Source organism: Pseudomonas capeferrum (assembly GCF_013523055.1).
In the GTDB taxonomy this organism is placed as follows: Bacteria; Pseudomonadota; Gammaproteobacteria; order Pseudomonadales; family Pseudomonadaceae; genus Aquipseudomonas; species Aquipseudomonas capeferrum_A.
This window is the reverse complement of record NZ_JAAMQM010000009.1, coordinates 171,278-222,145: the sequence shown is the minus strand read 5'-3', so window position 1 is coordinate 222,145 and position 50,868 is coordinate 171,278. Positions and strand designations below refer to the sequence as shown.

Genomic DNA, 50,868 nt, shown 5'->3' with positions numbered 1-50,868 from the left:
GAAGATTTGCAGCACGCACAACCCTGTCACACAGCCGAATTTGCCGGAACGTCCCTGGACGCGCTGGCTACCGAATTTCTTGACGACCATAGAGCATTGGAACCACCTGATCCCATCCCGAACTCAGTAGTGAAACGATGCATCGCCGATGGTAGTGTGGAGCTTCTCCATGTGAGAGTAGGTCATCGTCAAGATTCATTTCGCAAAACCCCTATCTGCGCAAGCAGGTAGGGGTTTTGTCTTTCCGGGATCCATAGATTTGTCGCGCATGTGCTCGCTGACAAGCCCACGTTTTGGAATCCTTCTGCGATCGCTGCGTCATACGTAGTGGCCCGCTCCTACATTTGGAGTCAGAGCACTAGAATAGAGCCGACATTTTCATGCAGATCACCTCTATGCCCGATTCTGACGATCCTGACGCGCTGGCCAGCCTGTCTTTGGATGAAGTCGTCGTCTGTCACGAATGCGACCTGCTCATGCGCAAGCCAGAGTTGAGCAAAGGCGAAAAGGCTCATTGTCCCCGCTGTGGTTATGAGCTTTACACCCAACGGCATAATGTCGTCGGTCGTAGCCTGGCTCTGGTATTGACCGCGCTATTGCTCTACATCCCGGCCAACTTCTTGCCGATCATGCAGTTGCACCTCCTTGGTCAGACCTCTAACGACACTGTCTGGAGCGGCGTGCTGGGCTTGTACAATGCGGACATGCACAGCATCGCCGTGGTTGTGTTCCTTTGCAGTATGGCCATTCCTTTACTGAAGCTCCTGTGTCAACTCGTAGTGCTGCTGAGTATTCGCCTGGACGTCAATCGCAGTTTCGGGTTGCTCTCCTATCGCATCTATCATCATCTCCGGGACTGGGGGATGCTTGAGGTCTACCTCATGGGCGTGCTTGTCGCCATCGTCAAGCTCGTAGACATGGCCGAGGTAACCCTCGGGCTCGGGCTGTTCTGTTTCATCGGCTTATTGCTTATCCAGGTCTGGCTCGAAGTGGTGATGTCACCGCACCAGATCTGGGTGGCCCTTTCTGGAGAGGATACTCATGCGGGCGATTGATGCCGGGATTCTAGTCTGCAATGAATGTCACGAACTGAATCGGCAAGAGCGGGACAATACCTCGCAGACCTGCACGCGTTGCGGCGCCATCGTACATGCACGCAGGCCCAATAGCATCGTACGCACCTGGGCATTGCTGATCACTGCGGCGATTCTGTACATACCCGCCAATGTGCTCCCGATCATGACCGTAAGCAGCTTGGGGCAGGGCAGTCCGGATACCATCATGTCTGGCGTCATCACCCTGATGAAGCATGGCATGCTGCCTATCGCGGCCGTAGTGTTCATCGCCAGTATCCTGGTACCCACTTTCAAGCTGGTAGGCATTGCGCTGCTACTGTATTCGGTCCAGCGGCATCAGCCCCTGTCCGCACGTCAGCGCATCCTTATGTACCGCTTCATCGAATTCATCGGACGCTGGTCCATGCTGGACATCTTTGTCATTGCCGTCCTGGTGGCCGTGGTGAATTTCGGCCGAATCGCCAGTGTCGAACCCAATCTGGGCGCCGTAGCCTTCGCCTCCGTGGTGATCCTGACGATGCTCGCTGCGTTAACTTTCGATCCCCGACTGATCTGGGATAATACGGAGTCGGATGACGACAATGAGTGATTTGCCCAAGGCTAGAACCCGGCCTGCCTCGAACTGGTCCGCTATCTGGATCCTGCCATTGATTGCACTGGTCATCGGCGGCTGGCTCGCGTGGCAGGCTTATCGTGCTGCCGGCGTAGAAATCGAAGTGCGTTTCGCGAGTGGTGAAGGGATCGTCGCCAACAAGACTGAGGTGTTCTACAAAGGCATGTCGGTCGGCAAGGTCAAATCGCTGGTCCTCGATACCGAAGGCAGCAATGCGGGTGTCATCGCCACGATCGAGATGAACAAGGCGGCCGACGAGCATCTCACTACGGGCACACGCTTCTGGCTGGTCAAGCCCAGCGTGACGCTTGCGGGCATCACGGGGCTGGAAACCTTGGTGTCCGGTAATTACATTGCTGTAAGCCCCGGCAAGGGTGAGCCTGCGAAAAGCTTCAAGGCTCTTTCCGAGGCACCGCCACTGTCCGACGCCGAGCCGGGTCTGCACCTGACCCTGAAAGCGGAACGGTTGGGTTCGCTCAATCGGGACAGCCCGGTGTTCTACAAGCAGATCCAGGTTGGTCGTGTGAAGAGTTATCGTCTTTCGGAAGACCAGGACACGGTCGAAGTAAAAGTCTTTATTCAGCCAGCTTACGCCAGCCTGGTGCGCAAGCATACGCGCTTCTGGAACGCCAGTGGGGTCAGCATCGATGCCGACCTGTCGGGAGTCAAGGTACGCAGCGAGTCTCTTGCCAGCATTGTGGCCGGAGGCATCGCTTTCGCGACACCGGAGCACCGCAAGGACAGTCCCCCGACCGATCCCAGCCTGCCGTTCCGCCTCTATGAAGACTTCGATGCCGCCCAGGCCGGAATTCGCATTAAGCTCAAGCTGACTGTCTACGACGGGCTACAGGCTGGGCGCACGCCTGTCATGTACAAAGGCATTCAAGTCGGCTCGATGAAGACGTTGAAGATAGAAGATGATATGTCCAGTGCCATGGCCGAGTTGACCCTCGACCCCCTGGCCGAAGACTTCCTTGTCGAGGGCACGCAGTTCTGGGTAGTCAAGCCGTCCATCTCCCTGGCAGGTATTACCGGTATCGAAGCGCTTGTCAAAGGCAACTACATTTCCATCCGGCCGGGTGAAAAGGGCGCCAAGCCACTGCGTGAGTTCGAGGCGCGGGCCAAGGCGCCGCCTCTGGACCTCAAGGCGCCTGGTCTGCACCTGGTGCTGTTCAGTGACAACCTCGGATCACTTGAAGTCGGTAGCCCTGTGCTGTTCCGTCAGGTCAAGGTAGGTAGTGTGCAGAGTTACCAGTTCACCCAGGACAGCAAGCGGATTCTGATCGGGGTGCATATCGAGAAAGAGTACGCCAACCTGGTCAACGGTTCGACACGCTTCTGGAATGCCAGTGGCATTACGCTGTCCGGCGGGCTGTCGGGGATAAAGATCAAGAGTGAGTCTCTACAGAGCTTGATGGCAGGGGGCATAGCCTTCGATACGCCCAAGCCCGATGTACCACTCAAGCGTCGTATTCCTCGCTTCCGTCTGCATGAAAGCCTGGAGGCCGCTGACCGCAGTGGGACCTTGATCACCATACGTGTCGATCGTGCCGATGGCTTGAAACCGGGAACGGCGATTCGCTTCCGCGGCCTGGACGTCGGCAGCGTGGAGAGCGTGGATCTGACACAGGACCTGCAGGCTGTCCTGCTGAGGGCGCGCATAACCGATGCCGCCGATCGTATCGCCCGAGCGGGTACCCAGTTCTGGGTCGTAAAGCCAGCCCTGGGGCTGGTTAGGACCGAGAACTTGGACACCCTGGTGACGGGCCAGTATCTGGAAGTGCAGCCGGCAGTGAAGAGCAGGGGAGTGCAGCACGATTTCATTGCCTTGCCCGAGGCTCCGCAATCCGCTGTGCCGGAAACTGGCCTGCCACTGACACTCAGCGCGGCGCGACGTGGATCGATCAAGCCGGGCGTACCGGTGACCTATCGCGAAGTGGCGGTAGGCAAGGTGACAGGATACGAGTTGGGTCCGACCGCAGACCGTGTGCTCATCCATATTCTGATCGAGCCCCGCTACGCATCGCTGGTGCGCGGTGGCAGTCGCTTCTGGAACAGCAGTGGATTTGGCTTGGACTTCGGCCTGTTGAAAGGGGCGACAGTGCGTACGGAATCCCTGGAAACCTTGATCGATGGAGGCGTGGCCTTCGCTACCCCAGAGGGTGAGCGGATGGGTAATCCGGCGCGGCCCGAGCAGACCTTCGCCCTCTTTGAAGAGGCCGAGGATGAATGGCTGCACTGGGCTCCGAAGATCCAGCTCGCCAAGTAATGATTCACATGGGCCGCTCAGCGGCCCATTGCAGGTTGTCGCTGTACGACGAATCGAAGCAAGCATAAAACGCAGACAATAAAAAACCGACCCTGAGGTCGGTTTTTCTACAAGCGCGTCGCTTAGGCAGCTGCAGCTTCTTTCAGTGCCTTGATGTGGCCATTCAGACGGCCTTTATGGCGAGCAGCCTTGTTCTTGTGGATGATGCCTTTATCGGCCATACGGTCGATTACTGGCACAGCCAAGGTATAGGCGGCTTGCGCTTTTTCAGCGTCTTTGGCGTCAATGGCTTTGACTACATTCTTGATGTAGGTGCGGACCATGGAACGCAGGCTGGCGTTGTGGCTGCGACGCTTCTCAGCCTGTTTTGCACGTTTCTTGGCGGAAGGTGTGTTGGCCACCGTCGAGCTCCTCGAAAGACTTTTGGGTAAATAGCAAACAAATAAGGCCGCGAATCATGCCGATCAGTTGATCGGTTGTCAAGGCCGTTTACAAGGTTCTGCCGAGTGGTCCCGAAGCACGATGGAGTTGTTCCCTTCTGCGCCGCGATCTGTAAACTCGGGAGTTTTGGCTCCCTGCAAAATGAGCGGCGGAGTATCGCACATCCGAGCGCTGACTGGCAGTGCTCTCTGGCCTCAGGCACGAAACTTTTCAATGAACCTGCTCAAATCCCTGGCTGCCGTCAGTTCCATCACCATGATCTCTCGGGTGCTGGGCTTCGTCCGTGACACCATTCTTGCCCGGGTATTCGGAGCAGGCATCGCTACAGACGCCTTTTTCATTGCCTTCAAGCTCCCTAACCTGCTGCGTCGAATCTTTGCCGAAGGCGCGTTCTCACAGGCTTTCGTGCCGATCCTGGCCGAGTACAAGGCACAGCAAGGCGAGGAAGCCACGCGGACCTTCATCGCCTATATCAGCGGCCTGCTCACCCTCGTCCTGGCGGCAGTGACCGCGCTGGGCATACTGGCCGCACCCTGGGTGGTCTGGGCAACCGCGCCAGGTTTCGTCGACAGCACCGAGAAATACGAACTGACGACCTCACTGCTGCGCGTGACCTTTCCTTATATATTGCTGATTTCCCTGTCGTCGCTGGCCGGGGCGATCCTCAATACCTGGAACCGCTTTTCCGTGCCGGCCTTCGTGCCGACCCTGCTGAACGTGGCGATGATCACCTTCACGTTGTTCCTGACGCCCTACTTCGACCCGCCGATCATGGCCCTGGCCTGGGGTGTCCTGGCAGGGGGGCTGGCCCAGTTGCTGTACCAGCTGCCACACCTGAAGAAGATCGGCATGCTGGTGCTGCCGCGCCTGAACCTGCGCGATACCGGAGTATGGCGGGTGCTCAAGCAGATGCTGCCAGCGATCCTGGGAGTATCGGTCAGTCAGATCTCGCTGATCATCAACACCATCTTCGCCTCCTTCCTGGTCGCAGGCTCTGTGTCCTGGATGTACTACGCCGATCGCCTGATGGAGCTGCCCTCGGGAGTCTTGGGTGTGGCCCTGGGCACCATCCTGCTGCCCACCCTGGCCAAGACCTATGCCAATCGCGACCGCCTCGAGTACTCGAGGATTCTCGACTGGGGCCTGCGCCTGTGTTTCCTGCTGGTGCTGCCCTGTACTCTGGCCCTGGGCATCCTGGCCGAGCCACTGACCGTGGCGCTGTTCCAATACGGTAAGTTCAGCGCCCATGACGCGGCGATGACTCAGCGGGCGCTGATTGCCTATTCAGTGGGGCTGCAGGCGATCATCCTGGTGAAGGTGCTGGCGCCTGGCTTCTATGCCCAGCAGAACATTCGCACGCCGGTGAAGATCGCCATCTTCACCCTTGTTTGCACGCAGCTGTTCAACCTTGTCTTGATCGGCCCGCTGCAGCATGCGGGCCTGGCACTTGCCATCAGCCTCGGCGCCTGTCTCAATGCGGGTCTGCTGTATTGGAAACTGCGCAGCCAGCAACTGTTTCATCCTCAGCCGGGCTGGGCAGTGTACCTGCTCAAGCTGGTGCTGGCGGTGACGCTGATGTCCGGTGTGCTGCTGGTTGGCATGCATTACTTGCCTGACTGGGCGCAAGGCAACATGCTCGATCGGTTCCTGCGTCTCGGGGCACTGATTCTGGCTGGCGTGGTGACGTACTTCGGCTGTCTGTATCTGTGCGGCTTGCGGCCCCGCCACTTCGCGCGCAAGGTCCTGCATTGAGGCAGGCGGAACGTCAGGCGTCGGTTTTTCGCATTCCATGCCCCGGTGAGGCGCAGTCGCCTGTCGTCAGCGCCCGGGTGTGGTTATAATCGGCCACTTTATGAGCAAGAAGCGCGTTATGCAGCTGGTTCGAGGTCTTCACAACCTGCGCCCCGAGCATCGGGGCTGTGTCGTCACCATTGGCAACTTCGACGGGGTTCACCGTGGCCACCAGGCAATCCTGGCGCGTCTGCGCGAACGTGCGCGGACGCTGGGCGTGCCTACCTGCGTGGTGATTTTCGAGCCACAGCCACGCGAGTATTTCGCGCCTGATACGGCACCTGCCCGTCTGGCGCGCTTGCGCGACAAGGTCGAGCTGCTGACTGTCGAGGGCATTGATCGCGTGCTGTGCCTGGCCTTCAATGAGCGCCTGAGCAGGCTGAGCGCGACTGAATTCGTCGAGACCATCCTGGTCGACGGCCTGGGTGTACGTCATCTGGAAGTGGGAGACGATTTCCGCTTCGGTTGCGACCGCGCTGGCGACTTCGCCTTTCTGGTCGACGCCGGCCGCCAGTACGGCTTCAGCGTCGAGGCCGCGTACACGGTCGAACAGGACGGTCTGCGGGTCAGCAGCACCGAGGTGCGCAAGGCCCTGGCCGACGCCGACTTTGCCCTGGCGGCGGCGCTCCTGGGCCGGCCATATTGTATCAGCGGCCGAGTCCTGCATGGGCAGAAGCTGGCCCGCCAGCTCGGCACGCCCACTGCCAACATCCAGCTCAAGCGTCGCCGCGTACCGCTGAGCGGTGTCTACCTGACCAGCGCCGAGATCGACGGCAAGGTCTGGCCGGGTGTTGCCAACATCGGGGTGCGTCCCACCGTCGCCGGTGACGGTCGGCCCCACCTGGAGATTCACCTCCTGGATTTTGCCGGCGATCTGTATGGTCGGCGTCTTACAGTGGAGTTTCACCACAAGCTGCGTGAAGAGCAGCGTTTCGCCTCCCTGGAGGCGCTCAAGTCGGCGATCGACGCGGATATCGCCGCCGCACGTGCCCATTGGCACGCTCAACCGCTAACGAAGAGCCTGAAATGACCGACTACAAAGCCACGCTTAACCTTCCGGACACCGCCTTCCCCATGAAGGCCGGCCTGCCTCAGCGCGAACCGCAGATATTGCAGCGCTGGGACAGCATTGGCCTGTACCGGAAGCTGCGTGAGATTGGCAAGGATCGTCCGAAGTTCGTCCTGCACGACGGCCCGCCCTATGCCAACGGCAAGATCCACATCGGTCATGCGCTGAACAAGATTCTCAAGGACATGATTGTCCGCTCCAAGACCCTGTCCGGCTTCGACGCGCCTTACGTGCCGGGCTGGGATTGCCATGGCCTGCCGATCGAGCACAAGGTCGAGGTCACCCACGGCAAGGGCCTGACCCCCGATCGGACTCGCGAACTCTGCCGCGCCTACGCCGCAGAGCAGATCGAAGGTCAGAAGGCCGAGTTCATCCGCCTGGGCGTGCTGGGTGATTGGGACAATCCCTACAAGACCATGGACTTCGCCAACGAAGCCGGAGAGATCCGCGCCCTGGCCGAGATGGTCAAGCAAGGCTTCGTGTTCAAGGGCCTCAAGCCGGTCAACTGGTGCTTCGATTGCGGTTCGGCCCTGGCCGAGGCCGAGGTGGAGTATGCAGACAAGAAGTCGCAGACCATCGACGTGGCCTTCCCGATCGCCGATGCCGACAAGCTCGCCGCCGCGTTCGGCCTGGCCGGCCTGGATAAGCCCGCCGCCATCGTGATCTGGACCACCACCCCGTGGACCATCCCGGCCAACCAGGCGCTCAACGTCCATCCCGAATTCGCCTACGCCCTGGTCGATACCGGCGACAGGCTGCTGATCCTCGCCGAGGAGCTGGTCGAGTCCTGCCTGAAGCGCTATGGCCTGGAAGGGACGGTGCTGGCGACCACACCGGGTTCGGCGCTGGAGCTGATCGACTTCCGCCATCCGTTCTATGACCGTCTTTCGCCGATCTACCTGGCCGATTACGTCGAGCTGGGCGCGGGCACTGGTGTGGTCCACTCCGCGCCCGCGTACGGCGAAGACGACTTCGTGACCTGCAAGCGCTACGGCATGGTCAACGATGACATCCTCACGCCCGTGCAGAGCAATGGCGTCTATGTACCATCGCTCGAATTCTTCGGTGGCCAGTTCATCTGGAAGGCCAACCCGGCCATCGTCGACAAACTGAGCGAAGTCGATGCGCTGCTGCATACCGAAACCATCAACCACAGCTACATGCACTGCTGGCGCCACAAGACCCCGCTGATCTACCGCGCGACCGCGCAGTGGTTTGTCGGCATGGACAAGCAGCCCAATACCGGCGATACCCTGCGTACGCGCGCGCTCAAGGCCATCGAAGAAACCAAGTTCGTGCCGGCCTGGGGGCAGGCGCGCCTGCATTCGATGATCGCCAATCGGCCTGACTGGTGCATCTCGCGTCAACGCAACTGGGGTGTGCCGATCCCGTTCTTCCTGCACAAGCAGACCGGCGAACTGCATCCGCATACCGTCGAACTGATGGAAGCGGTGGCCAAGTGCGTCGAGCAGGAAGGTATCGAAGCCTGGTTCAAGATGGACACGGCCGACCTGCTCGGTGACGAAGCCGACCAGTACGAAAAGATCAGCGACACCCTGGACGTGTGGTTCGACTCCGGCACCACCCACTGGCATGTGCTGCGCGGCTCGCATGACATCGGGCATGCCACCGGCCCCCGCGCCGATCTGTACCTGGAAGGCTCGGACCAGCACCGTGGCTGGTTCCACTCATCGCTGCTGACCGGCTGCGCCATCGATTACCATGCGCCTTATCGCGAGCTGCTGACCCACGGTTTCACCGTGGACGAGAACGGCCGCAAGATGTCCAAGTCGCTGGGCAATACCATCGAACCGCAGAAGGTCAACGATACGCTGGGCGCCGATATCCTGCGCTTGTGGGTGTCCGCCACCGACTATTCGGGCGAGATGGCCGTTTCCGAGCAGATCCTGCAGCGCAGCGCCGACGCCTACCGGCGTATCCGCAATACCGCACGCTTCCTGCTTTCCAACCTGTCCGGCTTCGACCCGGCCCGCGACCTGTTGCCGGCCGAAGAGATGATCGCCCTGGATCGCTGGGCCGTCGACCGCGCCTTGCTGCTGCAGCGCGAGCTGGAAGAGCATTACAGCGAATACCGTTTCTGGAACGTCTACTCCAAGATCCATAACTTCTGCGTACAGGAACTGGGCGGCTTCTACCTCGACATCATCAAGGACCGCCAGTACACCACCGGCGTCAACAGCACCGCCCGTCGCTCCTGCCAGACTGCGCTGTATCACATCAGCGAGGCGCTGGTGCGCTGGATCGCGCCGATCCTGGCGTTCACCGCCGATGAAATCTGGCAGTACCTGCCCGGTGAGCGTAACGAGTCCGTCATGCTCAACACCTGGTACCAGGGCCTGACCGAGCTGCCGGAAGGCATCGAGCTCGACCGTGCCTATTGGGACCGGGTAATGGCGGTCAAGGCCGCGGTCAACAAGGAACTGGAGAACCAGCGCTCGGCCAAGGCCATCGGTGGCAACCTGCAGGCCGAGGTGACCCTGTTCGCCGATGAGGCCCTGAGCACCGATCTTGACAAGCTGGGCAACGAGCTGCGCTTCGTCCTGATCACCTCCGCGGCCCGTGTCGCGCCATTCGTCGAGGCACCGAGCGACGCGGTAGTGACCGAAGTCGAAGGCCTGAAGCTCAAGGTGGTCAAGTCCGGTTACGTCAAGTGCGGCCGTTGCTGGCACTTCCGCGCCGACGTCGGCAGCCATCCGGAGCATCCGGAAATCTGCAGCCGTTGCGTGGAAAACATCAGCGGCAGCGGTGAGGTGCGCCACTATGCCTAACCCTGCTGCGGGGCGCTTCGGGCGCCTTGTCTGGCTCTGGCTCAGCCTGGTGGTCCTGGTCCTCGACCAGGCCACCAAGGTCTACTTCGAAGGCGCGCTGAGCCTCTATCAGCGCATCGAAGTGATCCCGGACTACTTCAGCTGGACCCTGGCCTACAACACCGGGGCTGCCTTCAGCTTCCTGGCCGACAGCTCTGGCTGGCAGCGCTGGCTGTTCGCCTTGATCGCCTTGGTCGTCAGCGCTGTGCTGGTTGTCTGGCTCAAGCGTCTCGGCCGCGGCGAGATCTGGTTGGCCGTGGCCCTGGCGCTGGTGCTCGGCGGCGCCTTGGGTAACCTGTACGACCGGATCGTGCTCGGCCATGTGGTCGACTTCATCCTGGTGCACTGGCAGAACCGTTGGTATTTCCCGGCCTTCAACCTGGCCGACAGCGCCATTACCGTCGGTGCGGTGATGCTGGCGCTGGATATGTTCAAGACCAAGAAGTCCGGAGAGCCTGTCCATGACTGAGATCCGCATCGGCCAGAACACCGAAGTGACCCTGCACTTTGCATTGCACCTGGAAAACGGCGATACCGTCGACAGCACCTTCGACAAGGCGCCCGCCGTGTTCAAGGTCGGCGACGGTAACCTGCTGCCAGGCTTCGAGGCCGCGCTGTTCGGCTTCAAGGCTGGCGACAAGCGCATCATTGCCGTGCCCCCTGAAAGCGCCTTCGGCCAGGCGAACCCGCAGAACGTGCAGGTGATGCCGCGCTCCCAGTTCACTGACATGGAGCTGTCCGAGGGCCTGCTGGTCATCTTCAACGATGCCGCCAATACCGAACTGCCCGGAGTGGTCAAGGCGTTCGACGACGCCCAGGTGACCATCGACTTCAATCACCCACTGGCCGGCAAGACCCTGAGCTTCGAGGTGGAAATCCTCGACGTGAAGGCCTTGTAGGCCTGGAGCCGAGCATGCAAATCAAACTCGCCAACCCCCGTGGCTTCTGCGCAGGCGTGGATCGGGCGATCGAGATCGTCAATCGCGCCCTCGAGGTCTTCGGGCCACCGATCTACGTGCGCCACGAAGTGGTGCACAACAAGTTCGTGGTCGAGGACCTGCGTGCCCGGGGCGCCATCTTCGTCGAGGAGCTCGACCAGGTGCCGGATGACGTGATCGTCATCTTCAGTGCTCATGGCGTTTCCCAGGCCGTGCGCCAGGAAGCGGCAGGGCGTGGGCTCAAGGTATTCGACGCCACTTGTCCGCTGGTGACCAAGGTACATATCGAAGTCGCCAAATACAGCCGCGACGGCAAGGAATGCATCCTTATCGGCCACGCCGGTCATCCGGAGGTCGAGGGCACCATGGGTCAGTACGACGCGAGCAATGGTGGCTCGATCTACCTGGTCGAAGACGAGGAGGATGTCGCGAGCCTGCAGGTACGTGATCCGGATCGCCTGGCCTTCGTTACCCAGACGACCCTGTCGATGGACGATACGGGCAGGGTCATCGATGCCCTGCGGGCACGTTTTCCGAACATCGGCGGACCTCGCAAGGATGACATCTGCTACGCCACCCAGAACCGCCAGGACGCCGTCAAGCAACTCGCCAGCGAGTGCAATGTAGTGCTGGTGGTCGGCAGTCCCAACAGCTCCAACTCCAACCGCCTGCGCGAGCTGGCCGAGCGGATGGGGACTCCCGCCTACCTCATCGACGGGGCCGAGGACATGCAGCGCGCCTGGTTCGACGGCATTGAACGCATCGGTATCACGGCGGGCGCATCCGCACCCGAAGTGCTCGTACGAGGCGTGATCGACCAGCTCAAGGCCTGGGGCGCGGTAGGCGCCGAAGAGCTCGAGGGGCGCCCTGAGAACATCACTTTCTCCATGCCAAAAGAGCTGCGGGTTCGCTCGCTCATCTGATCAGACGCCTGCGCAGGAGGTCTCCTCGGTCACTTCCTGCGACAGGCGCACCCGCCCGCTTGGCGACAATACGACCTGATGCCGTGTACCGCCCTTGGCGTACGGACATATATTCAGCGTGGCTCCGCTGAAGCCGCCGACCGCCCTGACCGGCACGCCCAGCGCATTGAACCTTACCCCCTGGTCGCGCGGAAAATTGCCTGTAGTTCGCAAGGGTCGCGGATAACGCTTCTCGCGCAGGAGCTGGCGGTCTCTCTCCAGCATCATGCGCCACCCTATACCCCAATCGTCCTGCAACGGCTGCACCAGCACGGGCTGGTTATGCAGCAAGGCAAGGCTGCGAGCACTACGCAGCGCTTGCGCGAAGTTGCGAGCCGCAGCCGTATGCTCGAGTTCTCGACTGATGCTTATATAGGAAGGGATTCCCACCTGCGTAAGCAAGGCGCCAAGCGCCAGGGCGAACATCATTTGTATCAGTGTTACTCCGTATTGCCTCACCGTGCATTTCTTCCTGGAAGTGCTTCGCTATAGCTTCGAGCCACGTGGGCAGGACGTCCAGTCAGGCAAGTGGTCCGGATTCGGCAGGAAAAGTCGCAGGAGGCGCACCCCATGGATGGCAAACAACAAGGAATGACCTTGCTTGAGGTTCTGTTGGCGATGACAGTGCTGACATTCGGCCTGTCCAGCATCGCGGCGTTGCAGGTGCGGTCCCTGCAGGTGGTCGAGCAAGGGCGCCGAGACACCCAGGCCGTGTATCTCGCCCAGGCGCTGCTCGAGCGCGTGCGTGACGTTCCGTTGAACCATGAGCAGGTGACCAGCTGGCAGGCGGTTGCACGCGAACTCCTGGGCGCTTCGGTCCAGGCTACGGCACGGCAGGCCGGGGGCGGAATCGAGGTAGACATTCGTTGGCGCGATAAACGGGAGGCCGACGGTGTGCGTGTTGTCAGCCTGCAGGGCAGGGTAGTGCCGTGAGACACCAGGAGGGGTTCGGTCTTTTGGAAGCCGTGCTGGCGCTTGGGTTGGGGCTGCTGGTACTGACAGGCGCTACCCAGGTATTCGTCGCGGGCCATCAGGCGTGGCGCATTCAGGGAGTTACGGCTGCGTTGCAGGACGATGCGCGGTTGGTCCTGCAGCGCATGGCCCAGGAACTGCGCATGACCGGTATGTTCGGCTGCCTGAAGAGAAGTGTCATCGAGTTCGAAGACAAAAGGGCAGTGCCTGCCATCGCTCGACCTTTTCTGTTGCGACAGGCCGCCGACGGACGTCTCGATACGCTCGACCTCGTCGGAGCGGAACTGGAGCAAGCCGGCGTCCGGCCGGACTGGACATTGATTACCGACTGCAGGACCAAGGCCAGCGTCCACGAGGGCGCGCGGGCGGCGGGCGCCGGCGAGATCGCGATTCCGCTCTTGAGGCGCTCGTACCGATTGAGCGGTGATCGGCTGATACTGAAAAGCGGGGGAATCACCGCGGCGCTGGTCAGTCATGTTCGAGACCTGCGTATCACCCGGGTGCCACAAGGAGAGTACGAGCGGTTGGACTTGGAGCTCACCCTGTTCGAACCGACGCACGGTATCGAACAGCGCTATGCGTACAGCGTAACCCTGCGCAATCGGCTCTCGTCCTCATGAAACGTCAGCGCGGTGTCGTCCTGTTGGTCGGTCTGGTCCTGCTCTTGATGCTGGGCCTGCTCGGAGCATCCGCCCTGCACGATGCGCAATTACAAGCACGCCTGTCAGGCGACCTGATGGCTGCCACACGCGCCTTCGAGCAGGCCGAGTCCGTGCTCGTCGAAGCTGGTACACGCCTGTTGTCGGAGGTGCCACTGCCTTGCCTACCCTGCCGACTACCGTCCTATCCCGATGTAGCGGGGGACGAGAAGGGCGATCAGGTCTGGCAGGCTGTCGACGAAGGCTTCTACCTGCTGCAGAACCTGGGCGATACCACGCTGGCGGCACACACATCCGCCGCTTCGTCAGTGACGCTGGTGCGGGTCACCGCAGTCAGTCGCCAGGCCCGTGGACGGCGCGTGCTTGAAGCGGTCTACGCCTTTGATGTCGGGCAGTCGCAGGCGCCTCGACGAATTACCTGGCGCCAACGATAGGCGGAGAGTATTGATGCAAAAAGGGCTGAGCCTGATCGAATTGTTGATTGTCGTGGCCGTGGTCGGCATTCTGGCAACCATTGCCTACCCCAGTTACAACGATCAGCTCAGGCGCGCCGCGCGAGTCGAGGCCGTCAGCCTGCTGCACGACGCCGCGTTGCGCCTGGAGCGCCACTATTCTCTGGTCGGCCAGTATGACGACGGCGATCGGCTGGTCACCCCCATGCCCAGCGGTAGCCGTTACTACAGCGTGCAGGCCCAGCGTGATGGCGAAGGTTTCCGCCTGCTTGCCAAGCGTCTGCCGCGGGGGCTGATGGAGGCAGACCGTTGCGGCGATTTCGTGCTTGACCAAGCCGGCGCGCAGAGTAATCCGGGCAGTCTTGCCGATACGACGGATTGCTGGGGAAGCTGAAGGTTGAATGGCGCTGGTTGCGGCGCTGCGGTTTTCTTCAGGTGTTGGATCGACAGATGAGCAAGCAAGTAGTGATTGTCGGCGGTGGAGTCATCGGCCTGCTGACAGCGTTTCACCTGGCGGCGGAAGTCGAACAGGTCGTGGTGTGCGATCAGGGCGAGGTCGGGCGCGAGTCGTCGTGGGCAGGCGGCGGTATCGTCTCCCCGCTGTATCCGTGGCGCTATAGCCCGGCAGTCACCGCGCTGGCCCATTGGTCGCAGGATTTCTATCCGCAGTTGGGCGAGAGACTGTTCGCCAGCACCGGGATAGACCCCGAGGTGCATACTACGGGGCTGTATTGGCTGGACCTCGACGACGAAGCCGAAGCGCTTGCCTGGGCGGCTCGCGAAGGTCGGCCACTCAGCTCGGTAGACATCGCGGCGGCCTATGAAGCGGTTCCGGTACTGGGCTCCGGCTTCAGGCGCGCGCTATACATGGCCGGTGTCGCCAATGTACGTAATCCACGCCTCGTCAAGGCATTGAGGGCGGCGTTGCTGGCGCTGCCTAACGTGACCTTGCGCGAGCACTGCCGAATCAGCGGCTTCCATCGGGAAGGCAAGCGGATCACGGGTGTAATGACCGACTTCGGCGTGCTGCCGGCCGATGAAGTAGTGCTCAGCGCGGGGGCGTGGAGCGGCGATCTGCTACGTACCCTGGGTATCGACATGCCTGTCGAACCGGTCAAGGGTCAGATGATCCTGTTCAAGTGCGAACAGGATTTCCTGCCAAGCATGGTACTGGCCAAGGGGCGCTACGCGATTCCGCGGCGCGACGGACATATTCTGGTCGGCAGCACCCTGGAGCACGCGGGCTACGACAAGACCCCGACCCCTGACGCACTGCGCAGCCTGATGGCTTCGGCCATCGAGCTGCTGCCGGCGCTCGCCGATGCCGTCCCGGTGGGGCATTGGGCTGGACTGCGTCCGGGGTCACCCGAGGGAGTTCCCTACATCGGCGCGGTGCCGGACCATCAGGGCTTATGGCTGAACTGCGGTCATTATCGCAATGGCCTGGTCCTGGCGCCGGCGTCCTGCCAGCTGTTCAGCGACCTGTTGCTGGGGCGTAAGCCGATCATCGACCCGGCGCCTTATGCGCCGGCAGGGCGCCTATGACATCCCGCAATGACTAAGGGGGCGGGCCGGCCCTGCTTTACTGCTTCGGTCCGGGCCCCTTCTCGAGATGCGCCTGGCTGCAATACCAGTCATTGCCCAGGCGCAGGGCACGATCATCAGGTAGGTGCACGCCGCACTGGGCGCAGCGAACCATCGTCAGCGCACGGTCGGAGCGGGCATTGGAATGCGATTGTTGGCTGATCTTGAACTTGCGCCACAGCCAGAACGCGGCGGCGATCAGGGCGATCCAGAAAAGTAGGCGAACCATGGTGTCCAGCTTGTCGAAGGGTAGAGTCGACAGTCTAGAGCGCGGCCATGAAAAAAGGGAGGCCTGGGCCTAATGCTTTGTCAGTTAAGGCCAATGGGGCTGCTTCGCACCCCTTCGCGGGCAAGCCCGTTCCCACACGTTGAGCGCTGACTCAGGAGTTGCGCACTTCTTGTGGGAGCGGGCTTGCCCGCGAAGGGATGCGAAGCAGCCCCAATTGCAGATTGCGGGGCTTAACTGACTGGCATTAGGCCAGGGCATCCCTTCATGCTCGCGTAATGGATCAGTCGAACAGACCGAAGGTCATGTAGCTGAACCAGGAGCGGCTGTTCTGCGCTTCCTTGGGGCCTTCAGGCTCGATCGGGTTACCGTCTTCGTCCTTGGGCAGCAGCTCTCGCGGCATGTCGGCCCTGGCATCCTCGAACTGACGGATGACATCCTGGTTGGCGCGTGTCTCGCCCGGTGGCAGCGGAGCATCGGATTCGATCAGGCCCAAGGTAGCCTTGGAAAGCCAGGAGCGGTTGTAGGCTTCGCCCTGCTTGGGCGCGAATTCGCCGTCGACCAGGCTAGGGTGATCGGGGTAGTTGAGCTTCAGGGCTTCCAGGCTGGTGTTAGCCAGCTCGTCCAGATGCAGGTGCCGGTAGGCCTCGGTCATCACGGCCAGGCCGTCACCGACCGAAGGGGTCTCCTGGAAGTTCTCGACCACGTAGCGACCGCGGTTGGCTGCCGCGACGTAGGCCTGGCGAGTCATGTAGTAGTCGGCCACGTGGATTTCGTAGGCGGCCAGCAGGTTGCGCAGGTAGATCATGCGCTGCTTGGCGTCCGGCGAGTAGCGGCTGTTGGGGAAGCGGCTGGTGAGCTGGGCGAACTCGTTGTACGAGTCGCGCGCGGCACCCGGATCACGCTTGGTCATGTCCAGCGGCAGGAAGCGCGCCAGCAAGCCCTGGTCCTGGTCGAACGACGTCAGGCCCTTGAGGTAGTAGGCGTAGTCGACGTTCGGATGCTGAGGATGCAGACGAATGAAGCGCTCGGCAGCGGACTTGGCGGCTTCCGGCTCGGCGTTCTTGTAGTTGGCGTAGATCAGCTCGAGCTGTGCCTGGTCGGCGTAGCGGCCGAACGGATAGCGCGACTCCAGTGCCTTCAGCTTGCCGACGGCGCTGGTGTAGCTGTGGTTGTCCAGGTCGGCCTGCGCCTGCTGGTACAGCTCGGCTTCGCTCAGGTTTTCGTCGATGACTTCCTTCGTCGAAGAACAGGCAGCAGTGAGTCCGAGGATGGCGATCAGCAGCAGGTGTTTCACTTGCATGGCGGCTTGCGTCCCTTTGACGGCCGCTGTCTTGGGCGGTGCCGTCCTGTTATGATGAGCGCCCCCGGTGAACCCCGGGGCAAAAGAAGTCGTATTTAACCACAAGCGCGCAGTTGAACCAAAGGCTGTGCGCCCGCTGATTCGAGCATGTCTGAGATCATTCAACTAAGTGCAGAGGTCCCGTCCGAGCTGGGCGGCCAACGGCTCGACCAGGTCGCCGCCCAATTGTTCGCCGAGTACTCGCGTTCGCGCCTGTCTTCGTGGATCAAGGAGGGCCGCCTGACTGTCGATGGCGCCGTCCTTCGTCCCCGTGACACCGTCCACGGTGGCGCGATGCTGGCCCTGGAGGCCGAGCACGAGGCCCAGGGCGAGTGGATGGCGCAGGACATCGAGCTGGATATCGTCTACGAAGACGATCAGATCCTGGTGATCAACAAGCCTGCGGGGCTCGTGGTCCACCCGGCGGCCGGCCATGCCGATGGCACGTTGCTCAACGCGCTGCTGCATCATGTGCCCGACATCGTCAACGTTCCGCGGGCCGGCATCGTCCACCGTCTGGACAAGGACACCACGGGTCTGATGGTGGTGGCCAAGACCCTGCAGGCGCAGACCAACCTGGTCGCCCAGATGCAGCGCCGCAGTGTCAGCCGCATCTATGAGTGCATCGTGATCGGCGTAGTGACCGCCGGTGGCAAGATCGACGCGCCGATCGGGCGTCATGGCGGCCAGCGCCAGCGCATGGCGGTCACCGAAGGCGGCAAGCCGGCGGTCAGCCATTACCGTGTGCTGGAGCGCTTCCGTTCGCATACCCATGTGCGGGTCAAGCTCGAAACCGGGCGTACCCACCAGATCCGTGTGCACATGGCGCATGTCAACTTTCCGCTGGTGGGTGACCAGACCTACGGCGGGCGCTTTCGTATCCCGCCCGCGGCCAACCCGACCATGGTCGATGCCCTCAAGACCTTCCCGCGTCAGGCCCTGCATGCGCGCTTCCTCGAACTGGATCACCCAGCCACCGGCAAGCGCATAGGCTGGGAGTCGCCCTTGCCGGATGACTTCGTCTGGCTGCTGTCGCTGCTCAAGCAGGACCGCGAGAGCTTTATCGGATGAACGGTCTGACACAAGCGTTGCTGATTCCCGACTGGCCAGCCCCGGCCTCGGTCAACGCCTGTGTCACCACGCGGGCTGGCGGCGTCAGCCTGCCACCGTACGATACCTTCAACCTCGGGGACCACGTGGGCGACGATCCGCGGGCCGTCGCCGAGAACCGGCGCCGCTTGAGCGAGCCTTTCGGCATCCGTCCGGCCTGGCTCCGGCAGCTGCACGGCGTGGTGGTGGCCGACGCCGACCCCTCGATCGTTGCCGAAGCGGATGCGAGCTGGACGGCAACGCCAGGCATCGCCTGTACGGCCATGACCGCCGACTGCCTACCGGTGCTGTTCTGCGATCGTGCCGGTACCCGTGTCGCGGCCGCCCATGCGGGTTGGCGTGGGTTGGCGGGCGGTGTCCTGGAAGCGACCCTCGATCGCCTGGCCTTGCCAGCCGAGGACGTGCTGGTCTGGCTGGGGCCAGCCATCGGCCCACGGGCGTTCGAGGTCGGTCTGGAAGTCCGCGATGCCTTTACCTCCACGCATCCGCAAGCCAGCGAGGCCTTCGTGGCGGGCGAGCGCGCGGGCAAGCTGATGGCCGATATCTATGCCCTGGCCCGCATACGGCTGGCGGCACGCGGTGTCACTGCCGTCCATGGCGGTGGCTTCTGTACCGTCAGCGATCCACGCTTCTTCTCTTATCGCCGTACGCCGCACGGCGGTCGCTTCGCTTCCCTGGTCTGGCTCGCTCCGCTCTGATCTACGTCAACCGCTTTGCGCTTGAATCTTCCAGAATCAACCTCATCTACTAGGGTATCTCTGGCAGGTTTCTCCATCAGGTGTGTCCATCGCTCCGGCCTGCCCTTATCAGGAAGGTATACCCATGCGAATAGACCGTTTGACCAGCAAGCTGCAACTTGCATTATCCGATTCCCAGTCCCTTGCCGTCGGCATGGACCATCCGGCGATCGAGCCCCTGCACCTCTTGCAGGCGCTGATCGAGCAGCAGGGTGGTTCGATCAAGCCCCTGCTGATGCAGGTGGGCTTCGACATCAATGGCCTGCGCAAGGCCTTGACCAAGGAACTGGACCAACTGCCGAAAATCCAGAACCCTACCGGCGACGTGAACATGTCCCAGGACCTGGCACGGCTGCTCAACCAGGCTGACCGCCTGGCCCAGCAGAAGGGTGACCAGTTCATCTCCAGCGAACTGGTATTGCTCGCGGCCATGGACGAGAACAGCAAGCTCGGCAAGCTGCTCCTCGGCCAGGGCGTCAGCAAGAAGGCGCTGGAGAACGCCATCAGCAACCTGCGCGGCGGCGAGGCCGTCAACGACCCGAACGCCGAGGAGTCTCGTCAGGCGCTGGACAAGTACACCGTCGACCTGACCAAGCGCGCCGAAGAGGGCAAGCTCGACCCGGTCATCGGTCGCGATGACGAGATCCGCCGCACGGTGCAGGTCCTGCAACGGCGTACCAAGAACAATCCGGTGCTCATCGGCGAGCCCGGCGTCGGCAAGACCGCCATCGCCGAAGGCCTGGCCCAGCGCATCATCAATGGCGAAGTCCCCGATGGCCTCAAGGGCAAGCGCCTGCTGGCCCTGGACATGGGCGCGCTGATCGCTGGCGCCAAGTACCGTGGCGAATTCGAAGAGCGCCTCAAGTCCCTGCTCAACGAGCTGTCCAAGCAGGAAGGCCAGATCATCCTGTTCATCGATGAGCTGCACACCATGGTAGGCGCCGGCAAGGGCGAGGGCGCCATGGATGCCGGCAACATGCTCAAGCCGGCCCTGGCCCGTGGCGAGCTGCACTGTGTCGGCGCGACCACCTTGAACGAATATCGCCAGTACATCGAAAAGGACGCGGCCCTTGAGCGACGTTTCCAGAAAGTGCTGGTGGAAGAGCCGAGCGAGGAAGACACCATCGCCATCCTGCGCGGCCTGAAAGAGCGTTATGAAGTGCATCACAAGGTGGCCATCACCGACGGTGCGATCATTGCTGCGGCCAAGCTCAGCCATCGCTACATCACGGATCGCCAGTTGCCCGACAAGGCCATCGACCTGATCGACGAAGCCGCCAGCCGCATCCGCATGGAAATCGACTCCAAGCCGGAAGTGCTGGATCGTCTCGAGCGTCGCTTGATCCAGTTGAAAGTGGAATCCCAGGCGTTGAAAAAGGAAGACGACGAGGCAGCCAAGAAGCGCCTCGAGAAGCTGTCCGAAGAAATCGCTCGCCTGGAGCGTGAGTATTCAGACCTGGAAGAAATCTGGGCCTCGGAAAAAGCCGAGGTGCAGGGTTCCGCGCAGATCCAGCAAAAGATCGAGCAAGCGCGCCAGGAGCTGGAAACCGCTCGTCGCCGTGGCGACCTGAGCCGCATGGCCGAACTGCAGTACGGCGTAATTCCCGATCTCGAGCGCAGCCTGCAGATGGTCGACCAGCACGGCAAGACCGAGAATCAGCTGTTGCGCAACAAGGTGACCGAGGAAGAGATCGCCGAAGTGGTGTCCAAGTGGACCGGAATCCCGGTCTCCAAGATGCTTGAAGGCGAGCGGGAGAAACTCCTGAAGATGGAAGCTCTGCTGCACCAACGCGTGATAGGTCAGAACGAGGCGGTCGTCGCTGTGGCCAACGCCGTGCGTCGCTCCCGCGCCGGGTTGTCGGACCCGAATCGCCCCAGTGGTTCGTTCCTGTTCCTCGGCCCGACCGGCGTGGGCAAGACGGAGCTGTGCAAGGCGCTGGCCGAGTTTCTCTTCGATACGGAAGAGGCGATGGTGCGCATCGACATGTCCGAGTTCATGGAGAAACATTCCGTCGCTCGCCTGATTGGTGCCCCACCAGGCTATGTCGGCTATGAGGAGGGTGGCTACCTGACCGAAGCCGTGCGGCGCAAGCCTTACTCGGTCGTACTGCTCGACGAAGTGGAGAAAGCGCACCCCGATGTGTTCAACGTGCTGTTGCAGGTGCTTGAGGACGGTCGCCTGACCGACAGCCATGGCCGCACCGTGGACTTCCGCAATACGGTGATCGTGATGACTTCCAACCTGGGGTCGGCACAGATCCAGGAGCTGGTAGGGGATCGCGAGGCCCAACGCGCGGCGGTGATGGATGCCGTGAGTTCGCACTTCCGGCCAGAGTTCATCAACCGCATCGACGAAGTGGTGGTGTTCGAGCCCCTGGGTCGCGAGCAGATCGCGGGCATTACCGAGATCCAGCTGGGTCGCCTGCGTGCACGCCTGGCAGAGCGCGAGCTGAGCCTGGAGCTGACGCCCGAGGCCTTGGACAAGTTGATTGCCATCGGTTATGACCCTGTCTATGGCGCGCGGCCCCTCAAGCGCGCGATCCAGCGATGGATCGAGAACCCGCTGGCGCAGTTGATCCTGTCGGGCGAGTTCCTGCCAGGTACTCCTATCACCGCCAAGGTCGACGGCGAACAGATCGTGTTTGCCTGATCCTGTCAGGTGTAATCCTGAAAGGCCTCGATTCGAGGCCTTTTTTTCTTCACGGGTTTTGATTCGCCGGTACGGCCAGGGCGGTATCGATGTGGCGTATCTATCTCCTGGCTCTCTGGCATTCGGTACCGGGTAAAATTTTTCTTTGCATTTTCCAGCGAGTGCTTTTAATATGCGCCCCGCTGTAAGTCACCTCCCAGCTCCCTGAAATTCGGGGATCTGAAAAAAAGTTGCAAATCAGTAAGTTGAATGCAAATTAGGGGTTGACAAGGGTTTTGAAGGTTGTAGAATAGCGCGCCTCAGAGACATCAACGCAGCGATGCGGAAGTCGAAGAGTTCGAAGCGATTTGATCGACATTCGAAGCTTGTAGTAAAGGTTGGACGAGTTGTAGTTCCGCGATAGCTCAGTCGGTAGAGCAAATGACTGTTAATCATTGGGTCCCTGGTTCGAGTCCAGGTCGCGGAGCCAAATTCGGGGTGTAGCGCAGTCCGGTAGCGCGCCTGCTTTGGGAGCAGGATGTCAGGAGTTCGAATCCCCTCACCCCGACCATTTTTGGGTCGTTAGCTCAGTTGGTAGAGCAGTTGGCTTTTAACCAATTGGTCGTAGGTTCGAATCCTACACGACCCACCATTTTAGAGTTCAGATGCTGAGCTCTAATCTTTAAAGGCCCGATGTCGTTTACATCGAGCCAGCAGAAAAGGCACCTTGTACGGTGCCTTTTTTGTACCGGGGTGTAGCGCAGTCCGGTAGCGCGCCTGCTTTGGGAGCAGGATGTCAGGAGTTCGAATCCCCTCACCCCGACCATCTTCATGAAAAAGGGCATCTCGCGAGAGATGCCCTTTTTTCATTTCTGCGTCCTGTATTCCCGATTCCGTACCAAGTGTCTGGCCAACCAACCCTGCACGGGGCAAGGTCGGTTCCGGGAAGCGTCCAGCAGGTCTGCGTGGGGTCAGACCCTCAATGCAGTTTCAAGCGGGGCTCGGTACCGCGTCCGATTCGGCTGCCCAGCATCAGCATCAAGGTGCGGAACGTCCCGTACAGCGCCATCTGGTGCATCCGATACAGCGACACGTAGAACATCCGCGCCAACCAGCCCTCCAGCATCACGCTGCCTGTCAGGTTACCCATGAGGTTACCGACTGCCGAGAAATGCGACAGCGATACCAGCGAGCCGTAATCCTTGTACTCATAGGTTGGCAGTGGCTTGCCTTCCAGGCGCGCCGCAATGCTCTTGGCCAGCATCGAAGCCTGCTGATGCGCCGCCTGGGCGCGTGGCGGCACATTGCGGTCACTATTGGGCTGCGGACACGCGGCACAATCGCCAAACGCGAAGATGTCATTGTCCAGGGTCGTCTGCAGGGTAGGGCGCACCACCAGTTGGTTGATCCGGTTGGTTTCCAGGCCGTCGATGTCCTTGAGGAACGCGGGCGCACGGATACCCGCGGCCCAGACCTTCAAGCTGGCCTGGATGACCTCGCCACTCGCCGTCTTCAACCCTTCGGCCGTGACTTCGCTGACCGCGGCATTGGTCATCACCGTGATACCGAGCTTCTCGAGCGTCTTGTGCACGGGAATGCTGATTCGTTCGGGCAATGCCGGCAATACACGCGGCCCCGCTTCGATAACGGTGATATGCATGTCCTCGGGCTGGATCCGGTCCAGGCCGTAGGCCGCCAGCTCATGAGCGGCATGGTGCAGCTCGGCGGCCAACTCCACTCCCGTGGCGCCGGCACCGACGATGGCCACACTGATCTTCTCGCTGGCGACATCGCCGGCATGGGCACGAAGGTAGTGGTTGAGCAATTGCTGGTGAAAGCGCTCGGCCTGCTTGCGCGTGTCTAGGAACAGGCAGTGCTGCGCCGCACCGAGGGTGCCGAAGTCGTTGGTATTGCTGCCAACGGCAATGACCAGCGTGTCGTAGCCCAGGGTTCGCGCGGGCAGCAGCTCGCGACCCTCCTCGTCGAGGGTCGCAGCCAGCTGAATCATTTTGCTCTCCCGGTCCAGACCGCTCATGCGCCCCAGTTGGAAATTGAAATGATTCCACTTGGCCTGGGCCACGTAGTTCAGCTCGTCTTCCGAAGAGTTGAGCGAGCCCGCGGCCACTTCGTGCAGCAGCGGCTTCCAGATATGGGTGAGGTTGGCGTCGACCAGTGTGATTTCGGCTTTGCCGCGCTTGCCCAGGCCTTTACCCAGGCGGGTCGCCAGTTCCAGGCCGCCGGCGCCGCCGCCGACAATCACGATGCGATGAGTCATGGGGATATCTCATAAGGTTTACGGAATTCGGGTCCTGAGAGGCCGGCCGCGCGAGGCGGGCGGATCGGGCGAGCGCAAGGCAGCTCATAGCACCAGATGGCTCAGGAGGCGGCTGAGAAGGCCCAGACCGATGGTCACGGCCACCACCAGAACAAGGAGCAGCCACGGCCGGAAAGGCTTGCGCTCGACTTGATGCTGGGGGGCTCGCAGGTACTCATCGACGCGACGCTGATCTTCTGGATTCAGGCGGCTGGTCATGGTAGGCCTCGTCAGGTAGACGTCTGTGAGTGCGCAAAGGCTACAGCGTTCACGCAAGTCGTCAGCACGAATGATAATGCTTCCAACGCTGACGCCGAGTGTACGCCAACTCGCGAGTCAGCGGCAGTGGATCAAAGACTTATCCCCACATCGAACACGATACTGCGGCCCAGGTTGCCACGCAGGAAATCGGGTGCGTCAGGGTGGGCGAACAGCACCCGCGCGAAGGTCGGACCGACCAGCGACAGCGAGCGCCAACCCTGGCGCAGATATTCGGTCGGTGGCGGAAAATGACTGTTGAGGTCCAGCACTTCGCGCTTGAGACTGGCGAACGCAATGATGTCCAGTTCACCCAGGTCCAGGCCGCGCTCCTGGTAATTGTGCGCCTTCTTGCGCAAGGTCGGCGCCAGTCGTTGCAACAGCTCCAAGGCACTGATGCGGCGAGGTCGCGCCTCGCGGCGCACCAGCTGGCTGAGGGAAAACGCGCTGCGTCGTCGGTGCAATTCCTCGCGCCACTCGTCATTGAGGCGTCGACCCTCATCCAGGACGAAGAACACTTCGAACGCGGCATCGCGAAACAGCACGTCCGGTGGCTCCTGGCCGGCGGCTGCGAACTCTTCGGCACGATAGGGGATGTTCAGGCCTTGCAGCAGACGCTGGCAGACCCAACGCTCGCGCTCCCATTTGCGGGCATTGGACAGAAAAGCATTGGCTTGTTCGGCCTGAATCGTGAGCAGGCGCAAGTAGTCTGAGTCATCCATCAAGCAAGCTTAGCCGCATTCCATGACGGTAAGACGCTGAAGCTGTTCAGGAATCGCCGGTGTGCATGTGTGGTAGCCGAATGAGGCTAGACTCAGACTGTTCGTCAACGAATGGCGGGAGTGAAGCCCAGGTGATCAGCGCACAGGTCTTGTCCACCACGACGCTGTCCATCGGCTGGCTGGGCTATGTACCGTTACTGCTCTGGGCTGGCGCGCGAACCGGCTGGGTCGAGCTGTTCGCCGACTCCCGACGCCAGCATCTGCTGTTCGGGACGATCTTCGCCTTGTTCGCCCTCTGGCTGGTCAGGCGTGACTTCGACACCGGCGTGTCCTACCACATCATCGGGATGACCGCCGTCACGTTGCTGCTCGACTGGCCATTGGCGATCCTCGGCGGCTGCCTCGCCCAGCTCGGGCTGCTGGCGCTGGGGCGCTTGGATCTGGCCGCGATCGGCATCAACGGCCTATTGCTGGTGGGGCTTCCCGTGCTGGTCACCGAAGCCTGCGCCGCAGCCGTAGAGCGAGCGCAGCCGCGCAACCTGTTCGTCTATATCTTCTGTTCGGGGTTCTTCGCGGCCGCGCTGACAGCTCTGCTCTGCCTGCTGCTCGGGCTCGTCGTGCTGTGGTGGGATGGACGTTTCGCCATGCCGCAGTGGCTGGGGGACTTCGTCGGCTACCTCTGGCTGATCGTCTTTCCGGAGGCTTTCATCAATGGCACCGTGGTCAGTGCCCTGGTGGTGTACTGCCCCGATTGGCTCGAAACCTTCAACCGCACCCGCTATCTGCAAGCGCCGTGGAAGGATGACGAGCCCTAGGGCTGACGATCAGTGGCGCGATTCGAGATCGCCCGAATACAGCTCGTCTTCCGACTCGACGGAACCCTCGATCTTGTGCTCCTCGGACGCCCACGCGCCCAGGTCGATCAGTTTGCAACGATCGGAGCAGAACGGCCGGAATGGGCTGGCCGCGCTCCATTCCACGGGGGCGCCGCAGGTAGGGCATTCGATGGTCAATGGCTGGCTCATGGCTGGCCTCCTCTCAAAGTCAGGTAGAAATGGTGCAGGCGATCGATCTGCTCATGCAACCAGGGCAGGTCGCGGTCGTTGACCACCACGTCATCGGCGTGACGCAAGCGCTCTTCCCGAGACAGCTGTGCCTGAAGAATGGCCTGGACCTGCTCGGGACTGGTGTTGTCACGCTGTAGCGTGCGCTGCACCTGCAAATCCCGAGCGGCGTCGATCACCAGCACGCGCTGGGTCTTGCGGAACTGACCGGACTCGATCAGCAAGGGCGAAACGTAGACCGCATAGGGCGATTCGGCCTTGGCCAGGTAGCTGAAGATTTCCTGGCCGATCAGGGGGTGCAGGAGTGCTTCCAGCCATTGCCGTTGGCTCGGGTCGGCAAAAATCAGCGTGCGCAGCGCCGCGCGGTCGAGTTGCCCGTCGGCAAGCAGCACGCCGGGACCGAAGCGCTCGACAATGCTGGCCAGGGCAGGGCGGCCTGGCTCGACGACCCAGCGCGCGGCCTGGTCGGCATCGACCAGGTGCACGCCAAGGTCGACAAAGCGCTGGGCGGCCGCGCTCTTGCCGCTGCCGATGCCACCCGTCAGTCCGAGTATCCAGGGAGTAAATGCCGCGGTCGTCATCAGTATCCGATCAGTTGCAGGTAGGAGGTGTACATTTCATCACCCCAGAGCATTGCGATCCACCCCGCCGTGGCCAAATAAGGGCCAAACGGCATGGCCGTCCCGATGGAAGCGCTGCGCAGCCGCAGCAGGCACAACCCGATCAGCGCCCCGACCACCGACGACAGCAGCAAGGTCAGCGGCAGTACCTGCCATCCGCCCCAGGCACCCAACATCGCGAGCAGCTTGAAGTCGCCATAACCGATACCGTCCTTGCCGGTGATCAGCTTGAACATCCAGAAAACGCACCATAGGCTCATGTAGCCGATCACGGCGCCCCAGATCGCGTCGTGCAAGGAGGCGAACAGACCGAATGTGTTGACGATCAGCCCAAGCCAGATCAGCGGCAACACCAATACGTCCGGCAGCAACTGGTGCTCCGCGTCGATCAGGCTCAAGGCCAGCAGGCCCCAGGTCAGTGCCATCAACGCCAGCGCCGTCAGGCTTGGACCTTGATGCCAGGCCACGACCAGGGTCAAGGCGGCGCAACTCAGCTCCACCAGGGGATAGCGCACGCCGATGCCGACCTTGCACGCCGCGCAACGTCCGCGCAGCAGCAGGTAGCTCAGCACGGGGATGTTCTCCCACGCGCGAATGCGATGCCCGCAGTGGGGGCATCGCGAGGCCGGCAGGCACAGGTCGAAGCGCTCGTGAGTGGTCGTCGACAGGCCCAGCGCCTCCTGCGCTTCGCACTGCCACTGGCGCTCCAGCATGATGGGCAGGCGATACGCCAGCACATTGAGAAAGCTGCCCACCAACAGGCCGAGCAAGGCCGCCATGGCCAGGAAAAACAGCGGCTGGTCGGCCAGGAAAATCCACGGATTCATCTCTAGATCAGGTTACCCAATTGAAAGATCGGCAGGTACATGGCGACCACCAGGCCGCCCACCAGGACACCGAGAATGAGCACGATCGCGGGCTCCAGCAGGCTAGTCAACTGCTCCAGCGACTGGCTGACCTGATCCTCGTAATGGCTGGCCGCCCGGGCCAGCATTTCGTCCAGTGTGCCACTGCTCTCGCCGATCGCCGAGAGTTGTATCAGCAGCGGCGTGAACAAAGGATCCTCGGCCATCGCCTGATGCAGCCCTTGACCATTGCCCATGCCCTGGCGCAAACGCAGGATGGCCCGCTCGTGCAACGGATCACCGCTCGTCGGCGCCACGGTCGCCAGCGCGTCGAGCAGCGGCACGCCCGCGGAGTAGGCCGTCGCCAGGCAGCGGGCAAAACGCGCCAGTGCCGCCTGGCTGAGCAACATCCCGAGGATCGGCAGGCGCAGCGCCTGACGCATCAACCAGACGCGCACCTCGGGCTTGCGCCGATAGGCCTGCTGCAGACCCAGGGCACTGACGCACAACGATGGCGCCAGCCAGCCTGCATGACTGGCCAGCGCCTGCGACAGGTCTATCACCCACTGAGTGAACGCCGGCAAGGCACGATCGAAGCTGGCGAACAGGCTCTGGAATCGCGGCACCACCTCGAGCAGCAACAGAGCCGCCACGCTCAATCCCGTCACTAGCAACAGCAATGGATAGAGCATCGCCTTGCGCACTCGTTTGCGCAGCGCCTGACGCTGCTCCAGCATGCCTGCCAACTGTTCCAGCTGCCGATCAAGCGTGCCCGACTGTTCCCCGACTCGGACCAGGTCGCAGTAGAGCGCGTCGAACCACATCGGATTGCGCTGCAGGGCATCCGCCAGGCTCAAGCCTGCCGCCACATCACGGCCCAAAGTGCGCAGCAGCGTTTCCAGGCTGGCGCTGCAGCCGCTGCGCGACATGACTTCGAACGCCTGCAACAGTGGCACACCCGCCTTGAGCAGCGTCGCCAACTGGCGGCTGAAGCCTGCCGGGTCGGCCTTGCCAGCGCGCGCGGGCAGTCGCCACGTCAGCCGGCTCGCCACTCTCAGTCGCGATACCTGGATACCCTGGCGTTGTAGTCCTGCCTGGACAATGGTCAAGGTTCGCCCGCTGGCCTGACCCTTGACGGGTGTCCCGCTGGCGTCGATGCCTTCCCAGGCGAACAGATGCGTTTTCGTGCTCATGCAAGCGTCCTCTGCTGTGTGCGACAAGCCCCGTAACAGCTTGCCCCCGCCTATCCCGGGCAGGGGTGCGTGAAGCTCACTAGAGTAGTCCAGCGAAGATGACGCAATGACGGGCAGGGGTGACAAAAGGTGTCTGTTCAGGCCTACTGCGCGCCGCCCGGCAAGGCGTCCAGACCACCCGTATCGACAAGGAACAGCGTTCATGAAAGGGCAACGAGGCATTACCCTGATCGAATTGATGATCGTCGTGGCGATCATCGGCATTCTGGCGACCATCGCCATCCCGATGTACACCAACCACCAGTCGCGCACCAAGGCCGCGGCGGGCCTGCTGGAAATTTCCGCTCTAAGGACTGCCATGGAGCTGCGTCTGAACGAAGGCAAGGATGTCAACGACGTCGCCAGCCTCGGCGGCCGCTCTCCCACCGCGCATTGCACGACGACCGTGGCGGGAAAGGCGGCGGAGGGTAGCGCGAACATTACCTGTGCACTGATCGACGGCCCGGCCAACGTGGTGGGCAAGACCGTCGCCCTGGTGCGTTCGAGCGCCGGCTGGAGCTGCACGACCACCCTTGAGGAAGACCTGGCCCCGGCCGGGTGCAAGGCGCCGTGACCGAAACGGCCTGGGTGAGGTAATAGCTGTTGGGAAACAGGGGTTTGCGTAACGGCACCGGCGGTGGTAGCTTTGCCAACACGCCGGTGTAGCTCAGTCGGTAGAGCAGCGCACTCGTAACGCGAAGGTCGCAGGTTCGATTCCTGTCTCCGGCACCAGAGACCAGTTTCCAGAAGTCTATGACTGTCTACGAAACGCCCAACAAAGCCCGCCTAGTGCGGGCTTTGTTGTTTATGAAATCACCCAAGCAATATGCCCTGTGTGTCTTCCCGCGATGGCAAGAGGTGACTGCGCAGAAGCGTGGCACTAGCCAAATTTTGACGTGCTTACGGACCACTGTTAGTGTCCTGTGCCTTCAAAGTCAAAGGAATGCTCGAGATGAAAATGGACATTTATCAAGTCGATGCTTTTTCCGACCAGCCCTTCGGCGGTAACCCTGCAGCCGTTTGCCCTCTGCATGAGTGGCTGCCTGATGACCAGCTTCAGGCCATTGCCTTGGAAAACAACCTTTCTGAGACTGCCTTCGTAGTGCCCGAAGGTGATGTGTACGAGCTGCGCTGGTTCACTCCAGAAGTGGAGGTTGATCTGTGCGGACACGCAACATTGGCTACGGCCTGGGTGATCCTCAATGAATTATCTGACAAGCCTAAGGTGCTTCGTTTCTCCACACGCAGCGGCGAGCTACGCGTCAGCCAGGCGACTGATGGCCTTGCCATGGATTTTCCCGCAAAAACGCCGATTCCTTGCGCACCACCAGAGGGTTTATTGGCAGGATTAGGAATCGATACCGCCGAGATACTTGCAACCGACGACTATATTGTTGTGGTGGAGAGCGAAGCGATTGTTGCTGGTCTAAACCCTGACTTTGCCACTCTCAAAAAGCTGCCCAAGCGTGGCGTCGCGGTGACAGCCAGAAGCGAAAGATTCGATTTCGTGTCTCGTTGGTTTGGCCCAAACGTTGGGGTAAATGAAGATCCTGTAACAGGATCTGCACATACTTCGCTCGCGCCCTATTGGGCCCAGCGGCTTGGCAAGCAAGTTTTAACTGCCGAGCAGGGCGGAAAGCGCAAAGGCCAGTTAACCTGTGAGTTAATAGGGGATCGGGTCATCATTTCAGGAAAGGCAGTGCTTTACATGAAAGGTACTATCAACCTTTAGGTACTGTCGGCTACAGCAAGTCACATCAACTCTGCTCACCTTCATCGCCAAGATTCATGCAGCTTTTCATGCACGATCTTCACGTAGATGTAGTGAGTGAATCCACCACGGAACGCGATGAAGGATGCCCGCTGGTACACGTTCCGGCGTGCGTACCGGGCAAGTTCGCACCCGTGGTTCGCACGTCCGGTTCGCAGCCTTTTACGCGAGGTTGGTGTGAACCTGGGCGGCCGGCCTGGTGAGAATGTTGAAGTTTCCAGCTGATGGTTTTCACAGTCTTGCAGTGTTTTTCACTGGCAACCATGTCCCACGTCTCGGGAATGACCACATGAAAACCACGAATTGGCCGCGTTCTGCGCCAGCCCATCATATCCAGTTTCGGTTTTACAACCAGGTGTGCGTGGGGAAGCTGGCCAAGGTCAGGTTAATGGACTGGGGCAGTCACAGCACGGACGGTTGATCCCCACTTCGACTTTGCCCGGATGTGTCACTGATATAAAAGCCCGAACGTCCCAGAGGCGTCGAGTGCTTCCCACACTTTTCATCGCTTGGCCGGTTTCTTGATTCACAAAGAGCGATGACCGACGACCATGCGGGGGGCACCAAGTGGCGCGGATCTACTCCATCCTCAGGTTGAGAGTGCATCCAAAGATGGATAGATCACGGCGATGTGTCCAAAACTGGACAGCGTGTATCTCCGTAGAACTGAGGAAGATTGGCAGACGCTTCCGGCCAGGGTATAAACCTCGGCCGGTGGCACGTCGCCACTATCGATAGATAGGACATCAAATGAAAAAGCTAGCGGGCGTACTTGCCCTAATCGGCGCTCTGCACGGGTGCGCCTCGGTGCCAATGGGTGACCCAGTGGCCGATAGCGAGATGAAGCGCTTCGGCACCTTGCCCGATATGTCGAGGATCTACATCTACCGCAACGAGACTATGGGCGCGGCCATCAAGATGACTGTGACGGTCGACGGTCGCGTGATCGGCGCCACCGCAGCGCATACCTACCTGGTAGCCGATGTCCCAGCCGGCGACCATACAATCGGCTCTGACGCCGAGAACCTGACGATGCTCAAGGTCAATACTCAGCCGGGCAAGAACGTCTATGTATGGCAGGAAGTGAAAATGGGTTTCGGCTACGCACGTAGCCAGCTCCATCTGGTACCTGAAGCTGAGGGCAAAGAAGGCGTTCTTGAAACCAAGCTGGCCGGTTCCTTGTAAGACGTCAGGGTATTCCGAATACTGGCGGAGCCTTTCGCCGGTTGAGATGTACTCAAAATCGAGTGCATTCTCCCTGGCCACCAGTGGGAAAACCAGCAACCAAGGATGCGGAAAACCAGCAGGCTTGCTTGGGACTGGCCAGCCGCGGCGAAACCACCAATTTCCGTCGACTCGACTGATCTGATGATCTCGCACTGAGCCGACCCGCTGGCCCAGTGAGCCCGATCGGTCTCAGTGAGACGATTTGGTCTCTGTGAGCGTAGTGGAGCCCTCCACTGTTTTGAAATCGACACGGTGGAGGGTCTCCGTACTTTTGCGGCGTCCTCGTAAAAGCCCTAAGCCGGAATTCCGACTTGGCTTTAAAAGCGGGATTCCCGCTTTGACCAGGTCGATCGATTTCGCGATTTGGGATCGGTAAGTCTCGCACCAAGTGGGCGAGACGGGTCAGATCGTCCGTCTCGGACCGAAGCACCAGCTTCCTGTTGAGTGAACGGATTGGAAGATCACCAAGTTTGCTTCTGCGACCTTGGCCTGCTCGAGCTCGACATCGTTGCACACCGTTCCACCGCACTGGGCATATGCCTGCTCTTTCGACGCATCAAAGTGGTCGGCATCGGCGCGGGAAGTAAAATCGTCGGCACTGAGCATGGGGTGCCATCCCATGGCATAGAGGTCGCTTATCTGCACCTCATGCCCCAGGTAGGTTCAAGGCTTGTTCCAGACAGGCTGTGATGTATTCACGGCGCGAACGGTGGGCTGTCGCAGGGGCGCCTCTCAGCCAAGAGCGGTGTCGCTATCAGGAAAACCGAGGTCATGCTCCATCACAAAGGAAGGTGCCGATCGGTAATCACATTTTTCATTACCAAGGTGGACGACAAACGCTGAACATTGGGCAATTTTGACAGCTGTTCGTCATACAGCTGCTGGAAGGCAGGCAAATCTTTGGTGACCACCATAAGCAGATAGTCGGGATCGCCAAATAGTCTTTGTGCCTGAATGACGTAAGGAATCCCGGGCAGGGCTGCCTCAAAGTCTGCGACCGCTTGCTGGTGCCCTTCTCGCAAGGTCACGAACACGAGGGACGAAAAATTGAAGCCAAGCGCAGCCGCTGAAAGATGGGCTCGATATCCCACGATGACCCCCTTGTCTTCCAGCGCTCGAACACGCCTATGGCAAGGAGACAAGCTAAGCCCCACACGCTCTGCCAGATCCGTGAGGGACTGACGACCGTCTTTTTGCAGCTCGGCAAGAATCTTCCTGTCCATTCGATCCATACCAAGAAATCTTCCGCTTAACAGTCGTTCGACGATTATATAGGGAAGATAATCCTGCGATCACTTGATTATCCTTCTATTTCTAAATAAGGGCGATTGCCATGTCCTTGGTATTAGAATTGAAAGGAAGTTTTCCGTGGATCTGGATGTGCTTGCAGCGTTTTGGGCGGTGTCATTTCTCTTTGTTATTACCCCAGGAGCGGATTGGGCGTATGCCATATCTGCGGGGCTGCAAGGTCGATTCGTAGTACCTGCTGTCGCAGGATTGCTCTGCGGCCATCTGGTGGCAACCTTGACCGTAGCTGCCGGAGTGGGCGGCCTGATCATGAAACTCCCCTACGCCTTGACGATGCTTACAATTTGCGGAGCGGGCTATTTGTTTTGCCTGGGTCTCAAGCTGTTGCGTAACCCCCCGCTGCCGTCCCGAGGCGAAGGCGCGCAAGTGGGTACCTGGTCAAGCTGGGCGTTGAAAGGGCTTTGCGTGAGTGGAATGAATCCAAAAGTCTTTTTGCTGTTTCTTGCATTGCTACCCCCGTTCACTGATCCCCTGAGGGCCTGGTCTTTACCCTTTCAGATTCTCACGCTTGGGATGATCCACGCGATCAGCTGCGGTGTGGTTTACCTGGTTGTTGGATTCAGCGCAAAGGCGGCTCTCGGTACACGGCCAGGGGCTGCCATCCTTGTCAGTCGTATCTCAGGAACTGCAATGATCATCATTGCCTTGGTCCTGGCCGTCGAGCGTCTCTTGTCCCTATAAGAGAAGAGAAGGGACGAGCCATTCCAGTCAACTCATCCTAAGTCGACTCGGCGTATGAAAAGCCGTCTTGCTCTTTACATATGGATATCCGTATATTTGATTATCCATATGTATAGAGCTTGATTCATGATCAGCCCCTCCGAGGTTTTCAAATGCCTGGCCGACGAGACCCGAGCTCGCGCCACTCTTCTGATCGTCAGCCAAGGCGAACTGTGTGTCTGCGAGCTCATGTGTGCATTGGACGACAGCCAGCCGAAGGTCAGTCGGCATCTTGGTCTGTTGCGTAGCTGCGGTCTGCTCCTGGATCGTCGCCAGGGCCAATGGGTCTACTACCGTCTGAATCCGGAATTACCCGCCTGGGTGCAACAGATACTCCAGATAACACTGCAGGCCAACGCCCAATGGCTGCAAGACAACACCGCCCGCTTGCAGGACATGGATGGTCGTCCCGTCCGCGCTGCATCCTGCTGCTGAACTCACCTCGAGCAAATTTCACATGCTGATTGCCATGGCTGTATTTGTCTTCACTCTGATCCTGGTGATCTGGCAGCCCAAAGGCCTGGGGGTAGGGTGGAGTGCCGCATTCGGCGCGATCGTTGCCCTTGCCGTTGGGGCCGTATCCCTTCATGACATTCCCGCCGTATGGGCCATCATCTGGAACGCCACTGCCACTTTCATCGCCATCATCATCGTCAGCCTGCTGCTGGATGAGGCCGGCTTCTTCGAATGGGCAGCCTTGCATGTGGCGCGCTGGGCCAGGGGCGACGGGCGACGACTGTTCGTCTTTACCGTGCTGCTGGGGGCGGCGGTATCGGCGCTGTTCGCCAACGACGGCGCGGCGCTGATCCTCACGCCCATCGTCATGTCCATGCTGCTGGCGCTGCGCTTCTCTCCGGCCGCGACGCTGGCCTTCGTCATGGCCGCCGGTTTCATCGCCGATACCGCGAGCCTGCCGCTGGTGGTTTCGAACCTGGTCAATATCGTCTCGGCCGATTATTTCGGGCTGGGCTTCAATCGCTATGCCGCGGTGATGCTGCCGGTGAACCTGGCCGCGGTGGCCGCCAGCCTGCTGGTGCTGTTCCTGTATTTCCGGCGCGACATCCCGAAGCGATATGCGCTGGACGATCTGAAAAGCCCGGCCCTGGCCATCCGCGATCGCGCTACTTTCCGTGTCGGCTGGTTGGTGCTGCTGGCACTGCTGGCCGGGCTGTTCATCCTCGAACCGCTGGGCATCCCGGTCAGCGCCGTGGCCGCCGCCTGCGCCGCCGTCCTGTTCGCCGTGGCCGCCCGTGGCCATGTGATTTCTACCCGCCGCGTGCTGCGCGAGGCGCCCTGGCAGATCGTCGTGTTCTCGCTGGGCATGTACCTGGTGGTCTACGGGTTGCGCAATGCCGGGCTGACCGACGCGCTGGCTGGCGTGCTGGATCGCCTGGCCGAACAGGGCCTGTGGGTCGCGACCCTGGGCACCGGCCTGATCGCGGCCTTGCTGTCATCGGTGATGAACAACCTGCCCAGCGTGCTGATCGGCGCCTTGTCCATCCATGCCAGCGACGCCCAGGGCGTGGTGCGCGAGGCGATGATCTACGCCAACGTCATCGGCTGCGACCTGGGCCCGAAGATCACGCCGATCGGAAGCCTGGCGACCCTGCTATGGCTGCATGTGCTGGCGCGCAAAGGCGTGCGCATCACCTGGGGCTACTACTTCAAGGTCGGTATCTTGCTGACACTGCCGGTTTTGCTGATCACGCTCTCGGCCCTGGCATTGCGCCTGAGCTTCTGAAACCCGTTATGAAATCGAGGAACGATCCGTGAAAGTCCTGTTCATGTGCACGGCCAACAGCTGCCGCAGCATTCTTTCCGAAGCCCTGTTCAACCATCTTGCTCCAGAGGGATTCGAAGCGGTGAGCTCCGGTAGCTTTCCAAAGGGCCAAGTGCTGCCGCGCAGCCTCATCACCCTGCGACAGGCCGGCATCTCCATCGAGGGCTTGAGTAGCAAGGGGAACGATGCTTTCGAGGATAGCCCGCCGGATATCGTCATCACCGTTTGCGACAAGGCAGCCGGTGAAACCTGTCCGGTGTATTTCGGACCCGCGCTGAAGGCTCACTGGAGCCTGGAAGATCCCTCCGATGCGGTAGGCGACGAGGCTTCGATAGATGCAGCGTTTCGAGCCACGCTGATGCATATCGAGAAGCGCTGCAAAGCATTCTTCGCTCTCCCCATCGACACCCTCGATCGTGAGCGACTCAAGCAGGAACTGGATCGCATCGGCGCCCTTTAAGGAGGATACATGTCAGAGCAATTGCCCAACCTAGACCTTTCCCTGGTCGATACTCCCCAGGTCGCGACGAGCACCAGCGACCACAAGCCGCGCATCCTGCTGCTTTACGGATCGACTCGCGAACGCTCTTTCAGCCGGCTACTGGTGGAGGAAGCCGCGCGTCTGCTGGAGCATTTCGGTGCAGAGACACGCATTTTCAATCCGTCCGGCTTGCCATTGCCTGATGATGCCCCTGTCGAGCATCCGAAGGTGCAGGAGCTGCGCGAGCTGGTGCAATGGTCGGAGGGGCAGGTCTGGTGCTCGCCCGAGCGCCACGGCGCGATGTCAGCCGTATTCAAGGCCCAGATCGACTGGATTCCCCTCACGCTCGGCGCGGTTCGCCCCTCCCAGGGCAAGACCTTGGCGGTAATGCAGGTCTGTGGAGGATCGCAGTCGTTCAATGTGGTCAACCAACTGCGCGTACTCGGCCGCTGGATGCGCATGTTCACCATCCCCAACCAGTCTTCGGTGCCCAAGGCCTATATGGAGTTCGATGAAGCCGGTCGTATGAAACCCTCGTCGTACTATGATCGGGTCGTCGACGTGATGGAGGAGCTGGTGAAATTTACCCTGCTGTTGCGCGATCGGACGGAATTCCTGGTGGATCGCTATTCTGAACGCAAGGAAAGCGCCGAACAGCTTTCGGCTCGTGTGAATCAGCGCTCGATTTAGTTCAGGGTGGCCGATCCGCAGGGTTCATCGCTGGACTGGACACAGCGCAGAAGTCAGCAAGGTCTGCCCAGGCTGTTCAGCGCCGTGGGCCTTGCACGCGAAACGCTGCACCAGGAGGCCCCAGAACTCGCCAGACGGGCCGATCACGTCATCATCGACGGGCCGCCTCGTATCGCCGCCTTGGCGCGCTCCGCGCTGCTGGCGGCCGAGCAGTGCTGATCCCGGTGCAGCCCAGTCCCTACGTCCTGTGGGCCAGCGCCGAGATGGTGGCGTTGATCCGCGAAGCGCAAGTGTTCCGACCTGCGCTGCGCGGCCTTCGTCATCAGCCGGCGCGTCAGCACCACCATCATCGGCCGGGAGGCGCGGCAGTCGCTTGCCGAACAGCCGCTGCCTGCGCTGCGTTCGGAAGTGCATCAGCGCATCGTCTTTGCCGATAGCGTGGCCGCCGGCCGGCTGGCACGCGAGACGGCGCCTGGCAGCGCCGCCGCGCGCGAGATCGGCGCACTCACCGACGAACTACTGCGGTGGCCGACATGACGAATACGCGCGGCAAACGCATCGGCATCGGCGCGCGTCCGCCGGCGAATCCGTACGCCGAGGCGTGGATTCGCCAGGGCGACGCCGATGCCTTGCAAAAGGGCGACCTCTACACCGCGCGCCTGACCCTCGACATCACGCCCGCCATGCGGGCGCGCATCAAGGTGTCTGCCTTCACGCGTGGCGTGACGGTAGCCGAACTACTGCGCGCACTGCTGGAACGCGAGTTTCCGGAGAATTCCCAATGAACGTGCAACCTTCGGCGGCCACAGCTGCCACAACCAACACAAGTCCGCCTTCGCTCGCGATGCTCGCCAGACGGGCCGGCACCGTACTGTTGACCCGCGTATCGCTCGCCTACGTCGAACGGCGCATCGACCTCTACCTGCGCTTCGGCGAACCGTCACGCATCGTCCGGCTTGACCAGTGGCGCCGTGTCGCAGTGTTCTTGTCGGGGGCCGTGTTTTGCCGCATCCGGGGGCAGGCCAATGACTACGGCACGACCCGTTGGGAACTCATGGTGATGCAGGCTTGCACGTCGTTGGATGCGGCGCAGCGCATCCCCGGCGTGCTGCCCGGTTCGCGGTTGCTGCTGCACGCCGAAGGCGAACCTGCCGTCCGTGCCGTGTTTGTCCAGCTCGACGCCATCGAGGCGCTGGGCATCGCGCCAGCCGACGTGTCGCCAGCGTACTGGCGCACGCTCGGCAACCGGCTCGCTGCGCGCTTGCCGCTACCCGAATACACCGCCGAGCGACATACGGCCTGGCTGGCCGGGAGGGCGTGGCCATGACGACGCTTTCCACATCCAGCATCGCACCGCATCCTCGCTGGCATCGTGCTGACGGGCTTTGCCGCTGCCGGCCTCGCTGCGCTGGCCTGGGCCACGTTCGTGTCGCCGCTGCCGCATCTGACCTACAACCCGTCTGACAGTGTGGCGGCCGGCTGGTATCGCATCGAACCGTTCAGCCATCGGGCCGCTTCGCTGCCACGTCCGTTGTCCGTGGGCAGTATCGTGCTTGTCCCACTGCCGACCGAAGCTGCCGCACTGGCTGCGCAGCGCGGCTACTGCCGACGCGCGTTCCACTGCTCAAGCGAGTGAGCGCCGTGTCACCGCAGGAGGTATGCATCGCTGGCGGTATCGTTTGCATCCGACGGCGTGCCTGCGGCCGCCGTGCTGCCGACCGACCGGCTGGGCTGCCCGCAGCCATCCTGGCAGCAGTGCCGCCGCCTTGAACCTGGCGAACTGTTGAGCGTGACCAACCCGGCGTCGTTCGACAGCCGGTATTTCGGACCGATTGCTGCATCCACCGTGATCGGTGTTGCACATCCGGTCTGGCTGGAGACACGTCCATGATGTCAGCCGATTCGCTGCACGTTCCCGTGCATCTCATCGTGCCACCGGGTATGTCGTTCCGCTGGTCGTCACCGTGTCGTCGCGCGTGCAGTGCGAGCGCATCCGCGCCGCACTTCGCGAAACATCCGGCGCCGCCTTCCCACGTGCAGGCGTCTTGCCTTGAACGTGCCCAGCCTGTGGTCGTGGCTGCGTTCGCCGGCGGGCTGGCTGCGGGCAGCGCAGCACCGCCGGGACGCCGAGGCCCGGAGCGAAAGCGAAGGGCAAAGGCGGAAGGCAAGACAAAAGGACGCGGCACCGGGCCGCGTCGAAAGCCTGTCTGCACATGGGGGTGGTGCGGCACGGCTCGGCTTCGCCGCCGTGCCACGTTCAGCGCGAGGCCCGCGCCAATGCAGGCATGTCCGCGTGCTTCGCACGCCAGGACACGCCATAGCTTGCAGGGAGGGCGGTCATGACGACGATTTCCCGGTGCGCCCCGGCGCCTCGAAGAACCGGGGCAAGGGCCAAGGCCAAAGCTTCATATCCAAGGTGCTCAACCAGGCGGGCAAGGTGGCGGCAAATCCTCTATGCGCCATTCTGCGGCCGGTGGTAGCGGCGCACGCGTCGGCCAGCGCCCCGGCTCCCGTCTGGGGCGCGGCCACACGGCGGCGCGCATCGCCGGGGCGAATCTCACGCCCATGTCGCGGCGCGTGACCATCAAGACGCTGCTGGTCAATCAGCGCAACGCCAGCCCGCAATCGCTCGCCAAGCACCTGCGCTACATCGAGCGCGACGGCACGGGCCGCGATGGCGAACCGGGCCAAGCCTGGACGCGATCCGCAGGAGGTTGCCGTGGCCCACGTCCACCGACTGGAAGCCCTGCGCCGGGCTGGCATCGTGGAGCGTGTGGCCGAGGGGCTATGGAAGGTGCCCGACGACCTGGCAGAACGCGGCCGCCAGTACGACGCGAAACGGCTGGGCGGCGTGGCGGTGGAACTGAAATCGCACCTTCCCATCGAGCGGCAGGCCCGCGTGATCGGGGCCACCTGGCTCGACCAACAACTGATCGGCGGCGGCCGGGGATTGGGCGACCTGGGCTTTGGTGGCGAAACGAAACAAGCCTTGCAGCAACGTGCCGACTTCCTGGCCGAACAAGGGCTGGCGGAACGGCGCGGGCAGCGCGTGATCCTCGCCCGGAATCTGCTGGGCACGCTGCGCAATCGGGAACTGACGCAGACCGCGAAGGACATTGCTGCTGCCACCGGCCTGGAGCATCGCCCCGTGGCGGGCGGGCAGCGCGTGGCCGGCATCTACCGGCGCTCCGTCATGCTCGCCAGCGGGCGCTACGCGATGCTGGATGACAGCACGGGATTCAGCCTGGTGCCGTGGCGGCCGGTGATTGAACAGCGGCTGGGGCGGCAGATCGCCGCGACGGTGCGCGGCGGTGGGGTGTCGTGGGAGATTGGACGGCAGCGCGGGGCATCCATATAATTTCCTTTTGGAAACCATATATGTAAAATTACTGCACATTCATATGAATCAAGTTGCAGTTGAGAAACTTGTAGGAATCCCATGATCACTGTTCAAGCCAACGAAGACCCCAGCGTTTTGGAGAACGCGCTCTCGCATCTCCAATGTATTCTTCTAGCGCGCCGCACCCGCTATACGCCCGAGGCGGTGAGCTGGGCTCAGTACGACATTCTTGAGCTTCTGCGCCTGCAAGGCCCCATGAGGCCCTCACTGCTGGGTGACAAGCTGGGTGCAGCTCGTACCGGCATCTCCAAGTCTTTGCGTGTGCTCAAGGATCTCAATCTGGTGGAGCAAATGCAGGGCGACGGGGATCGTCGCGAGCAGGTCACCACGCTGACGCGGCAAGGACGCGATTTCCTCGTGCGCGCCGCCACGAGCAGGCGTGACGCTGCACAGTGCGTCATGGCTGCACTGACGTCCGGTGAGCAGGCCATGTTCACGGAACTCTGCGAGAAGGTCAGCACTGCATTGACCTCCCATGCCGCCGAACAGGGGACGCGCGCATGAGCCCCGTACACACCCCGTACCAGGACATGGAGATCATCGGTGCGCGCAACAACAACCTGCGCAACGTCACCCTGAAGGTTCCCAAGCACTGCATCACAGTGTTCACCGGCGTGTCCGGTTCAGGAAAGTCCTCATTGGTGTTTGACACGATCGCGGCCGAATCCCAGCGTCAGCTCAACGAAAGCCATAGTGCCTTCGTGCGGCACCGTCTGCCGCATTACGGCCAACCGCAGGCCGATGCCTTGCGCAGCTTGCCAGCGTCCATCGTGGTTGATCAGAAACCGCTGGGCGGCAATGCGCGCTCGACAGTGGGGACGGCCACTGACATACAGCCTTTGCTGCGGCTACTGTTCTCGCGCCTGGGCGAGCCATTCGTGGGCTACTCCAATGTGTTCTCGTTCAATCACCCACAGGGGATGTGCCCGACCTGCCAGGGGCTGGGCATGGTCGACGAGCTTGACCTCGATCTCCTGTTCGACCGCAACAAGTCCCTGAACCAAGGAGCGATCCGGTTTCCCACGTTTGCCCGCGGCACATTCCGCTGGAAGCGCTACGCTTGCTCAGGCTTGTTTGATTGCGACAAACCGCTCGCCGACTACACCTCGGACGAATGGCAGACCTTGCTGTATGCCGACGATCTTGCCGTGAGCAATCCGCTGCCCGGATGGCCGTCATCGGCGCGGTTTCAGGGCGTCGTTCCGCGCTTTCGTCGAGCCTATCTGGATCATGAGCCCAGTCGCCTGACCCAGGCAGAACGTGAAGGGCTCGCTCATGTCATCACTCGCCAACGGTGCCCGGCTTGTGGTGGAGCCCGCCTCAATCCGACCATCCTTTCCTGCAAGATCAATGGCAAATCCATCGCGGACTGCGCCAGTCTGGAGATTTCCGACCTGCTGGTCTTCATTCGGACGGTAGCTTCGGAAGCCATTGCTACGGTGCTGACAGCCATTGTCGAAAGACTGGAGCAGATGCGCGCTATCGGCCTGGACTACCTCAGTCTGGGCCGTGAAACCGCGAGCCTGTCGGGCGGTGAGTCCCAGCGCGTGAAGATGGTTCGCCATCTTGGCAGCAGTCTGGCCGACATCGCCTACATCTTCGATGAACCCAGCGTCGGGTTGCATCCACGCGATGTCCACCAACTCAACACGTTGCTGCGCGGCCTGCGCGACAAGGGCAATACCGTCTTGGTGGTGGAGCACGATCCAGATGTCATCGCCATTGCCGATCATGTGGTGGACATGGGGCCGGGCGCCGGGAAGGATGGCGGCTATGTGGTGTACCAAGGCGATTACGCAGGCTTGCGGAAGGCCGATACTCTGACGGGGCGTTACCTGCAACGGGCCGCACCGATGAAACGCGAGCCGCGCTCTGCTACGGGACAGATCGCCTTGCAACACCTTTCGCTGTACAACCTGCAGGATGTCAGCGTATCCATACCTACCGGTGTTCTGACCGTAGTGACGGGTGTCGCTGGCTCTGGCAAAAGCACGCTCGTCAACCGCCTACTGCTCCGCCATTGCCCCGATGTCATCTTGATCGACCAGAAAGGTTTGGGAGGAACGCGGCGCTCGTCGGTCGCAAGCTATATCGGTGTGCTTGACGAGATTCGTTCAGGCTTCGCGAAAGCCAGCGGCCAGCCCGCCAGCCTGTTCAGCAGTAACGCCCAGGGGGCTTGTCCAGCCTGCAAGGGGCTGGGCCTGGTCCAGACCGACTTGGCTTTCATGGACAGCGTGGAAACGCCCTGTGATGCCTGCAGTGCCACAGGATTCAACGAGGCGGCACGCGCGATCACCTGGATGGGCTGCAATATTGCCCAGGTTCTCGCCTTCTCTGTGGAACAGGCGCTGCGGCATTTTCAATCCTGCCAAGACATCGTTGAGCCATTGCACCGGCTCTCCAATGTCGGATTGGGCTATCTGTCGTTGGGACAGCGGCTAAACACCCTGTCAGGCGGCGAGCGCCAGCGTTTGAAACTGGCATCCCGATTGGCCGAAGAAGGCAGCTTGTATGTTTTTGACGAGCCGACGTCCGGCCTGCATATGTCCGATGTCGATCGGCTGCTTGGCATTCTTGATGGCCTCACGCAGCGTGGTGCCACCGTCATCGTGGTCGAACACAACCTGGATGTCATGGCCCATGCCGACTGGTTGATCGAGATGGGGCCGGGGGCAGGCAAGAAAGGCGGGAAAGTCATCTTCGAGGGTTTACCCACGGCAATGATCAGCGCCCCGGAGTCTGTAACGGGGCCGTTCCTTCGGCGCCATTTTTCCGCCCTTCCGTGAGGTGAAGCATGGAACTTCGGCATCTGCGTTGCTTCCTTGCCGTCGCTGAAGAGCTCCGCTTTACCCGCACCGCCGAGCGGCTGCACATCGAGCAATCACCGATCTCGCGCACTATCAAGGAACTGGAAGAAGACCTCGGCGAGCAATTGGAAGACAGCGTGGCCTTGGTATCTGACAACAAGTGCGGATCAGTTGAATCGCTCCACCAAAAAATCCACAAAGCTGCGCAGCTTGGGCGAGCGATAGCGATCTGGCAGATAGACCACGCTCATCGGGCGGGCGGGAAGCTCATGGGATGGGAACAATTGCACGAGGCCGCCTGCCCGAACGTCGGCTTCCAGCAGGATCGCTGGTTCCCGAGGCGCATCAGGACGCGGCCCGTGCCCAGGGCAAGGCGCGTTTCGAACAGTTCATCGAACAGCTCGGCAGACACCTGCTGCGCGGCCGTAGTCTGGTGCGCGATGTGGTGGAAGAACTGTACTCCGACCCGGTGCGGATGGACGATGCGGCGGCGCTGGCCGAAGCGCGGGACCGTGCCTCATGAGCGCCGTTCCGCAGACCCCGCCCGAACCACGCTCGTCGGCCCCCACCTCACAGGATCGCCGCATCTAGATGCTGCGCATGGCAATGGGGCCGCTGATCGCCGCCGCACTCGAAGACCCGGACGTGGTGGAAATCATGCTCAACCCCGAACGCACCCTGTGGGTGGATCGGCTGTCGTCGGGCCGCGCGCCGCTGGGTGTGGAACTTCCCGAGGCCGACGGCGAGCGCATCATTCGGCTTGTTGCCGCACACGTTGGTGCAGAGGTGCATCGCGGCCAGCCACTGCTGACCGCCGAGTTACCGGAAACGGGCGAACGCTTCGAGGGCATCTTGCCGCCGGCCGCACCGGGGCCAGCTTTCGCGCTGCGCAAACGCGCCGTGAACATCATCGGCCTGGATCAGTATGTCGCCGACGGCATTCTAACTACCGGCCAGGCGGACTTCTTGCGCCGCGCCGTGCGCGAACGGCAGAACGTGTTGATAGCGGGCGGCACCAGTACCGGCAAGACCACGCTTGCCAATGCGCTGCTGGCCGAGATCGCCGCCACGGGTGATCGCGTGCTCGTGCTCGAAGACACCATCGAGTTGCAATGCGCGGCCCGCGACCATGTGCCGCTGCGCACGCGCGCGGGCGTGGTGTCGATGCAGGAACTGGTGCGAGCCACGATGCGCCTGCGCCCCGACCGCGTGATCGTCGGCGAGGTGCGCGGCGGCGAGGCGCTGGATCTCATCAAGGTGTGGGGCACCGGCCACCCCGGCGGCATCGCTACGATTCACGCGGGTTCCGCCTTGGGGGCGCTGCTGCGCCTGGAGCAACTGATCCTTGAAGTGGCGATGAACCCACCGCGTGCGTTGATCGCCGAGGCCATCAATGTCGTCATCCACATCGCCGGGCGTGGCCGCAAGCGCCACGTCGAAAGCATCGCCCGCGTCGTCGGTTTCGACGGCACGGGCTACCAACTGGCAGATGCGCTGGAAACGCCGTTTCCCGAGCTGACAAGCAGGCAATAGTCCTCGATGCAGTGCGCCCCGGCTGTCTTTCACGACGCTCTTGTGTGGCTCCTAGCTCACAACGGCGCAGCACCGCAAAGTGGCGCGAAGTTGAGCTAACCCCGCACTCGCTATAAGTTTCTGGCTTTTCGATAATTTCGACAGATGACTTGATGCCGGCCATTTTTTATGACCGCAGCTTCGTGCTATGGCGGCTGTGTGTGGGCAGGCTTCGGCCTGGCCGGGTTCCAAGTTCCCGGTATTCCTACCCCATGCACGGCTGCCACCCAATCCCGCAGGAAGGATCTTGGCAGCTCCAACAGACTTGGAGCCTTGTGCCTGTCCATCCCGTTCGTGACCAGAATCCCTGCATTCGCCCGCCGTCACAGGCCCCATCTCCCGCCACCCCGCCCAACGCCGTTTTGCAACCCGCCCATCACCCCTTAATATGTGTCGGATGAGTTCCGAGGGTAGTCTCACCCTCTGATCAAACGGAATCGACGGCCCCTGTGGCGCGGCTCCACAGCATAAACACCTGATGAGGTACTGACCTTGGCCATCATTCATCCTAAAGTCCGCGGTTTCATCTGCACCACGACCCATCCGAAGGGCTGCGAGCTCAATGTCCGTGACCAGATCGAAGCCACCCGCAAACTGGGCGTGCGCGAGGATGGGCCGAAGAAGGTTCTGGTGATCGGTGCTTCCAGCGGCTACGGCCTGGCAGCGCGTATCACCGCGGCATTCGGCTTCAAGGCCGATACCCTGGGCGTGTTCTTCGAAAAGCCGGGCACCGAGACCAAAGCCGGTACCGCCGGCTGGTACAACTCCGCCGCTTTCGACAAGTTCGCCAAAGCCGAAGGCCTGTACAGCAAGTCGATCAATGGCGATGCCTTCTCTGACGAAGCGCGCGCCAAGGTGATCGAGCTGATCAAGAACGAAATGGGCGGCAAGGTCGACCTGGTCGTCTACTCCCTGGCCTCGCCTGTGCGCAAGCTGCCACAGACCGGCGAGGTGGTGCGTTCGGCGCTCAAGCCGATCGGCGAAACCTACAAGTCGACCGCCATCGACACCAACAAGGACGCCATCATCGAGGCGTCCATCGAGCCGGCTTCCGAGCAGGAAATCGCCGACACCGTGACTGTCATGGGTGGCCAGGACTGGCAGCTGTGGATCGACGCCCTGCGGACCGCCGACGTGCTGGCGGACAAGGCACGGACCGTGGCCTTCAGCTACATCGGCACCGAGATCACCTGGCCGATCTACTGGCATGGCGCCCTGGGCAAGGCCAAGCAGGATCTGGACGAGACGGCTCTGCGTCTCGACGAGAAGCTCGGCAAGGAGATCCAGGGCGGCGCCAACGTGGCGGTACTCAAGTCGGTAGTGACGCAGGCCAGCTCGGCCATTCCGGTCATGCCTCTGTACCTGTCCATGGTCTTCAAGGTGATGAAGGAAAAGGGCATCCAGGAAGGCACCGGCGAGCAACTCAATCGCATGTTCCGTGACCGTCTGTATCGCGAGGACGGTCAGCCGGGCGAGGTCGACGAGAAAGGCCGCCTGCGTCTGGACGACTGGGAGCTGCGTGACGATGTGCAGGATGCCTGCAAGGCGCTATGGCCGACCGTAACCACGCAGAACCTGTTCGAACTGACCGACTACGCGGGTTACAAGCGTGAATTCCTCAACCTGTTCGGCTTCGAGCGCAGCGACGTCGACTATGACCAGGATGTCGCCACCCTTGTACAGTTCGACTGCGTCGAGCTGTAAGTAAGTCTTTGATCGCACACCGGTTCTTTGCCGGTGTGCGGTGCTTATCGGACTTCTTAAACATTTAGAAACAAAATTTTAGCTGGCGTTTTGCTATGATTTTTTTGCGCTGAACTATACCGCTCCTATTGGCCAGGCAATGTCGCCATGGCTTGGGGGAGGCAGCATGAGCGCAGTGCAAAAAATAAAAGATCGAATCAGAAAAAAAGGGCTCAAGCGGACCCTGAAGACACTTGTCGAACGCTACGTGTTCTTCCATTGGGAGCTCCTGTGGATGGAACGCGATCTAGTGACCCCGATAGGGCCTAACGGCCTCAAGGACCATCCTCCCGTACGCCAGGTGAACATCACTATCGAGAACGCCGACGCCTTTGCGCGGTATTTTGGCGATCGTGTGGAAACCATGCGTGAACTGGCCGCCGAAGGTCATACCGGGCACATGTACCTGGACGAGGCAGGCGATGCCATCGCCTTCATCTGGGCAAGTACCCGCGACTACCATGACCGCCATTACTACGGTTGTACCTTTCCGGTGAAGCCTGGAGAATTCTTCGAGTTCGGTGGCGAGATGATTCCGCGTTTCTTCGGCAGTCGACTGTCGGCGTCCGCGCAGGTTTCGTTGTGGGAAACCATGCATGCCAAGGGCTGCAACAAGGTCGTGGATGTCGTCGAGACCCATAATATTCCAGCGATGAAACTGCATGTGCGCATGGGCTATCACGAGCAGGGGCGGGTCATGCATGTCTATGGCCTGTTCGGTCGGTGGCGATTCTTCCGCGAGACTCGCTACGAGGGTTCGCGTCTGGCAAACCTGCGCAAGCCCGTAGTGCGCAGAGCCGTGGCAGCGACCTGATCCATCCGTAGATGCTGGCGAATCTGCCGAAATGACAGCAGGACAGTTTCACCTATGACAGTATGGCGTTCTCGCAGGAGTGCGCCATGACTCGCCTCATTATCCCTGGTACCCCCGTTCGGCACATGGCTGCCGACGGATTCAGCCTTGGCGGTTTCCTGTGGCGGCACGGCAAACCCGATACTTGCCGCGCCTTGGTGATCATCAACGCAGCCACCTCGGTGCGCTGTCGCTACTACTCTCGTTTCGCCGATTACCTGTTCGCCCAAGGCTGCGATGTGTTGACCTACGACTATCGTGGCATAGGCGAGTCTCGTCCCGCTACTTTGCGTGGCTTCAAGGCATCCTGGAGCGACTGGGGACGATTGGATTTCGAAGCGATGCTGAAATACGCGGCGCAGGCGTTTCCGGGACAACCGATCGATGTGGTCGGACACAGCTTCGGCGGCTGCGCGGTTGGTCTCGCAGCGTCCGCGGGCCAGGTTCGGCGTCTGGTGCTGGTCGGCGCACAATACGCCTACTGGCGTGATTACGCGGTAGGACAGCGGTGGCGACTGTTCGGCAAATGGCATGTCCTGATGCCTCTGCTTACCCGTTGCCTAGGCTATTTCCCTGGCAAGCGCCTGGGATGGCTGGAGGATACGCCGGCCGGGGTAGCCCTGGACTGGAGCCATCGCACGCCTCGCTACGAGCAGCGCCCCAGTGCCCGGGCGATGCGCTCACTGCATTTCGGTGATGTAGGGGGATCGATCCTGGCCGTCAGCATCACCGACGATCCTTTCGGTACCGTGGCGGCGACGGAGCGGCTGCTGGGGTATTTCGACAACGCGCAACGCCTGCACCTGCGCTTGGCGCCCGAGGATGTAGGGGTTGAGGAGATCGGTCACTTTGCCTTCTTTCATGACCGCTTTCGCGAGCGCCTGTGGCCGATAGCGCTGCGCTGGTTGTTTCAGGGAGAGCTGGCCCCCGACACGCCAGGACGACCTGTGTCACCTTATGCGGAATGAGGCGTGTGCAAGGTCCGGGGCTGCGCTGCAGCCCCGGTCGTGCGGGCTCAGCCCAATCGTTGCAGAGGCGGCTCAGCGAATTTCACGCCTGCCAGGCCATGAATCATGAGCGCGCGGATATTGGCATGGTCGCTCCCCTCAGGGGTCGCCAGTACGCTGCGGTAATGCTCGCCGAAGGCCAGCAGGGCCTCGCGGTCCTCCAGTCCTTCGAGCAAGGCCAGACCCAGGGTCTTGCAGGAACCCTCGTTCTGGCCGGCGGCGTTGGCGACGCCGCCATTGTCGAACGGCTGGGGCTGGTAGCTGTAATGCGCGGTGATGAATGCCAGGGTGTCGGCGAAGGCATGCTCGCCACTGGCGAGGCTGGCGCGCAGGGTGTTGAGATCGGTCACTGGGGCTTTCCTTTTTCGAACGCCGCTTGCTGCTCGGCGCTGGCTTCTTTCTGGTATTGGGCTTTCCACTCGGCATAAGGCATGCCGTACACCACTTCACGGGCGTCATCCAGGCTCAGCTCGACCTGGCGTTCGTCGGCGGCCGCCTTGTACCACTTCGACAGGCAATTGCGACAGAAACCCGAGAGGTTCATCAGGTCGATGTTCTGTACATCGGTACGGTTACGCAGGTGTTCGACCAGGCGACGAAAAGCGGCGGCCTCGAGTTCGAGCTGTTGTTGAGCAGTCATGGCGATTCCTCAGGCGATACGGTTCTTCAGGTGGCGGCCACCGTTGATGACCACGTGGCTGCCGGTGCTGTACTGGCTCTCGAGCAGGAACATCACCGCGTCGATCAGCGGCCGGGCGCCCGGCTCGAACTCCAGCAAGGCCTTCTTGAGGGCGTGCTCGCGGTAAGCGTCGTCGCCATCTTCCTTGAAGATCAGCAGACCGGGCAGGATACCGTTGACGCGCACCGTTGGCGCATACTTTTCGGCGAACGAGAGCACCATGTTCTGCAAGGCGGCCTTGGTCGCGGCATAGCCGATGTGGCTCTTGCTGCCGCGTGAAGCGGTCTCGTCGCAGATGTGGATGATGTCGGCCTTCTCGACCCTGCCGAGCATGTCGCCCAAGGCCAGGTTGAGATGGTAGGGCGCCTCGACATGCAAGCGGAACATCGTCTCGAGGTTGTCCAGGCTGTCATCGAGCCAGACCGAAGCATTGTGGATGATCGCTCGCAGGCCGTCATGCCGCTGGCGCAGATGCTCGATCAGGGCGAGGCGGTCGGCCTCCAGGCACAGGTCGGCCCGGAACTGGATGATATTGGGGTGAACCACGTCGGCTCGCAGGCTGCGACTGGCGGTGACCACCGTATGGCCGGCCTGCGCAAGTTCAAGTGCCAGTGCCAGCCCGACACGCTGGCTGGCTCCGGTTACAAGGATTGGGCTATTCATATTGGGGCGGTCAACTTGTCTGTCATTCTTATCGATGCCCCAGCATACCCGAACTGCAGTGCTGCGCGCGCGGGCTCAACGGCTGCGCAGGCTCTGCGCGGCGTGCCCATCTACGACAGGCCGGGCGTTGAGCCAGGGAGCCAGCAGGCGGGTCGACAACGGGATGAACAGGTACACCATGACCGGTGTCAGGCCCAGGGTGCTGAGCAACACGCGCGGCACCAGGTCAAGCATGCCGAGCCAGTGGCCGAAGAGCAGGTTGAACAGCAGCGAGACCGGAAAGAACGCCAGCCAGATCGCCACCGCCTGCTTCCAGCGTGGCGGCCGAGGTGCCTGCGAGGTGCCGAACCAGCCGTCCAGGCCGCTGACACGCTGTTCCTGCGGGCGCTCGAACAAGCCGTTGCCGCGGTGCAGCCAGGCACGGCGAGAGGCCGAATGCTCCCAGGCATGCAGGGTATGCTCGTTGGTAAAGCGGAAGATGATCTGGAACTCGTCGCCTTCGGCGGGCGGGGCGAGAATGCCGGAGCCCAGGTATCCGGGAAAGTCGGTAGCCAAGTGCTCGCCTTCGTGCAGCCAGGCCAGCAGATCCTGATAGCGGCCGTGCGCTGCGCGGCGCGACACCATCAACGTGACGGGTGGGGTAGACATCGTGTATCTCCTGGCAATGGGGCCGGCGGGTAGCCTGCCCCTGGCGCATCGCCCGGGGTGATGGGCGATGCCTGCGTGCTTGCAAGAATCGGGCGCGGATTATTGCCGAAATTCATTGGCGCGTCTGTGCCGATCGGCGAATGGTCGCGATGACCCATGGAGAGATACCAGCGTAGAATGCAGGTTTCACCCACCACTGCGATGTTGCCGCCATGAACGAGCAGGTCCCCGCGTCGCTGATCTGCAGCGAGTTCAGCGAGCTGTTTCCGATCCGTGAAGTCTCTCGCCTGACGGGCGTCAATCCGGTCACCCTGCGTGCCTGGGAGCGACGTCATGGGCTAATTCAACCTACGCGCACCGAAAGCGGACACCGTTTGTACTCGCTGCGCGATATCGACACTGTCCGCACCATACTCGGCTGGCTTGAGCGTGGCGTTGCCGTCAGTAAGGTAGGGTCCATCCTGGCGCGCAGTGAAGCGCTCACAGCCCGCCTTGGCGCGTCCGCGACTGCGGATGACAAGGCACACTGGCAGGTCGCCGTGCGCCGTGCCGTGCATGGTTTCGACAGCACGCGGCTGGATCAGCTGTACGGCCAGGTCTTCGCGAACTACCCGCTGGCCGAAGTGTTCGGGGCGGTTTTCATGCCGGTGTGGCAAGCGTTGCGCGAAGGTCCGAACGTCTTCGGCCAGTCCAGCGAGTGGCTGTTCCTCGATCATTTCCTGCGCGCGCGCGTGTTGCAGAGACTGCAGCTCAACCAGGGACGTCA

52 protein-coding genes, 5 tRNA genes, 1 rRNA gene and 6 pseudogenes (1 of these 64 running past the window's edge) are annotated in these 50,868 nt (G+C 61.5%); 46 read left to right on the top strand and 18 right to left on the bottom strand.

Annotated elements, in window-relative coordinates; genetic code table 11:
• The first annotated feature begins 78 nt into the window (after positions 1–78).
• The 4 genes from rrf (at position 79) to G7009_RS12645 (ending at position 3,958) form a co-directional block, all read left to right on the top strand.
• Positions 79–194, top strand: a 5S ribosomal RNA gene (rrf, locus tag G7009_RS12660).
• Between the two features lie 201 nt (positions 195–395).
• Complete coding sequence (locus tag G7009_RS12655) at positions 396–1,055, top strand: paraquat-inducible protein A (protein WP_181130416.1); 660 nt, start codon at positions 396–398, stop codon at positions 1,053–1,055.
• Complete coding sequence (locus tag G7009_RS12650) at positions 1,042–1,665, top strand: paraquat-inducible protein A (protein WP_181130408.1); 624 nt, start codon at positions 1,042–1,044, stop codon at positions 1,663–1,665. The genes G7009_RS12655 and G7009_RS12650 overlap by 14 nt, the downstream gene beginning before the upstream one ends.
• The gene (locus tag G7009_RS12645) at positions 1,658–3,958 is read left to right on the top strand and encodes a PqiB family protein (protein ID WP_181130407.1); all 2,301 of its coding nucleotides are present in this window, start codon (positions 1,658–1,660) and stop codon (positions 3,956–3,958) included. The genes G7009_RS12650 and G7009_RS12645 overlap by 8 nt, the downstream gene beginning before the upstream one ends.
• A gap of 122 nt (positions 3,959–4,080) precedes the next feature.
• Here G7009_RS12645 and rpsT read toward each other — a convergent pair whose 3' ends face one another.
• Complete coding sequence (gene rpsT, locus G7009_RS12640) at positions 4,081–4,359, bottom strand: 30S ribosomal protein S20 (protein WP_029614579.1); 279 nt, start codon at positions 4,357–4,359, stop codon at positions 4,081–4,083.
• Positions 4,360–4,612: 253 nt separating this feature from the next.
• On the opposite strand from rpsT, the gene murJ reads away from it, so the two are divergent.
• The 6 genes from murJ to ispH all read left to right on the top strand — a co-directional run bounded on the left by murJ (position 4,613) and on the right by ispH (position 11,948).
• Positions 4,613–6,151 carry a murein biosynthesis integral membrane protein MurJ gene (gene murJ / locus G7009_RS12635; RefSeq protein ID WP_181130406.1) on the top strand — a complete coding sequence of 513 codons (1,539 nt, stop codon included), beginning with the start codon at positions 4,613–4,615 and terminating at the stop codon, positions 6,149–6,151.
• 118 nt (positions 6,152–6,269) lie between these two features.
• On the top strand, positions 6,270–7,220 hold the full coding sequence (gene ribF, locus G7009_RS12630) for a bifunctional riboflavin kinase/FAD synthetase (RefSeq protein WP_181130405.1): 951 nt from the start codon (positions 6,270–6,272) through the stop codon (positions 7,218–7,220).
• The gene (ileS, locus tag G7009_RS12625; RefSeq protein ID WP_181130404.1) at positions 7,217–10,048 is read left to right on the top strand and encodes an isoleucine--tRNA ligase; all 2,832 of its coding nucleotides are present in this window, start codon (positions 7,217–7,219) and stop codon (positions 10,046–10,048) included. Before ribF ends, ileS begins: the two co-directional genes overlap by 4 nt.
• Positions 10,041–10,556, top strand: a complete 516-nt coding sequence (lspA, locus tag G7009_RS12620) for a signal peptidase II (RefSeq protein ID WP_181130403.1) — start codon at positions 10,041–10,043, stop codon at positions 10,554–10,556. The genes ileS and lspA overlap by 8 nt, the downstream gene beginning before the upstream one ends.
• Positions 10,549–10,986: an FKBP-type peptidyl-prolyl cis-trans isomerase gene (gene fkpB / locus G7009_RS12615; RefSeq protein WP_181130402.1), complete on the top strand. Its 438-nt coding sequence runs from the start codon at positions 10,549–10,551 to the stop codon at positions 10,984–10,986. The genes lspA and fkpB overlap by 8 nt, the downstream gene beginning before the upstream one ends.
• 14 nt (positions 10,987–11,000) lie before the next feature.
• Positions 11,001–11,948 (top strand): 4-hydroxy-3-methylbut-2-enyl diphosphate reductase, encoded by a 948-nt coding sequence (gene ispH / locus G7009_RS12610; RefSeq protein ID WP_181130401.1) that lies wholly within the window; start codon positions 11,001–11,003, stop codon positions 11,946–11,948.
• On the opposite strand, the gene G7009_RS12605 is transcribed toward ispH, so the two are convergent.
• Positions 11,949–12,416, bottom strand: coding sequence for a GspH/FimT family pseudopilin (locus G7009_RS12605; RefSeq protein ID WP_219856564.1), 468 nt, complete (start codon positions 12,414–12,416; stop codon positions 11,949–11,951).
• Between the two features lie 141 nt (positions 12,417–12,557).
• On the opposite strand from G7009_RS12605, the gene G7009_RS12600 reads away from it, so the two are divergent.
• From G7009_RS12600 to thiO, 5 genes are read left to right on the top strand one after another with little or no spacing between them, the layout of a single operon-like run.
• Entirely contained in the window at positions 12,558–12,920 is a 363-nt protein-coding gene (locus G7009_RS12600) for a type IV pilus modification PilV family protein (RefSeq protein WP_181130399.1), read from the top strand.
• Between the two features lie 23 nt (positions 12,921–12,943).
• Positions 12,944–13,579, top strand: coding sequence for a PilW family protein (locus tag G7009_RS12595; RefSeq protein WP_181130398.1), 636 nt, complete (start codon positions 12,944–12,946; stop codon positions 13,577–13,579).
• Positions 13,576–14,052: a hypothetical protein gene (locus G7009_RS12590; RefSeq protein ID WP_181130397.1), complete on the top strand. Its 477-nt coding sequence runs from the start codon at positions 13,576–13,578 to the stop codon at positions 14,050–14,052. Before G7009_RS12595 ends, G7009_RS12590 begins: the two co-directional genes overlap by 4 nt.
• 13 nt (positions 14,053–14,065) lie before the next feature.
• Entirely contained in the window at positions 14,066–14,464 is a 399-nt protein-coding gene (locus tag G7009_RS12585; protein ID WP_181130396.1) for a type IV pilin protein, read from the top strand.
• A gap of 56 nt (positions 14,465–14,520) precedes the next feature.
• Positions 14,521–15,615 carry a glycine oxidase ThiO gene (gene thiO / locus G7009_RS12580; protein ID WP_181130395.1) on the top strand — a complete coding sequence of 365 codons (1,095 nt, stop codon included), beginning with the start codon at positions 14,521–14,523 and terminating at the stop codon, positions 15,613–15,615.
• A 37-nt stretch (positions 15,616–15,652) separates the two neighbouring features.
• On the opposite strand, the gene G7009_RS12575 is transcribed toward thiO, so the two are convergent.
• Positions 15,653–15,883 (bottom strand): PP0621 family protein, encoded by a 231-nt coding sequence (locus G7009_RS12575; protein ID WP_181130394.1) that lies wholly within the window; start codon positions 15,881–15,883, stop codon positions 15,653–15,655.
• A 280-nt stretch (positions 15,884–16,163) separates the two neighbouring features.
• On the bottom strand, positions 16,164–17,183 hold the full coding sequence (locus G7009_RS12570; protein ID WP_181130393.1) for an outer membrane protein assembly factor BamD: 1,020 nt from the start codon (positions 17,181–17,183) through the stop codon (positions 16,164–16,166).
• 147 nt (positions 17,184–17,330) lie between these two features.
• Here G7009_RS12570 and rluD point away from each other — a divergent pair, with 147 nt between their 5' ends.
• The 7 genes from rluD (at position 17,331) to G7009_RS12535 (ending at position 22,524) form a co-directional block, all read left to right on the top strand.
• Positions 17,331–18,293 carry a 23S rRNA pseudouridine(1911/1915/1917) synthase RluD gene (gene rluD, locus G7009_RS12565; protein ID WP_181130392.1) on the top strand — a complete coding sequence of 321 codons (963 nt, stop codon included), beginning with the start codon at positions 17,331–17,333 and terminating at the stop codon, positions 18,291–18,293.
• A complete protein-coding gene (gene pgeF, locus G7009_RS12560; RefSeq protein WP_181130391.1) occupies positions 18,290–19,030 on the top strand; it encodes a peptidoglycan editing factor PgeF in 741 nt (246 codons plus the stop codon). Before rluD ends, pgeF begins: the two co-directional genes overlap by 4 nt.
• A 124-nt stretch (positions 19,031–19,154) precedes the next feature.
• On the top strand, positions 19,155–21,719 hold the full coding sequence (clpB, locus tag G7009_RS12555; RefSeq protein ID WP_181130390.1) for an ATP-dependent chaperone ClpB: 2,565 nt from the start codon (positions 19,155–19,157) through the stop codon (positions 21,717–21,719).
• A gap of 393 nt (positions 21,720–22,112) precedes the next feature.
• Positions 22,113–22,188 (top strand) — tRNA-Asn (locus G7009_RS12550).
• A 4-nt stretch (positions 22,189–22,192) separates the two neighbouring features.
• Positions 22,193–22,269, top strand: a tRNA-Pro gene (locus G7009_RS12545).
• Positions 22,270–22,274: 5 nt separating this feature from the next.
• Positions 22,275–22,350 (top strand) — tRNA-Lys (locus G7009_RS12540).
• Between the two features lie 97 nt (positions 22,351–22,447).
• A tRNA-Pro gene (locus tag G7009_RS12535) sits at positions 22,448–22,524 on the top strand.
• A 153-nt stretch (positions 22,525–22,677) separates the two neighbouring features.
• On the opposite strand, the gene G7009_RS12530 is transcribed toward G7009_RS12535, so the two are convergent.
• The 3 genes from G7009_RS12530 to G7009_RS12520 all read right to left on the bottom strand — a co-directional run bounded on the left by G7009_RS12530 (position 22,678) and on the right by G7009_RS12520 (position 24,992).
• On the bottom strand, positions 22,678–23,973 hold the full coding sequence (locus G7009_RS12530) for an NAD(P)/FAD-dependent oxidoreductase (RefSeq protein ID WP_181130389.1): 1,296 nt from the start codon (positions 23,971–23,973) through the stop codon (positions 22,678–22,680).
• Between the two features lie 84 nt (positions 23,974–24,057).
• A complete protein-coding gene (locus tag G7009_RS12525; protein WP_181130388.1) occupies positions 24,058–24,231 on the bottom strand; it encodes a DUF3094 family protein in 174 nt (57 codons plus the stop codon).
• 131 nt (positions 24,232–24,362) lie between these two features.
• A complete protein-coding gene (locus G7009_RS12520; RefSeq protein WP_181130387.1) occupies positions 24,363–24,992 on the bottom strand; it encodes a DUF1780 domain-containing protein in 630 nt (209 codons plus the stop codon).
• A gap of 80 nt (positions 24,993–25,072) precedes the next feature.
• Here G7009_RS12520 and G7009_RS12515 point away from each other — a divergent pair, with 80 nt between their 5' ends.
• Complete coding sequence (locus tag G7009_RS12515) at positions 25,073–25,807, top strand: energy-coupling factor ABC transporter permease (RefSeq protein ID WP_181130386.1); 735 nt, start codon at positions 25,073–25,075, stop codon at positions 25,805–25,807.
• A 9-nt stretch (positions 25,808–25,816) separates the two neighbouring features.
• Here the strand turns inward: G7009_RS12515 and yacG are convergent, their stop codons facing one another.
• The 4 genes from yacG to G7009_RS12495 are packed head-to-tail and all read right to left on the bottom strand — an operon-like array spanning position 25,817 to position 28,714.
• Complete coding sequence (gene yacG / locus G7009_RS12510; protein WP_181130385.1) at positions 25,817–26,017, bottom strand: DNA gyrase inhibitor YacG; 201 nt, start codon at positions 26,015–26,017, stop codon at positions 25,817–25,819.
• Complete coding sequence (coaE, locus tag G7009_RS12505; protein WP_181130384.1) at positions 26,014–26,637, bottom strand: dephospho-CoA kinase; 624 nt, start codon at positions 26,635–26,637, stop codon at positions 26,014–26,016. Before coaE ends, yacG begins: the two co-directional genes overlap by 4 nt.
• Positions 26,637–27,503 (bottom strand): prepilin peptidase, encoded by an 867-nt coding sequence (locus G7009_RS12500; protein WP_181130383.1) that lies wholly within the window; start codon positions 27,501–27,503, stop codon positions 26,637–26,639. The genes coaE and G7009_RS12500 overlap by 1 nt, the downstream gene beginning before the upstream one ends.
• Positions 27,504–27,505: 2 nt before the next feature.
• On the bottom strand, positions 27,506–28,714 hold the full coding sequence (locus tag G7009_RS12495; RefSeq protein ID WP_181130382.1) for a type II secretion system F family protein: 1,209 nt from the start codon (positions 28,712–28,714) through the stop codon (positions 27,506–27,508).
• 202 nt (positions 28,715–28,916) lie between these two features.
• Between G7009_RS12495 and G7009_RS12490 the strand changes: the two genes are divergently transcribed.
• The 4 genes from G7009_RS12490 (at position 28,917) to G7009_RS12475 (ending at position 31,709) form a co-directional block, all read left to right on the top strand.
• A complete protein-coding gene (locus G7009_RS12490) occupies positions 28,917–29,327 on the top strand; it encodes a pilin (RefSeq protein WP_181130381.1) in 411 nt (136 codons plus the stop codon).
• A gap of 82 nt (positions 29,328–29,409) precedes the next feature.
• Positions 29,410–29,485: transfer RNA gene (locus tag G7009_RS12485), tRNA-Thr, on the top strand.
• 220 nt (positions 29,486–29,705) lie between these two features.
• Positions 29,706–30,485 (top strand): PhzF family phenazine biosynthesis protein, encoded by a 780-nt coding sequence (locus G7009_RS12480; RefSeq protein ID WP_181130380.1) that lies wholly within the window; start codon positions 29,706–29,708, stop codon positions 30,483–30,485.
• 789 nt (positions 30,486–31,274) lie between these two features.
• The gene (locus tag G7009_RS12475; protein WP_181130379.1) at positions 31,275–31,709 is read left to right on the top strand and encodes a DUF2846 domain-containing protein; all 435 of its coding nucleotides are present in this window, start codon (positions 31,275–31,277) and stop codon (positions 31,707–31,709) included.
• A gap of 444 nt (positions 31,710–32,153) precedes the next feature.
• Here G7009_RS12475 and G7009_RS12470 read toward each other — a convergent pair.
• Both G7009_RS12470 and G7009_RS12465 read right to left on the bottom strand, forming a co-directional pair.
• A pseudogene (locus G7009_RS12470) lies at positions 32,154–32,405 on the bottom strand (hypothetical protein); the annotation flags it as partial.
• A 125-nt stretch (positions 32,406–32,530) separates the two neighbouring features.
• Positions 32,531–32,983: an Lrp/AsnC family transcriptional regulator gene (locus G7009_RS12465; protein WP_181130377.1), complete on the bottom strand. Its 453-nt coding sequence runs from the start codon at positions 32,981–32,983 to the stop codon at positions 32,531–32,533.
• Between the two features lie 136 nt (positions 32,984–33,119).
• Between G7009_RS12465 and G7009_RS12460 the strand changes: the two genes are divergently transcribed.
• The 13 genes and pseudogenes from G7009_RS12460 to G7009_RS12400 all read left to right on the top strand — a co-directional run.
• Complete coding sequence (locus G7009_RS12460) at positions 33,120–33,740, top strand: LysE family translocator (protein WP_181130376.1); 621 nt, start codon at positions 33,120–33,122, stop codon at positions 33,738–33,740.
• 126 nt (positions 33,741–33,866) lie between these two features.
• Positions 33,867–34,214, top strand: a complete 348-nt coding sequence (locus G7009_RS12455; protein WP_181130375.1) for a metalloregulator ArsR/SmtB family transcription factor — start codon at positions 33,867–33,869, stop codon at positions 34,212–34,214.
• A 22-nt stretch (positions 34,215–34,236) separates the two neighbouring features.
• A complete protein-coding gene (locus G7009_RS12450) occupies positions 34,237–35,520 on the top strand; it encodes an arsenic transporter (protein ID WP_181130374.1) in 1,284 nt (427 codons plus the stop codon).
• Positions 35,521–35,548: 28 nt separating this feature from the next.
• Positions 35,549–36,019, top strand: a complete 471-nt coding sequence (locus G7009_RS12445; RefSeq protein ID WP_181130373.1) for an arsenate reductase ArsC — start codon at positions 35,549–35,551, stop codon at positions 36,017–36,019.
• Positions 36,020–36,028: 9 nt separating this feature from the next.
• Complete coding sequence (gene arsH, locus G7009_RS12440) at positions 36,029–36,730, top strand: arsenical resistance protein ArsH (protein ID WP_181130372.1); 702 nt, start codon at positions 36,029–36,031, stop codon at positions 36,728–36,730.
• Positions 36,731–36,739: 9 nt separating this feature from the next.
• Positions 36,740–37,267, top strand: a pseudogene (gene parA / locus G7009_RS12435) (ParA family partition ATPase); the annotation flags it as partial.
• A complete protein-coding gene (locus G7009_RS12430) occupies positions 37,264–37,515 on the top strand; it encodes a chromosome partitioning protein ParB (RefSeq protein WP_181130371.1) in 252 nt (83 codons plus the stop codon). The pseudogene parA and the gene G7009_RS12430, both read left to right, overlap by 4 nt.
• 59 nt (positions 37,516–37,574) lie before the next feature.
• A complete protein-coding gene (locus G7009_RS12425; RefSeq protein ID WP_258197921.1) occupies positions 37,575–38,057 on the top strand; it encodes a DUF2840 domain-containing protein in 483 nt (160 codons plus the stop codon).
• Positions 38,058–38,102: 45 nt separating this feature from the next.
• Positions 38,103–38,621 (top strand): annotated as a pseudogene (locus G7009_RS12420) (S26 family signal peptidase).
• Positions 38,622–39,047: 426 nt separating this feature from the next.
• Positions 39,048–40,088: pseudogene (locus G7009_RS12415) on the top strand (DUF3363 domain-containing protein).
• A gap of 81 nt (positions 40,089–40,169) precedes the next feature.
• Complete coding sequence (locus G7009_RS12410) at positions 40,170–40,634, top strand: MarR family winged helix-turn-helix transcriptional regulator (protein ID WP_181130369.1); 465 nt, start codon at positions 40,170–40,172, stop codon at positions 40,632–40,634.
• Positions 40,635–40,732: 98 nt separating this feature from the next.
• The gene (locus G7009_RS28030) at positions 40,733–42,916 is read left to right on the top strand and encodes an ATP-binding cassette domain-containing protein (RefSeq protein ID WP_219856562.1); all 2,184 of its coding nucleotides are present in this window, start codon (positions 40,733–40,735) and stop codon (positions 42,914–42,916) included.
• An 8-nt stretch (positions 42,917–42,924) separates the two neighbouring features.
• A pseudogene (locus G7009_RS12400) lies at positions 42,925–43,056 on the top strand (LysR family transcriptional regulator); the annotation flags it as partial.
• 48 nt (positions 43,057–43,104) lie between these two features.
• On the opposite strand, the gene G7009_RS12395 reads toward G7009_RS12400, so the two are convergent.
• Positions 43,105–43,227 (bottom strand): hypothetical protein, encoded by a 123-nt coding sequence (locus G7009_RS12395; protein WP_308813322.1) that lies wholly within the window; start codon positions 43,225–43,227, stop codon positions 43,105–43,107.
• 38 nt (positions 43,228–43,265) lie between these two features.
• Between G7009_RS12395 and G7009_RS12390 the strand changes: the two are divergent.
• The 5 genes and pseudogenes from G7009_RS12390 to G7009_RS12370 all read left to right on the top strand — a co-directional run.
• Positions 43,266–43,460, top strand: a pseudogene (locus tag G7009_RS12390) (CopG family transcriptional regulator); the annotation flags it as partial.
• 68 nt (positions 43,461–43,528) lie between these two features.
• A complete protein-coding gene (trbB, locus tag G7009_RS12385) occupies positions 43,529–44,470 on the top strand; it encodes a P-type conjugative transfer ATPase TrbB (protein WP_181130367.1) in 942 nt (313 codons plus the stop codon).
• 531 nt (positions 44,471–45,001) lie between these two features.
• Positions 45,002–46,213: an enoyl-ACP reductase FabV gene (fabV, locus tag G7009_RS12380; protein WP_181130366.1), complete on the top strand. Its 1,212-nt coding sequence runs from the start codon at positions 45,002–45,004 to the stop codon at positions 46,211–46,213.
• 166 nt (positions 46,214–46,379) lie between these two features.
• Positions 46,380–47,066 (top strand): N-acetyltransferase, encoded by a 687-nt coding sequence (locus G7009_RS12375; protein WP_181130365.1) that lies wholly within the window; start codon positions 46,380–46,382, stop codon positions 47,064–47,066.
• A gap of 86 nt (positions 47,067–47,152) precedes the next feature.
• Positions 47,153–48,073, top strand: a complete 921-nt coding sequence (locus tag G7009_RS12370) for an alpha/beta hydrolase family protein (RefSeq protein ID WP_181130364.1) — start codon at positions 47,153–47,155, stop codon at positions 48,071–48,073.
• A gap of 47 nt (positions 48,074–48,120) precedes the next feature.
• On the opposite strand, the gene G7009_RS12365 is transcribed toward G7009_RS12370, so the two are convergent.
• From G7009_RS12365 to G7009_RS12350, 4 genes are all read right to left on the bottom strand, one after another.
• The gene (locus G7009_RS12365) at positions 48,121–48,462 is read right to left on the bottom strand and encodes a HopJ type III effector protein (protein WP_181130363.1); all 342 of its coding nucleotides are present in this window, start codon (positions 48,460–48,462) and stop codon (positions 48,121–48,123) included.
• Complete coding sequence (locus G7009_RS12360; RefSeq protein ID WP_181130362.1) at positions 48,459–48,752, bottom strand: DUF1244 domain-containing protein; 294 nt, start codon at positions 48,750–48,752, stop codon at positions 48,459–48,461. The genes G7009_RS12365 and G7009_RS12360 overlap by 4 nt, the downstream gene beginning before the upstream one ends.
• 9 nt (positions 48,753–48,761) lie before the next feature.
• A complete protein-coding gene (gene folM / locus G7009_RS12355; protein WP_181130361.1) occupies positions 48,762–49,454 on the bottom strand; it encodes a dihydromonapterin reductase in 693 nt (230 codons plus the stop codon).
• Between the two features lie 75 nt (positions 49,455–49,529).
• Positions 49,530–50,102 carry an antibiotic biosynthesis monooxygenase gene (locus G7009_RS12350; protein WP_181130360.1) on the bottom strand — a complete coding sequence of 191 codons (573 nt, stop codon included), beginning with the start codon at positions 50,100–50,102 and terminating at the stop codon, positions 49,530–49,532.
• Between the two features lie 212 nt (positions 50,103–50,314).
• On the opposite strand from G7009_RS12350, the gene G7009_RS12345 reads away from it, so the two are divergent.
• On the top strand, positions 50,315–50,868 hold the 5' portion of the coding sequence (locus G7009_RS12345; protein WP_181130359.1) for a MerR family transcriptional regulator. Its footprint extends 382 nt past the window's final position; the window shows 554 of its 936 coding nt (coding positions 1–554); the start codon lies at positions 50,315–50,317; its stop codon lies beyond the right edge, outside the window.

Excerpts from the sequence above, each read along its gene's own strand:
- G7009_RS12600 (WP_181130399.1), top strand. The coding sequence starts at position 12,558 with ATGGATGGCAAACAACAAGGAATGACCTTGCTTGAGGTTCTGTTGGCG.
- rluD (WP_181130392.1), top strand. The coding sequence starts at position 17,331 with ATGTCTGAGATCATTCAACTAAGTGCAGAGGTCCCGTCCGAGCTGGGC.
- G7009_RS12520 (WP_181130387.1), bottom strand. The coding sequence starts at position 24,992 with ATGGATGACTCAGACTACTTGCGCCTGCTCACGATTCAGGCCGAACAA.
- G7009_RS12430 (WP_181130371.1), top strand. The coding sequence starts at position 37,264 with ATGACGAATACGCGCGGCAAACGCATCGGCATCGGCGCGCGTCCGCCG.
- G7009_RS12350 (WP_181130360.1), bottom strand. The coding sequence starts at position 50,102 with ATGTCTACCCCACCCGTCACGTTGATGGTGTCGCGCCGCGCAGCGCAC.
- G7009_RS12605 (WP_219856564.1), bottom strand. The coding sequence starts at position 12,416 with ATGATGTTCGCCCTGGCGCTTGGCGCCTTGCTTACGCAGGTGGGAATC.
- G7009_RS12655 (WP_181130416.1), top strand. The coding sequence starts at position 396 with ATGCCCGATTCTGACGATCCTGACGCGCTGGCCAGCCTGTCTTTGGAT.
- G7009_RS12530 (WP_181130389.1), bottom strand. The coding sequence starts at position 23,973 with ATGACTCATCGCATCGTGATTGTCGGCGGCGGCGCCGGCGGCCTGGAA.
- G7009_RS12425 (WP_258197921.1), top strand. The coding sequence starts at position 37,575 with ATGCTCGCCAGACGGGCCGGCACCGTACTGTTGACCCGCGTATCGCTC.
- ileS (WP_181130404.1), top strand. The coding sequence starts at position 7,217 with ATGACCGACTACAAAGCCACGCTTAACCTTCCGGACACCGCCTTCCCC.
- G7009_RS12375 (WP_181130365.1), top strand. The coding sequence starts at position 46,380 with ATGAGCGCAGTGCAAAAAATAAAAGATCGAATCAGAAAAAAAGGGCTC.
- murJ (WP_181130406.1), top strand. The coding sequence starts at position 4,613 with ATGAACCTGCTCAAATCCCTGGCTGCCGTCAGTTCCATCACCATGATC.
- G7009_RS12590 (WP_181130397.1), top strand. The coding sequence starts at position 13,576 with ATGAAACGTCAGCGCGGTGTCGTCCTGTTGGTCGGTCTGGTCCTGCTC.
- yacG (WP_181130385.1), bottom strand. The coding sequence starts at position 26,017 with ATGAGCCAGCCATTGACCATCGAATGCCCTACCTGCGGCGCCCCCGTG.
- pgeF (WP_181130391.1), top strand. The coding sequence starts at position 18,290 with ATGAACGGTCTGACACAAGCGTTGCTGATTCCCGACTGGCCAGCCCCG.
- G7009_RS12650 (WP_181130408.1), top strand. The coding sequence starts at position 1,042 with ATGCGGGCGATTGATGCCGGGATTCTAGTCTGCAATGAATGTCACGAA.
- G7009_RS12575 (WP_181130394.1), bottom strand. The coding sequence starts at position 15,883 with ATGGTTCGCCTACTTTTCTGGATCGCCCTGATCGCCGCCGCGTTCTGG.
- G7009_RS12570 (WP_181130393.1), bottom strand. The coding sequence starts at position 17,183 with ATGCAAGTGAAACACCTGCTGCTGATCGCCATCCTCGGACTCACTGCT.
- ribF (WP_181130405.1), top strand. The coding sequence starts at position 6,270 with ATGCAGCTGGTTCGAGGTCTTCACAACCTGCGCCCCGAGCATCGGGGC.
- G7009_RS12410 (WP_181130369.1), top strand. The coding sequence starts at position 40,170 with ATGATCACTGTTCAAGCCAACGAAGACCCCAGCGTTTTGGAGAACGCG.
- G7009_RS12515 (WP_181130386.1), top strand. The coding sequence starts at position 25,073 with ATGAGGCTAGACTCAGACTGTTCGTCAACGAATGGCGGGAGTGAAGCC.
- G7009_RS12525 (WP_181130388.1), bottom strand. The coding sequence starts at position 24,231 with ATGACCAGCCGCCTGAATCCAGAAGATCAGCGTCGCGTCGATGAGTAC.
- fkpB (WP_181130402.1), top strand. The coding sequence starts at position 10,549 with ATGACTGAGATCCGCATCGGCCAGAACACCGAAGTGACCCTGCACTTT.
- G7009_RS12475 (WP_181130379.1), top strand. The coding sequence starts at position 31,275 with ATGAAAAAGCTAGCGGGCGTACTTGCCCTAATCGGCGCTCTGCACGGG.
- G7009_RS12370 (WP_181130364.1), top strand. The coding sequence starts at position 47,153 with ATGACTCGCCTCATTATCCCTGGTACCCCCGTTCGGCACATGGCTGCC.
- coaE (WP_181130384.1), bottom strand. The coding sequence starts at position 26,637 with ATGACGACCGCGGCATTTACTCCCTGGATACTCGGACTGACGGGTGGC.
- G7009_RS12450 (WP_181130374.1), top strand. The coding sequence starts at position 34,237 with ATGCTGATTGCCATGGCTGTATTTGTCTTCACTCTGATCCTGGTGATC.
- lspA (WP_181130403.1), top strand. The coding sequence starts at position 10,041 with ATGCCTAACCCTGCTGCGGGGCGCTTCGGGCGCCTTGTCTGGCTCTGG.
- G7009_RS12455 (WP_181130375.1), top strand. The coding sequence starts at position 33,867 with ATGATCAGCCCCTCCGAGGTTTTCAAATGCCTGGCCGACGAGACCCGA.
- G7009_RS12360 (WP_181130362.1), bottom strand. The coding sequence starts at position 48,752 with ATGACTGCTCAACAACAGCTCGAACTCGAGGCCGCCGCTTTTCGTCGC.
- G7009_RS12500 (WP_181130383.1), bottom strand. The coding sequence starts at position 27,503 with ATGAATCCGTGGATTTTCCTGGCCGACCAGCCGCTGTTTTTCCTGGCC.
- folM (WP_181130361.1), bottom strand. The coding sequence starts at position 49,454 with ATGAATAGCCCAATCCTTGTAACCGGAGCCAGCCAGCGTGTCGGGCTG.
- G7009_RS12465 (WP_181130377.1), bottom strand. The coding sequence starts at position 32,983 with ATGGATCGAATGGACAGGAAGATTCTTGCCGAGCTGCAAAAAGACGGT.
- G7009_RS12480 (WP_181130380.1), top strand. The coding sequence starts at position 29,706 with ATGAAAATGGACATTTATCAAGTCGATGCTTTTTCCGACCAGCCCTTC.
- G7009_RS12490 (WP_181130381.1), top strand. The coding sequence starts at position 28,917 with ATGAAAGGGCAACGAGGCATTACCCTGATCGAATTGATGATCGTCGTG.
- ispH (WP_181130401.1), top strand. The coding sequence starts at position 11,001 with ATGCAAATCAAACTCGCCAACCCCCGTGGCTTCTGCGCAGGCGTGGAT.
- arsH (WP_181130372.1), top strand. The coding sequence starts at position 36,029 with ATGTCAGAGCAATTGCCCAACCTAGACCTTTCCCTGGTCGATACTCCC.
- thiO (WP_181130395.1), top strand. The coding sequence starts at position 14,521 with ATGAGCAAGCAAGTAGTGATTGTCGGCGGTGGAGTCATCGGCCTGCTG.
- trbB (WP_181130367.1), top strand. The coding sequence starts at position 43,529 with ATGCTGCGCATGGCAATGGGGCCGCTGATCGCCGCCGCACTCGAAGAC.
- G7009_RS12645 (WP_181130407.1), top strand. The coding sequence starts at position 1,658 with ATGAGTGATTTGCCCAAGGCTAGAACCCGGCCTGCCTCGAACTGGTCC.
- G7009_RS12585 (WP_181130396.1), top strand. The coding sequence starts at position 14,066 with ATGCAAAAAGGGCTGAGCCTGATCGAATTGTTGATTGTCGTGGCCGTG.
- clpB (WP_181130390.1), top strand. The coding sequence starts at position 19,155 with ATGCGAATAGACCGTTTGACCAGCAAGCTGCAACTTGCATTATCCGAT.
- G7009_RS12495 (WP_181130382.1), bottom strand. The coding sequence starts at position 28,714 with ATGAGCACGAAAACGCATCTGTTCGCCTGGGAAGGCATCGACGCCAGC.